Source organism: Paenibacillus sp. ICGEB2008, from assembly GCF_000307675.1.
GTDB classification, from domain to species: Bacteria; Bacillota; Bacilli; order Paenibacillales; family Paenibacillaceae; genus Paenibacillus; species Paenibacillus polymyxa.
This window is the reverse complement of sequence record NZ_AMQU01000007.1, coordinates 461372-519042: the sequence shown is the minus strand read 5'-3', so window position 1 is coordinate 519042 and position 57671 is coordinate 461372. Positions and strand designations below refer to the sequence as shown.

34 protein-coding genes (2 of these 34 running past the window's edge) are annotated in these 57671 nt (G+C 48.1%); 1 reads left to right on the top strand and 33 read right to left on the bottom strand.

The window, feature by feature from the left end:
- From C400_RS0106970 to thpR, 19 genes are all read right to left on the bottom strand, one after another.
- Window positions 1-183, bottom strand: the start of a protein-coding gene (locus C400_RS0106970) for a glycosyltransferase family 4 protein (protein WP_016821251.1). 966 nt of this gene lie to the left of the window's left edge; 183 of the gene's 1149 nt are visible here — the first part of the coding sequence; its start codon is at window positions 181-183; its stop codon lies beyond the left edge, outside the window.
- The gene (locus C400_RS0106965; RefSeq protein WP_017426458.1) at window positions 180-1367 is read right to left on the bottom strand and encodes a glycosyltransferase family 4 protein; all 1188 of its coding nucleotides are present in this window, start codon (window positions 1365-1367) and stop codon (window positions 180-182) included. Before C400_RS0106965 ends, C400_RS0106970 begins: the two co-directional genes overlap by 4 nt.
- Window positions 1354-2193, bottom strand: coding sequence for a glycosyltransferase family 2 protein (locus C400_RS0106960; protein WP_016821253.1), 840 nt, complete (start codon window positions 2191-2193; stop codon window positions 1354-1356). The genes C400_RS0106965 and C400_RS0106960 overlap by 14 nt, the downstream gene beginning before the upstream one ends.
- Before the next feature lie 22 nt (window positions 2194-2215).
- Window positions 2216-3595, bottom strand: a complete 1380-nt coding sequence (locus tag C400_RS0106955) for a lipopolysaccharide biosynthesis protein (protein ID WP_017426457.1) — start codon at window positions 3593-3595, stop codon at window positions 2216-2218.
- Between the two features lie 5 nt (window positions 3596-3600).
- Window positions 3601-5043, bottom strand: a complete 1443-nt coding sequence (locus C400_RS0106950) for an O-antigen ligase family protein (protein ID WP_026065389.1) — start codon at window positions 5041-5043, stop codon at window positions 3601-3603.
- 5 nt (window positions 5044-5048) lie between these two features.
- Window positions 5049-5819 carry a WecB/TagA/CpsF family glycosyltransferase gene (locus C400_RS0106945; protein WP_014599532.1) on the bottom strand — a complete coding sequence of 257 codons (771 nt, stop codon included), beginning with the start codon at window positions 5817-5819 and terminating at the stop codon, window positions 5049-5051.
- A gap of 4 nt (window positions 5820-5823) precedes the next feature.
- Window positions 5824-6690 carry an O-antigen ligase family protein gene (locus C400_RS28675; RefSeq protein ID WP_017426455.1) on the bottom strand — a complete coding sequence of 289 codons (867 nt, stop codon included), beginning with the start codon at window positions 6688-6690 and terminating at the stop codon, window positions 5824-5826.
- Window positions 6662-7162 carry a hypothetical protein gene (locus C400_RS28670; RefSeq protein WP_017426454.1) on the bottom strand — a complete coding sequence of 167 codons (501 nt, stop codon included), beginning with the start codon at window positions 7160-7162 and terminating at the stop codon, window positions 6662-6664. Before C400_RS28670 ends, C400_RS28675 begins: the two co-directional genes overlap by 29 nt.
- Before the next feature lie 10 nt (window positions 7163-7172).
- Window positions 7173-8108, bottom strand: a complete 936-nt coding sequence (locus tag C400_RS0106935) for a glycosyltransferase (RefSeq protein ID WP_017426453.1) — start codon at window positions 8106-8108, stop codon at window positions 7173-7175.
- Complete coding sequence (locus C400_RS0106930; RefSeq protein ID WP_013369815.1) at window positions 8108-8806, bottom strand: sugar transferase; 699 nt, start codon at window positions 8804-8806, stop codon at window positions 8108-8110. The genes C400_RS0106935 and C400_RS0106930 overlap by 1 nt, the downstream gene beginning before the upstream one ends.
- A gap of 16 nt (window positions 8807-8822) precedes the next feature.
- Window positions 8823-9713, bottom strand: coding sequence for a UTP--glucose-1-phosphate uridylyltransferase GalU (gene galU / locus C400_RS0106925; RefSeq protein WP_025364257.1), 891 nt, complete (start codon window positions 9711-9713; stop codon window positions 8823-8825).
- Between the two features lie 42 nt (window positions 9714-9755).
- Window positions 9756-10394 carry a CpsD/CapB family tyrosine-protein kinase gene (locus tag C400_RS0106920; RefSeq protein WP_016821260.1) on the bottom strand — a complete coding sequence of 213 codons (639 nt, stop codon included), beginning with the start codon at window positions 10392-10394 and terminating at the stop codon, window positions 9756-9758.
- A complete protein-coding gene (locus tag C400_RS0106915; RefSeq protein ID WP_013369812.1) occupies window positions 10378-11121 on the bottom strand; it encodes a YveK family protein in 744 nt (247 codons plus the stop codon). Before C400_RS0106915 ends, C400_RS0106920 begins: the two co-directional genes overlap by 17 nt.
- A 277-nt stretch (window positions 11122-11398) precedes the next feature.
- Window positions 11399-12043: a response regulator gene (locus C400_RS0106910; protein WP_013369811.1), complete on the bottom strand. Its 645-nt coding sequence runs from the start codon at window positions 12041-12043 to the stop codon at window positions 11399-11401.
- A 116-nt stretch (window positions 12044-12159) separates the two neighbouring features.
- Window positions 12160-13797: a sensor histidine kinase gene (locus C400_RS0106905; protein WP_017426452.1), complete on the bottom strand. Its 1638-nt coding sequence runs from the start codon at window positions 13795-13797 to the stop codon at window positions 12160-12162.
- Between the two features lie 322 nt (window positions 13798-14119).
- On the bottom strand, window positions 14120-18718 hold the full coding sequence (gene gltB, locus C400_RS0106900) for a glutamate synthase large subunit (protein ID WP_017426451.1): 4599 nt from the start codon (window positions 18716-18718) through the stop codon (window positions 14120-14122).
- Window positions 18719-19178: 460 nt separating this feature from the next.
- Complete coding sequence (locus tag C400_RS0106895; protein ID WP_017426450.1) at window positions 19179-19862, bottom strand: metal-dependent hydrolase; 684 nt, start codon at window positions 19860-19862, stop codon at window positions 19179-19181.
- A gap of 170 nt (window positions 19863-20032) precedes the next feature.
- Window positions 20033-20845, bottom strand: coding sequence for a cell wall hydrolase (locus tag C400_RS0106890; protein ID WP_016821264.1), 813 nt, complete (start codon window positions 20843-20845; stop codon window positions 20033-20035).
- Between the two features lie 111 nt (window positions 20846-20956).
- Complete coding sequence (gene thpR / locus C400_RS0106885) at window positions 20957-21523, bottom strand: RNA 2',3'-cyclic phosphodiesterase (RefSeq protein ID WP_017426449.1); 567 nt, start codon at window positions 21521-21523, stop codon at window positions 20957-20959.
- Between the two features lie 227 nt (window positions 21524-21750).
- Here thpR and C400_RS0106880 point away from each other — a divergent pair, with 227 nt between their 5' ends.
- The gene (locus tag C400_RS0106880; RefSeq protein WP_017426448.1) at window positions 21751-22707 is read left to right on the top strand and encodes a D-2-hydroxyacid dehydrogenase; all 957 of its coding nucleotides are present in this window, start codon (window positions 21751-21753) and stop codon (window positions 22705-22707) included.
- A 4-nt stretch (window positions 22708-22711) separates the two neighbouring features.
- On the opposite strand, the gene C400_RS0106875 is transcribed toward C400_RS0106880, so the two are convergent.
- The 14 genes from C400_RS0106875 to C400_RS0106815 form a co-directional block, all read right to left on the bottom strand.
- A complete protein-coding gene (locus C400_RS0106875) occupies window positions 22712-23698 on the bottom strand; it encodes a restriction endonuclease subunit M (RefSeq protein ID WP_017426447.1) in 987 nt (328 codons plus the stop codon).
- Window positions 23699-23719: 21 nt separating this feature from the next.
- Window positions 23720-24664 carry an MsnO8 family LLM class oxidoreductase gene (locus C400_RS0106870; RefSeq protein ID WP_017426446.1) on the bottom strand — a complete coding sequence of 315 codons (945 nt, stop codon included), beginning with the start codon at window positions 24662-24664 and terminating at the stop codon, window positions 23720-23722.
- Window positions 24665-24735: 71 nt separating this feature from the next.
- Window positions 24736-26151 carry a deoxyguanosinetriphosphate triphosphohydrolase family protein gene (locus C400_RS0106865; RefSeq protein ID WP_016821269.1) on the bottom strand — a complete coding sequence of 472 codons (1416 nt, stop codon included), beginning with the start codon at window positions 26149-26151 and terminating at the stop codon, window positions 24736-24738.
- A 280-nt stretch (window positions 26152-26431) separates the two neighbouring features.
- Window positions 26432-27343, bottom strand: coding sequence for a nickel transporter permease (nikC, locus tag C400_RS0106860; protein ID WP_017426445.1), 912 nt, complete (start codon window positions 27341-27343; stop codon window positions 26432-26434).
- Between the two features lie 35 nt (window positions 27344-27378).
- Complete coding sequence (locus C400_RS0106855) at window positions 27379-28383, bottom strand: ABC transporter permease (RefSeq protein ID WP_017426444.1); 1005 nt, start codon at window positions 28381-28383, stop codon at window positions 27379-27381.
- A gap of 29 nt (window positions 28384-28412) precedes the next feature.
- On the bottom strand, window positions 28413-30068 hold the full coding sequence (locus tag C400_RS0106850) for an ABC transporter substrate-binding protein (protein WP_017426443.1): 1656 nt from the start codon (window positions 30066-30068) through the stop codon (window positions 28413-28415).
- A 502-nt stretch (window positions 30069-30570) separates the two neighbouring features.
- A complete protein-coding gene (locus C400_RS0106845; protein WP_017426442.1) occupies window positions 30571-33102 on the bottom strand; it encodes a non-ribosomal peptide synthetase in 2532 nt (843 codons plus the stop codon).
- Complete coding sequence (locus C400_RS0106840; protein WP_020480161.1) at window positions 33035-34441, bottom strand: condensation domain-containing protein; 1407 nt, start codon at window positions 34439-34441, stop codon at window positions 33035-33037. The genes C400_RS0106845 and C400_RS0106840 overlap by 68 nt, the downstream gene beginning before the upstream one ends.
- Window positions 34442-34445: 4 nt before the next feature.
- Window positions 34446-45758 carry a non-ribosomal peptide synthetase gene (locus C400_RS0106835; RefSeq protein WP_017426441.1) on the bottom strand — a complete coding sequence of 3771 codons (11313 nt, stop codon included), beginning with the start codon at window positions 45756-45758 and terminating at the stop codon, window positions 34446-34448.
- Between the two features lie 36 nt (window positions 45759-45794).
- Window positions 45795-47042, bottom strand: coding sequence for an ACP S-malonyltransferase (fabD, locus tag C400_RS0106830; protein ID WP_017426440.1), 1248 nt, complete (start codon window positions 47040-47042; stop codon window positions 45795-45797).
- Between the two features lie 13 nt (window positions 47043-47055).
- A complete protein-coding gene (locus tag C400_RS0106825) occupies window positions 47056-54183 on the bottom strand; it encodes a non-ribosomal peptide synthetase (protein WP_017426439.1) in 7128 nt (2375 codons plus the stop codon).
- A 37-nt stretch (window positions 54184-54220) separates the two neighbouring features.
- Window positions 54221-55141 carry a carbamoyltransferase C-terminal domain-containing protein gene (locus C400_RS28405; RefSeq protein WP_269800340.1) on the bottom strand — a complete coding sequence of 307 codons (921 nt, stop codon included), beginning with the start codon at window positions 55139-55141 and terminating at the stop codon, window positions 54221-54223.
- Between the two features lie 26 nt (window positions 55142-55167).
- Window positions 55168-55854, bottom strand: coding sequence for a carbamoyltransferase N-terminal domain-containing protein (locus C400_RS27505; RefSeq protein WP_269800339.1), 687 nt, complete (start codon window positions 55852-55854; stop codon window positions 55168-55170).
- Window positions 55855-55896: 42 nt separating this feature from the next.
- Window positions 55897-57671, bottom strand: the end of a protein-coding gene (locus tag C400_RS0106815; protein WP_017426438.1) for a type I polyketide synthase. Its footprint extends 2260 nt past the window's final position; 1775 of the gene's 4035 nt are visible here — the last part of the coding sequence; its start codon lies off the right edge, out of view — the gene reads right to left on this strand; the stop codon is at window positions 55897-55899.

Here is a 57671-nt window from a genome sequence, read left to right as displayed (position 1 = left end):
ATCATCTAGTGGAACGATGCGCACATCAATATCACGCTGCCGAAGCCGATCCGCCAAATCGCCCTCCTCCGCCAAAATAACGAGCGGGTCGATATGTTCCCCAATATTCGTCAGGATGTTATACAAAGCGACTTCGCCGCCGCTCCATCTTGCCGTATGGTCAATATAAGCTACTCTCATCATTTCGCCGCCGCCTTTCTGTCAAGGACCTGTCGGAACACCTCTTCTACCTGCTCCGCTACATGTCCCCATGTGTATCTGCTCAGGACATGGTCCCGGCATTCCCGTGCATTCGGTAGAAGTTCACGATGATCCAGCACACGCAGCAGCCCAGCAGCAATGGCTTCACTGTCCGTCCCCTGGAACAAAAGCTCAGGACGGAATCCTCTTAAGATTTCCTTGTTGCCGCCTACAGGAGTGGCCAGCACCGGTAGTCCCGAGGCCATCGCCTCGACTGTAATCAGACCGAAACCCTCTAGTGCCTGTGTTGGCACAACGAACAGGTTCGAGGCTTGATGGTACAGGGGCAGCTCCTCATCCGACACATAACCAAGCAATCTTACGTGATTATGAAGATTGTATTCCGCCACCTTGGAAGCCAATTCCTCCATCAAGGGGCCCTTCCCACCAATCAGCAACAGATGATCAGGGTGTCGCTCGGTTACTCGCCGCCATGCTTCAAGCAGCTGTAGCAGTCCCATGCGATTAACAAGACGACGAACGGTTAGCACAATCGTCGCATTTTGCGGCAAATTCAGCCGCTTCCGTACGGCCTCCTGATCCTCTGCCGGATGGAACCTTTCTACATTCGCCGCACCAGGAATAATATGAATTTTACTAAGTGGAACTTTATAGTGCTCGTGTAAAATATCCCGAAAAGTCTCGCTTAGCACTATAAATTTATCCGCCAAACCATAAGCTTTCATTTCAATGGATTTGGCCAACGTCGTTTTAAGAAAATGCTTAATTCCCTGTCCTTCAATCTTCATTTCCTCCGTCCACGGTCCGTGGAAGGTGGTAACGACCGGGATTCCTCTTTTTTTCGCCTCCAGTGCCGGTCCGACACTATAGGGAGCAAAGTGGGAATACAGCACATCTATCGGTTGCTTGTCGAACAGTTCTGCTGCATATTTTTGCATCAGCTCTCGACGCTTCCAGATGGATTGCTGCTTGCTAGCAATTGAATGAATACGAATACGTTCAGGCGCCTGAGGCTGCTCATCACTACAGATTAAAGCATCCAGCGTATTGCGCTCTAGCGTAAGCTGCTCACAGATGGATTTGAAATATGTGTTGAGACCTCCTGGCTGCAAGGACGGCCAGCTCAGCCCGGTTGCCGCAATACGAAATCCGTTATTGTACGACATAGCTGGTTTCTCCTTTCTGCTCGGTTTGTCCGCCATCCACAACTTCAATCTTTTTTCGCCGCTTGGTTAACTCATAATGCTTGAAGCAGACGAGAAACTCATACATCACCCAGAAAACGGCTACGGCAAAACCCGCCAACCCCTTGCGGTATAAGCCTTGAACAAAATACTTCTGTACAAAGCGGGCAGGCGGTCTCCACAACAGTCTAGTAATCCGAAAGGATCTTCCTTTGTTAAATGCCGTCTCTGCTTCCAGATCCGTATATTTGTTAAAACGGGTCATATGATCGCTGATGCTGCGGAAGCCATAGTGCCATAACACGCCCTCCAGATTGATGATCTGGGAAGAGGCTACATCCGGCATTTCATGAACAAGACTATTCGTAATGCCATAAATTCGCCGATTGTACAAACGAACCAAATACTCGCCTTTGTTCATCCATTTGCCGAGAAAATCGCCAATGCGAAATACAGAATAGGCTTTGGCCGGATCGTGGAGCGTTTCCTTTACTTTCAACAAGTCACCAAGCAACTCTGCATCCACTACTTCGTCTGTATCAATCAGGAAAATCCAATCAAATTCCGCTTTATCAACACCAAACATGCGCTGTTTGGCATAACCAGGCCATGGGTTGGAAAACACCCGACAGCCCAATGATTCAGCTACCTGAATCGTATTGTCTTTGCTCCCTCCGTCAATGACGACGATATCGTCCGCAAAGGGCTGACAGGATTTAATGGCGGCTGTAATTCGAGTGCCATCATCCTGAGCGATAATAACTACGGATATCCGGTTGTCCGCGGGAACGCTAGACATGTGGTTCATTAGCGGGTGCCTCCTTCTTTATCTAACCGTTAACTGGCTTTTTCCGGATGTAGTGTGACATCGTTGATCGGAGCCATTGAAAATCTTGTTTGGAAATAAGCAGTCTTGGAATTTTCATTTTTAGAACGAACTTAACATTACATAAAATGAAAACGAACCGTAAAATCCCCGAAGACAGCATTGCTATCCCTGCACCCGTCAATCCATATCTCGGCACGAGTATGGACAGCAATGGAATGACGAGCGCCAATCCGACACCCTGTAGAATGGTAACCAGTTTGGGCTTACCCAACGCCATAAATTGTTGTGCCAGCACCATGGTACCTCCACTGATAGCAACCTCAAGCACCAGAAACCGGAATACCGTAAGCGCTTGTTTAAACTCTTGACCATATAACAATGTGAATACGAACGGAGCAACCAGCATTAACATCACCGCAGCCAAAAAGGTTGCCGTTGAAGTCACTCGAAATGCCCGAAATGTTATGGCCACCGCCTCTTCCTTATCCAGCCCGGAGGCTTTGGGAAACAGCACGACAATGATCGAGGTTGAAAATACATTTACCATCCGAGCCAGGCTGACCGCTACCGCATATAAACCGAGATCAGCAGGTCTGAGCAGACCCGCAATCAAAATCTGGTCAATGTAAGTGGAAACCTGCCCCATGAGATCATTCCCGTATGAACCCATACCGTAGGTAAAGAGATTTTTAAATTGCGTCCAGCTGTTCTTCACCTTTGGTTTGTACAGCCGAATCATTCGTATCGTGACACCAATATAGATTGGCAAGCCTGGCAGTAAGTAGGCCAATGCTGAGGTGTACGGATTCATCGTCCCCGTCAGGATCAGAATCGCCAGTCCAAGCAGCGTACTTAGTGGTACCAGATACCGAAATAAATTGTACTGTTTATATTCCGAGCGAACCTGAAGCAATGCATTATTGATCTGTGAAATCGCTATGAGTGGACACATCATCATGGAGCACTGCGCGAAAAGTATGACCGATGAAGAAAAAGAGCGCAGCCAATAAGGAATCAGAAATACTCCGATGAGTGTCGCCATTCCCCCGAACACCGTAGCCAGCAGCAAGGCCAGACCATACAGCTTCCCCGTTTCCTCAGGTTTCCTTTTGGCATTGTAAATCAATGCAGATGGAACACCGAAGCTCATGCAGAAGGCAAGAAATTGGGACCAGTTCACCATCGCTGTCTGTTCTCCGCGTCCAGTAGGACCCAAGAATCGTGCCGTCAGCACACCAGTCAGCATATTCACGACGAGAATCAGCATACTGAATATCATCGTTTTTACTGCTGCAGAGCTGTTATCCTTGCTTTTGGCAAACCGAATCACCGTGGACCACAGTGTCCGGACAGGTGCGGATAATGCTTGTAAGTTTTGCACAGCCTTTACCTTCTTTCCGCGATGACATCTTTTGCCCATAGTCCTATTCCGATCATCATCCAGATCAAATAGCCGCGCATACCGGGGAAACCATTATCCGATATGAGACTGGCTACAGCTCCGGCCCATGTAGCCAACGCCAGTCTGATATAAGGCTGACTGGAATTCCGTTCGGCAATACGGACGAGAAGGCGCTTGATGATAACGAACAGACCACCGAAGAAAAAGAATGCTCCGCAAATACCGAAGGTGAGGAAAATGGCAATATATCCATTATCCATAATCCCAAGTTCACCGAGATCGCCGCCGTTATCAAGCTTGGTTCCGATACCTACACTCCCGATCCCCTGCCCGACCGGATTGCTAGTAATCGCCGGAAGCATGGTATGCAGTAGATCCAAACGTTCATTGTACGAATGATCCTGTTGAATATCTGTCAACGTCTGCATGCGAGCCACCAAACCTTCTGCCCCCGGAAGTTTTGGAACGATGATATAGAGAAGAAGACCAACGATAGCAAGTTGAAACAGGGTCTTCCACTTTCCTTTGGAGGATGAGCTGAGAATGTAAGCCAGCAACATGACGAATGCAATCAGCCATGCTGAACGTACGAGCGTGACCAAGAGACAAACGACTGTTAGCAGGACTCCAATCCATCCCAAAGTGCCTCGCCACCGTTTCTCCATCAGCATTGGTACAAGTGCCATTGCCAGGAAAATAGCGCATGGGCCAGGCGAGTTCATAGAAGAAAACACTCTGATTTGAAGCGGTTCTGGCACGCCAATGGAATTCATTTCCACATGATTCATCCAAAATGCATCCCAAGGAGGCACCGTCAAGTACTGAATAATGCCGTATATCGCTACTAGAACAGCAATGTTGGCGTATGAATACAGCAGTCGGTCCAGCTCCTTGGCTTTCATAGGCTTAATCGCAAGATAAGGCAATAGAAGCAATGGAACCACATAATTGGCCAAATCATAAGCAAAAACAATACCATTTTTGAATAACCCGACCACACTTCCATAGGCCAACTCTATGCCGAAAAATACAGCAATCCGGGTTAATGGCTTTTCCGCTAGATGAATCCCCCGCAGCACAGGAATGATCAGCATGCTGCTTACCAGCAGCGGCGCTACGCTCAACAAGGAAACCGAGTGATACGTTCCCTCCAACCAATCTGCAATGCGGCGGATTTCCGGGCCTACTGCCCACACCACCAATGTGTAAGAAATCAATAGCCGTGATTGCAAGATCGCCAGCAGGAAGGCTGGAAAAACGATCGCCAGCAATATGGCTCCCTGCTGGCTCGTGGTGGGATTCATCTTGGCGCTGACAAATCCGATGGCGAGTGGTAGCATACAAGCCAGCACCCCCATGCCGATCATGCCGATTCCACGCCGACTTCCTAGCCAGAAGGAAATCTGCTGATCTGCCAACCGACTCATGTTTCTCACCCCTGGCCTCCCTTCATCCGCTTCCGCTTGAACATCTCTTTAAACAGCAGAACGAGGAACTGGGAATCCTCAATTAAATATCTTTTCCACAATCGTTTAGGCTCTTGAGACAACCTCCAAAACCATTCAAATCCTGTCTTCTGCATCAGCTCCGGTGCTCTCTTTACATTTCCCGACAGGAAATCAAAGGTCGCTCCCACCCCAATCGAAACTGGAGCGCGGTAAGTCTCATAATATCTGTAAATCCATTTTTCCTGCTTCGGTGCTCCTACACCTACAAAAACGATGTCTGGGCGAGCCTCTTGAAGCAACTGGATAATGTATCTGTTCTCCTCTTCGTTTTTCTCAAAACCATAAGAAGGAGAATAGCAGCCTACTACATTCATGTTTGGATAGGATTCCTGGAGATTAAGCATAGCCTTCTCAGGAATACCGTCAGCTGCACCCAGAAAAAACAAGCGATAGCCCCGATCCTCAAAAGCCTCTCCCAGCCGGGTGAACAAATCGGACCCTGACACTTTTTGTTTGAGGGGCTTTTTCAGCAACTTAGACGCCCAAATGATAGGCATTCCATCGGCCACTACAGCTCCGGCATCCGAATATACCTTGCGGAATTCATCATCCTTACGAAGCTTGATCACATGATCGACATTACAGGTCAAAATGTAGGAATGACGCTGATGCTCAATAGAAGTATCTATAAATTCGAGTAGATCATTAAAATCGTAATTATCAAAGTTGACATCGAACATGTTCACTCTGCTCATCGTATCACTTCTCTTTGCGAAAATCGGTTTGAGTAGATGTCTGGTATAATGCGTTCAAATACCAGCAAAACGGAATAATCATCTGAACCGTCGACAACGTATTATCTGAAAACGAGTAGATCAAAAAACCTGCAATTAAAGTTGCAAAATAAGGTTTGATAGACTTGGCAAGTGACCGGTAAATGAGAGCGAACACGATCAGTAATGAAAGTATTAATAGCCCGCAACCGATATATCCGGTATCAAAATAAAATCGTATATACTCGTTATGCGGTACAACAAAACCATTGAATAACGTCCCGTCGTTCGCAACCGTTACCGCGCCAAGGCCTCTGCCTGACCAAGGGTAATCATGTACTCTGTTCAAAAAATATTCCCATGCCTCCGAGCGTCCCGATAGGTCAATGCCTGTGTCGGTCTCCCGTTCGAAGGAGCGTTTTTTTAAATTGTTCCATTGTAGGGCCACCGCCCCCAGAGCAACCAAAAACGATCCGGCCAGCGGTAGCAAATAATTGACTTTTCCCTTGAGGTACTGACGGGCAATATCAAACAGATACACAGCAAACATTAATAACAATGCCAGAATCGGCCCACGTGTACCGGTGGCGATCAGGATTAGAAAGTTCAGGGCCAACACCGTGTAATAAAAAGCAGCTTGCCTAGGTTTGCGCTTGACCTCAATCAGAGAGACGGCAATTCCGAGAAAGGAGAGCATTGCCAAATGCGGCGGTATGTTCGCTCCTTGTACTCTGACTGCGCCCGTAAATTCCACATCCGTAAATGAGTGCAATCCTAAAACCTGCAAGCCTAATCCAATGACCACACTAATAATCGGCAACAGGCTAATCAGTCGAATATGCTTTTCCGCCACATCCTTTTTCCACTGGATCAGTAAAAAAAAAGAAGGGCAGTGATAGTCCCACGAACGCCTTGACGGCAATCGAGGTCGTTAACAAAGGCAGCCATGCTGAAAATCCAAATGTAATCCCCAGCATGATCACCAATGCCCAAACTGGATAACTGAACTTGAGACGAATGCCATACACAAGCATGCAGGGCACTAGCAGAGCCAAAATGCCCAATTTGTACAATGACAATATCTCAATGCCGAACACGCCACCCTGATACAGAGAATCGACCGAGACCGCTGTGCTTAGCAAAACCGCATAGCTAATGCGCTCTGGATGATGGATAGAGACAGCCAACAAAAGCAGTAAGCATACCGCCGCAATACTGACCACAGGTTGATAGGTAGCTGCAATTCCTACAGCAAGAGCGCCTAGTAGAAAAATAAAAACATGCTGTATCGTGTTTATTCTGGAAGTCCAAGGATAGTTACTCATGTTCAATCTTTCACCCCGCAGCTGACTCGCTTTTCCGGTTGCGCAGTGTATCCAGCGTTCCGCGGATATTTTCAAGCCTGCACCGGTTCAACAGCTTCCTGCCCTCAGTACGTGCCAGCAGGGAATCCACCGTGATGTATAACACTTTGGCTGCCACTTTTGCCATCAGCACCGCGTTGCCGCGCAGACCTGCAGCCTGAGCAGCATTAGACATGCCCTGACAATAGTAGCGATTCAAAATCCATTCTCTCGTTAAGCGTGAAGCCGGAACAAAATGTTCTACCGCCATGTGCGGATGATACATAATCGTTCCACCATTTTTACGGATTTGCTCAAATACCCACGATTCTTCACCAGATAGGAGGATATCTCCCTTTCTGCCCAAGTGAAGCGGGAACATGACGGCAGCGAAAGCCGTTTTGCGCATAGCCATATTCGCTCCAAATGGATTCAGGCCCGCCGGATATTCCCGAACGGATTTCCCCAGATCAATAATCGTGTAGGGCAGTTCAAGCGGCCCTGTCAACCAGTTTGGCCGTTCCGTCTCAAACTTAGGATCAATCTTCCCACCCATAGCCGTCAGCTCGGGATTGTTCCCAAAGGCCGACATAATCGTTTGCAGCCATGTAACACACGGAATTGCATCATCATCCAGAAAAGCAATGACGTCTGCTTTTGATAACGTAATGCCAGCATTACGAGCGGCAGACAGTCCTTGTTCGCGCTCATAATGATACCGAAGATGAATATGCTGACCATGCGCAACGGTGAATCTTTTGATCGTCGCTGCTGTATGATCGGTGGATCGGTTATCGACCACAATGATCTCAGCCAGTGCAAGGTCTTCCAGCTTCAGTAGAGACATTAACGTTTTCTCCAGCAGGTCCGCCCGGTTATAGGTGCAAATAACGACGGACACTGCGGGACATCGCTTAAATGCATCCATCAGTAAGCATCCTTGGAGAACAGCATTTTAACGCCTGTTTTCATGATGATTTTCAGATCGAGCCACGTATTGCGAACATGAATATACTTCAAATCCATTTGCACCATTTCTTCGAAGCCTACACTGTTACGTGCACTCACCTGCCAGTAACCCGTACATCCCGGTGTTACAATCAGGCGCTGCTTGTCATAATCGGAGTATTGCTCAACCTCGCTGGGCAACGGCGGACGCGGACCGACTAAAGTCATGTCTCCAACCAACACATTCCACAGCTGCGGAATCTCATCAATACTCGTCTTGCGCAGAAAACTGCCAATTTTCGTGATCCGAGGATCGTTTTTAATTTTGAACATGGCGCCGCTCACTTCATTCAGCTCCATCAGGTCCTTTTTCAGTTCCTCGGCATTGGACACCATTGAACGGAATTTATACATATCGAATAACTTCTCATTCTTGCCCACCCGAGTTTGCTTGAAAAACACACTTCCCTTTGGGTCTTCGAGCTTAATCAGAATGGCCACTACTGCAAACAATGGAAGCAATACGATTAAGCCCACGAAAGACAGCAGCATATCAAGGAGGCGTTTTGTGACCAGGTAGGACGTTTTATCCTGAATTTGTGTATTTCCGTATGGCATGTAAAACGCTTTACCTGACATGACAGCCTCGCCATCCTCCGGTAAATTTTCCATGCTCATGCTGACGTACCTCCTCTCAACCCGCTGTGGTTGCTTTCTCGGTTTTTTTCAGCCATTCATTCATGGCCTCCATAACCGGATACTTCAAATCATCGCTGGCAAGTGCAAATTCAAGAGTGGTTAAAATATATCCAAGACGTTCACCTACGTCATAACGCGTGCCTTCAAAGTCATAGGCGTACACACGTTCACTCTGATTCAGCTTTTGGATCGCATCCGTCAACTGAATTTCGCCGCCAGCTCCTTTTTCCTGAAGATCAAGATATTTGAAAATTTTCGGCGAGAACACATAGCGACCCATAATAGCCAAATCGGATGGGGCTGTGCCTGGAGCCGGTTTTTCAATAAAATTATTCACTCGGTACAATCGTCCGTCCTGTTGGTCCGGTTCAATGATGCCATACCGGTTCGTGAATTCCTGTGGTACCCGCTGCACACCGATCACAGAGTTTTGCGTTTCCTCATATTGATCCATCAGCTGGCGCAGGCAAGGTTTTTGACCTGTTACGATATCGTCGCCCAGCAGCACACCAAATGGCTCGTCCCCGATAAAGCGTCTTGCGCACCATACCGCATGTCCAAGACCTTTGGGTTCTTTCTGGCGAATGTAATGAATTTCCACGCCTGAAGAACGCTGTACTTCCTCCAGAAGCTTCAGCTTACCGTCCTCGAGCAGTTTGGATTCCAGCTCAAATGCGTTGTCAAAGTGGTCCTCAATGGCACGTTTACCTTTACCCGTAACGATAATGATGTCCTCGATACCAGAAGCAATCGCTTCTTCCACGATATATTGAATCGTAGGCTTATTGATAATCGGGAGCATTTCCTTAGGCATTGCTTTGGTGGCAGGGAGGAAGCGCGTTCCCAATCCTGCTGCTGGAATAATGGCCTTTTTCACTTTTTTCATCATCGCACTCATTCTCCTTGCTTCATCGAATTTTGGTGTTGCTTACTTCACCTGATTCATCACAATTCCAACCAGCGTCGCGCTAGCCTGCTCCATGAGTTGCTTTGTTTTGCGTAGATCTTCCCGTTTGGTCCGGCCATGTTTGGCAACGAGAATCACACCATCCGTCAAGCCTGCAATCAGGCGAGCATCCGTATAATTCAGCGCTGGCGCCGAATCGAGTAATATGATGTCATATTCACGTTTGAGTTCTTCCAACAGCTCTGCCATACGTTCGCTACCGAGCAGATCTGCTGCGTTATACAGACTGTCCCCACCAGGAACAACCGATAGTTCCAGTCCACCATGCCTAACGATAGATTTGGAAGAAGCCCCACCGCGCAAATAAGCCGATAGACCTCCGGTATTCTCCATTCCGAATATCTCGTGCAGCGCTGGTTTATGCAGATTGCAATCCACCAGAGCCACCTTCTTGCCTTCTTGAGCAAAGGAAACTCCGATGTTGGCGATCATTGTTGTTTTCCCCGCTCCGCTTTCCGGCGAGGTTAACAAAAGAACCGTCCCACGGTCCTTTTGCCCGACCACCTGCTGCCGGATGTATGTACGGAGGGATCGAAATGATTCCGAGATATACGATGATGGATTACTTTCTGTAATCAACATGTCATTCAATCGCAGCATATTTACGCTCCCCTACCCGTTCTTTGGAATTTCCGGCCACTCCATCGATGTCCTTCTTGCGAATGACGGGAATCGATGCAATTACCGGAATGCCGATGTCTGCATCCGCTTCTTTTTCCGTGCGCAGCGTGCCGTTAATGCTTTCCAGGAACACAATCGTGCCCAGCGCAATCATCAGCGATACGAGAAAACTAATCGCAATATTCATGAGCGGATTCCCATTAATCGGGTCAGGATTGGCTTGCGGGTCCGCTTCATTTAAAATTTTCACATTATTTAATTCCATCAATCCCGGAACCGTCTGCACGAATTTCTGGGTTACTGCGTTTACAACCGCTGCGGCCTGGGGATAATTCCCTGCCTCAAACGTCAAGCCGATTACCTGACTTTTATCCGAGGATTTAATTTGCAGCTTCTCTGCCAACTTTTGCGACGTCAAATTGAACTCAGGATGAGTCGCTACCACAGCGTCCATAATTTTAGGTGAAGTGAGAATTTGCTTGTAGCTTTCCACCAAATTAAGACTTGTGTTGACGTCATTCAGATTGTTACTCCCCTGCTTGGCGGAAATATGATTAACCAGCAGTTGGCTTGAAGCGGAGTAGACTGGCTTTACGACATTGTCGCTCACAATGTAAGTCGTTACACATGAGAGAATGACAAAAATCGCAATCAGCCACAATCTTTTTTTGATCAGGACTAGATAATCCAAAATGGTTTTCTCCACAAAAATCCTCCCTCCCATACAATTTCTCTTCTTATTTTAAGTATGATCTAATTGTAACAATCCGTTGTATTAACGACATGGAACCGAACGGCACTTTCTCCCTCACTACAGAGGAAGGGGGATGTATACTTTTGGACACGGCATGGTATACTTTTGTACCATACTTTGTCGATTATGGTAAATACACAAGAAAAAATCCTCAAAACCACCAAAGTTGGTGATTTTGAGGATTTCTCTATACCACTCGCATATTGAAACTACTGCGTAGCTTATGGGGTTAGCGCATCATCATATTGGTTGGCTCGTACTTCGCTAGACCAATCGCATTGGCATATAATGCTGCCTGCGTACGATCTGCCAGTCGCAGCTTGGCCAAGATCTGACTGACATGCTTTTTGACGGTGAACTCACTGATAAATAACCGGGATGCTATTTCACGATTGCAAGCCCCTTGTCCCAGCTCGACCAGCACTTCCTTTTCCTTGGGTGTCAGGTCGTCCGTGAGATTGCCAGCATCTTCACGCAGCTTATTTTCGAGAATAGCCGGATCATAATATTTGCGTCCTTTGTTGACAAGATGAATCGCGTAAATTAGTTCCTCAGGCAAAGCCTCCTTAAGCACGTAACCGTCCACAGAGGCTTCCTCCGCTTTCAGAAAATCTTCACGTGTTGCAGAAGAGGTCAGCAAAATAAATTTGCTTCTGAACCCGCGTCCGCGCGCTATCTTGATAATATCCAGACCTGATTCATCAGCTAATTTCAAATCCAGCAGCACCAAATCCGGATCCGTTTCCTCGATCACCGCAAGTGCTTCCTGTTGATTCTGGGCCTCTCCCGCGAACTGAACATTGGGCTGCATGGATATAACCGCAGCGAGTCCTTTCCGTACTAAAGGATGATCATCGACAATGACAATTTTCATGATTCGGCCTCCTGTCTACAGTTCAGGATTTGCATAATCCCTATGTATCCGATTGTTACCGCAGATTTTGTATTGCAGAATGTTCACACATTGTATTCAAGGATTTTGTAAAATCCTCATTCATAAGCATTTACCGGAATGGACAATCGGATCTGTGTTCCCTCTCCGATTCGACTTGAAATATCAAATTCGCCTCCCATCGATTGAGCTAAATATTCCATATTCATCATGCCCAGGCCCCCGCCTGCACTGACCGCCTCACCTCCTGCTACCATTCTCGCCGTCTCAAACCCTACTCCGTCGTCATGAATAGACAGTCTAATCACTTGGGGCGTCAATTTTAACTTCACATCAATTCGCTTGGCCAATCCATGACGGATTGCGTTCCCCGCCGCTTCGGAAATGATGCGGAACAAAGCCTTTTGGTACAAATACGGAAGTGAATAATGATCACCATGGATGTCAAAATCAATTTGTACATGGTTCAGCTTGGAGAGTGTATGCAGATGACTTTTCACCGTCCCCAACCAAGTTGATCCTCCGCTTTTTTTCGAGCTTAGACTATGAATTGCCCCCTTCAGCTCTCTAACCGCTTGGTTGGCCGATTGCTGAATTAATTCAATTTGTTCCTCCACCTGCTCCTTAGGCTGATGGCACCAAGTCTGCCGGAGAGAATGCGTTGCATACACAATACCAAAAAGACTTTGTGAAACATTGTCATGCATTTCATTTGCAATCCGGTTCTGCTCATTCGTCACAATCAACTGATTCTCAATACGCTCCAGCTCATAGCGTTCCAAAAACACAGCACTCAGCTCAGCTAAGAATATCAGTTGTTGCACAAGCCAGCGTCTTCCTGTCAAACTTTGATCCGGTCCCAGCTTAAGGCCAATCGTCGCTACAAAGCGGGTCGTCATCGGTACGGTGATCATGAGAAAGTCGCCCCATTCCGGTAGATGTCTGAAAAATGGTTCGCGCTCTTCCCTGAACTCCTCCCGGTAATTCTCCAGTTCCTCGAATAGCTGTTCCTCTTCCTCTACCGTCCAGCCTGTTTGGCTGCTTGCCGGCGCATCTTCCTCCTGACTATCCAGCCAGAAAAATGCACGGCTCTGCTTGGTTAACTTGACAGTGTAATCCGAGATGACCTGACCTAGATTTAATGCCTCATTATGGCTGGTCGTCTCCATGATGTGGTAAATCGACTTGATATGATCCATCGTCTCATTGGCTTGTTCTTTAGCCACCTTCAGTTCGTCCTTCATGACGCGAATAACCTGCATTGCCATAGTGGTTACGATCAATACCAGAAACAGATTAATGTTCTGCAATATAAGATCCCACAAAAAATATTGACCTGGTGTAAAAAAGATATAACAAAATGTAAGCACCAAACCGATATAAGAAAGTAGGAGCGTCCAGCTGTACCTCATAGATAGATGAGCACAAGCTACCAGCATGGGAGTAATCACATACCATTTGAACGGGCTATTGATCCCTCCGGTCGGGAATAACAGCAAAATGATCCCTGCGGTTTCTAGTGCAATACTGCATTTCAATACCATATCATGAAGTCTGTATTTACGGTAAATCCAAGTAAATGCTGTAACGGATAAAAATAGAAAAACAATCAGTAATAGCTTTTGCCATACCATTAATCTAGATGTTTCGAACAGAAAAACAAGTGATGTTAAAGATAATGATACATAACGGTATAAAAAAATCATTTTGTCTTCTGCTGACTTCTTCAACTTCATCCTGTCACCCTATTCTGTGTTTTGAAGGGACGATGGGCATATTAGGTTTGTTTGCGTACTCTAAAAAAATCATAACCAATCCAAAAATAAATAACAAGACATAAACTCTTACGTAAACGGTTACATTCCAAAAAATTTGGTACTTTTTATAACATATTTACCGTTTCAGGAAAACATTTTGGGGGTAATGTCAGAATTTATGACGTTTGTCAAGGTAATAAATCACATTTTTATCAGTCTAAAAAAAGGACTTGCTGGCACCGCCGTGACTATAACAGCGGTATTCAGCAAGTCCTTTTTAGTGAATTTGGCGGTCTGCTTTTTAGCCCCCGGTACGCGCCAACTCACGCATATTGGCTTCAAATGCTGCCAGTAGAGCTTCATCCCCGCTCAAACCGGTCGCCTCTTCTTTTTGGATCTGTTCAACCATACGCTTGTAATCCTTTGGAATCACCCGTACAAATTGCTGAATCGCAGTCTGCCATTCATCCAAAATACGTTGTCCTGCTTCACTGCCCGTGTAAGTGACATGGCGCTGAATCAAGCCGCGCAAATCCGCTGCTTCTGCAGGGTCCTCCACATCTTCCAGCAACACCATCTCCAGATTACAACGGCTCAGGAACGTTCCCTCAGGATCATAGACGTATGCAATACCTCCGGACATCCCGGCTCCAAAGTTCCGTCCGGTTCCACCCAATACAGCTACACGTCCGCCCGTCATGTATTCGCAGCCATGATCACCAACGCCCTCAACAACAATACGTGCGCCGGAATTCCGAACGGCAAAGCGCTCGCCTGCGATTCCGTTAATATAAGCTTCACCACTGGTCGCTCCATACAAGGCTGTATTTCCGATAATAATGTTCTCTTCAGCCTTAAAGGTCGCTTTGTGAGATTTCTTTACAATAACTTTACCGCCAGATAGCCCTTTACCGACATAGTCATTGCTATCGCCTTCGACGCTCAACGTGATACCTTTCGGAATAAAGGCTCCGAAGCTCTGACCTGCCGATCCAATGAAGTTAAAGCGAATCGTATCCTCAGGCAGACCTGCCGCTCCATACTTACGTGTAACCTCGCTGCCCAGAATCGTACCTACCGCCCGATTCACGTTAGTAATAGGCAAGGTACCCTCCACAGGCGTTCCGCTCTCCAGTGCTTCCGCAGCCATCGGTAAGAGCTTCTGCATATCAAGTGTTTCTTCCAGACCGTGGTTTTGGCGCTGTACGCGGTAACGTACACTTCCATCTTCCAACTCAGGAACATGCAGCAGCAAGCTCAGGTCTACGCCCTTCTTCTTCCAGTGCGAATCGGCGTTCACGGTATCCAGACAATCCGTACGGCCAATCATTTCCTGGATCGTGCGGAATCCCAGCTCCGCCATAATTTCACGGACATCTTCTGCGATGAAACGCATAAAATTCACCACATGGGCTGGATCACCCATATAATTTTTGCGCAACTCTGGATTCTGCGTAGCCACACCCACCGGACAGGTATCCATTTGGCATACCCGCATCATAATACAGCCCAACGCTACGAGCGGCGCTGTGGAGAAGCCGTATTCTTCCGCACCCAACAGGGCAGCTACGACCAAATCACGTCCAGACAGCATCTTACCGTCTGTCTCCAGTACCACGCGGTCGCGCAGGTTGTTCAGCATGAGCGTCTGATGCGTCTCAGCCAGCCCCAGCTCCCAAGGCATACCCGCATGGCGGATGGAGCCTTGCGGGGAAGCGCCTGTACCACCGTCATAACCGCTGACCAGAATAATGTCAGCACGGCCTTTGGCTACTCCTGTAGCAATCGTGCCCACACCTACCTCTGATACCAGCTTTACGTTAATATCAGCACGTGGATTGGCGTTTTTGAGATCATAGATGAGCTCTGCCAAATCCTCGATAGAATAAATATCGTGATGCGGTGGTGGCGAAATCAGGCCTACTCCTGGCGTTGAACCGCGTACCTCGGCGACCCAAGGATACACCTTGCGTCCTGGTAGTTGCCCACCTTCGCCCGGCTTCGCGCCTTGCGCCATTTTAATCTGAATTTCGTCGGCATTCACCAAGTAGTTCGACGTGACACCAAATCGGCCAGATGCCACCTGCTTGATCGAACTGCGACGTGAATCACCATTAGCATCCGGGATGAAACGCGCAGGGTTTTCCCCGCCCTCACCCGTGTTGCTCTTGCCACCGATCCGATTCATCGCAATCGCCAAATCTTCATGCGCTTCCTGGCTAATGGAGCCAAAAGACATAGCCCCTGTTTTAAAGCGACGCATAATCGATGCAGCAGATTCCACTTCATCCAGCGGCACAGGCTCACCAGCAGGCTTCAATTGAAGCATGGAGCGAATCGTCAAATGTTGTTCAGATTCACCCTGTACCAGCTTGGTATACTTCTTGTAAAGCTCGTAGTCTCCCGAGCGAACCGACTGCTGGAGTAAATGCACTGTTTGCGGGTTAAACAAGTGCTCTTCTCCATCGTTGCGCCATTGGTATTCGCCGCCCGAATCGAGCACCTTGTCATTGCCGTCCTTATCAGTGAAAGCACGGTTATGGTGGGCCAGCGCTTCCATCGTCACTTCCTCCAGACCAATACCGCCAATGCGGGAAGGCGTCCATGTGAAATAACGGTCAACGAAATCCTGCTTCAGACCTACGGCCTCGAAAATTTGCGCTCCACGGTACGACTGAATCGTGGAAATACCCATTTTGGACAATATTTTAACGACACCCTTGGTTGCCGCTTTAATATAATTTTTAACTGCTTTTTCGTGCGAGATGCCGCGCAGCAAGCCCTGTTGAATTATGACATCCAGCGTTTCAAACGCCAGATACGGATTAACCGCGCTCACACCGTAGCCCAAAAGTACCGCATAATGGTGAATATCTCTTGGCTCCCCGGATTCCAGCAAAATGCTCACACGTGTGCGTGTACCCTGCTTAATCAGATGGTGATGCAGGCTGGAAACAGCTAGCAACGCCGGAATGGCTGCATTTTCTGCGTCCACTCCACGGTCAGACAGAATCAGAATGTTATGACCTTTGTCAATGACACGGTCAGCCGCCTCAAACAGTCCTTCCAGCGCCTTGTATAAGCCCTCAGCACCTTCTTTTGCTTCAAAGAAGATCGGAATGGTCATGGATTTGAAGCCTGGACGGTGTACGTGACGAATTTTAGCAAACTCTTCATTCGACAGCACCGGCGAATCCAAACGAATCTGGCGACAGCTTTCCGGTTCTGGGTGCAGTAAATTGCGCTCTGGTCCAATCGTCGTTGCAGTTGACGTCACTATTTCTTCACGAATGGCGTCAATCGGCGGGTTGGTAACCTGAGCAAACATTTGTTTAAAGTAATTGTACAAACGTTGCGGACGGTCAGACAATACCGCCAATGGAGCATCATACCCCATTGAGCCAATCGGTTCCGCACCTGTAAGTGCCATCGGCTCCAGAAGTTTGCGTAGTTCTTCAAACGTATATCCAAAAGCGAGTTGCAACTGATTTACATTTTCATGTTTCGGCTCTGGCTGCTCCAGTGCTTCAGGCAGATCATCCAGATCAATCAAATGCTCATCCAGCCACTGCTGATAAGGTTCTTCGGATGCGATACGTTCCTTTAACTCTTCATCAGAAACGATGCGGCCTTCTTGAGTATCCACCAGGAGCATACGCCCTGGACGGAGACGATCCTTATAAAGCACATTTTCAGGAGCAATATCCAATACGCCCGCCTCAGATGACAGTGCAATCAGGTCGTCCTTGGTCACATAGTAACGTGCAGGACGCAGGCCGTTGCGATCAAGAATCGCCCCGATTTGGATACCGTCTGTAAACGCCATCGCAGCAGGTCCGTCCCACGGCTCCATCATGGTGCTATGATATTCATAAAATGCCCGCTTCTTCGGGTCCATGGTCTCATGCTTGTTCCAAGGCTCAGGTACCATCATCATGGCTACATGAGGAAGCGAACGTCCACTCAGATACAGAAATTCCAGGGTATTATCAAACATAGCTGTATCCGAGCCATCTGGGTTGATGACAGGTTTAACCTTCTTGATATCGTTGCCAAACGCTTCGCTTTCAAACTGTGCCTGACGCGCATGCATCCAGTTTACGTTGCCGCGCATGGTATTAATTTCACCGTTGTGAATCATAAAACGATAAGGATGCGCACGGTCCCAGCTCGGGAACGTATTCGTACTAAAACGGGAATGGACCAGCGCGATCGCCGATGTCACCCGCTCATCCTGCAAATCCAGATAAAATTTACCTACCTGCTCGGTTGTCAGCATTCCTTTGTATACAACCTTGCGACATGACAAACTTGGAATATAGAACGACTCACCATTCATATCCTCTTGGTTATAGCGAATAGCAAGCTCTGCACGTTTACGAATGACATACAGTTTCCGTTCAAAATCCAGTTCTTCCTTCAAATCGCTACTGCGGCCGATGAACACCTGACGTACGCCAGGTTTAGCTGCTTTTGCCGATTTACCCAGCATTTCGTCATACGTTGGTACATCGCGAAAGCCCAGACAGTTCTGGCCCTCGTCCACAATGATTTCTCTAAGCTTCTGCTCATGCAGCTCACGAACTTTTGGATCATTGGATACAAAAAGCATACCCACGCCATATTGTCCGGCCTTAGGCAATTTGAAGCCCAATCGCTCCGCTTCCTCTTGAAAAAACAGATGCGGAACCTGAATCATGATCCCTGCTCCGTCACCGGAGTTTGGTTCACTTCCCTGACCGCCCCGATGCTCCATGTTTACGAGCATGGTCAAAGCCTGACTTACAATATCGTGCGATGGTTTTCCCTTGATGTGGGCAACAAAGCCCATGCCGCAGGCGTCTTTTTCGAATTGGGGATCATATAGTCCCTGTTTGGGTGGTAAACCTGTCTGTCTCATGGAACGCAACCTTTCTGTTATAAAGTCATGCTGGCCTGAAATACAGGCGGCCGAATAGAAGACAGTGGCAACAAGAGGTAAATCAAAGAACAACTACGAGGAATGGGGGACAAAAACATAAGACGTATTCAAGGCGGTACGGTCCGCCGAATGCGCATGTTTTTCAATAATTATGCAATGGCTTGACTTGAAAAACACGTCGATTCCACTGATGAATCTAATTAGTTCTATCATTTTATCATTGACCTATTGTGTTAGCAATTCAAAGTTTTTATGGTTGTGATAATAAATCTTTTACATTACAGCTTCAACGTACCAATGCAAAAATATATCATTTTTATGTATAAATATTCATTAAAAAAGTCAGCCTTTTCTATTCCCAAGGAACAGAAAAGGCTGACAAAGGAGTTTAATATACATACGGACCATCATGTACATTCCCGCAAATCGATAAACCGTATTAAAATTCGAGACTTTCGCCTGGCTTCAATGCTTTCCCTTCAATACCTTCTTTATGAAGACGGTCACAGAAGCCGTCTCCGTCCTGCTCTATGCCGGGAAAAGTATTGTAATGCACCGGTATCACGCGGCTTGCCCGTAGCCATTTCGCTGCCAGCAAAGCATCCTCCGGTCCCATTGTATAACCATCTCCGATCGGCAATACTGCGGCATCAATGGAGTTGGTTTCTCCAATGAGACGCATATCGCCAAACAAGCCGGTATCCCCTGCATGGAAAAATGTTTTGCCTCCCATAGTCAATAAAATCCCCGCAGGCTCTCCCATGTAGATGGTTTGTCCGTTCACGGTCAAAGAGGAACTGTGGAACGCCAGCGTAAATTTCACATGAAAACCGTCAAATTGGTGACCACCACCCAGATTCATACCGTGAGCTTTGGTTCCCAAGGATGCACAATATTCAGCCAGTTCCGCCACCGCAATTACAGGGCAATCATTGCGCTTGGCAATTTCAACTGCATCACCAAAATGATCGGCGTGACCGTGTGTCAACAGTACTGCATCCACCTGAATATCTTCGGCCTGTACGGTTGCTTTAGGATTCCCCGTCAAAAAAGGATCGATAATAATCCGTTTCCCCTCTGCCTCCACCAACACAACTGAATGTCCATAATATGTGATTTTCATAACATTTACGCCTCCTTTGTCACTTTTATTATTTAGGTTACTTTCCTTTACCTAATTATACCTCTTTTGCATACCTGCTTCACCTGCGCACACAAAATACGCTCACAAAGCTGAACCCTGTTGTTTAGAAAGGGCTGTTATTTGTCGCTCATGGGATTTATACCAAATGCTCATTTATAAAAGGTATGATGACCGATAGTTTTCACCTTGGTACGCGAATGATGAACCGTAAGGTCCTGGGCCAACGTAAGCGAAAGGAAAAAACAGGTGTTATCAGGCACGGCTTTATGGCCATTCAAAGCGGCCGTAACTGCACGTATGCAGTCCTGGTTAGGCTGAACACGACGAAGACGCCCGTTCGCAACCGGACTAAATTGCGCTTTTTGATAAATCACTGCCTGAATCGTATCGGGAAATGAGGCTGACCGCAGCCGGTTTAAGACAACGTTGGCAACTGCCACTTTGCCTTCGTACGGTTCGCCTTCTGCTTCTGCCATCACTATTTTTTGCAGCAGGAGCAGTTCTTTAGCGGAGACAGGATAGCTCCAGGTAGACAACGCCTTGTCATCCTGAGTGAGCATTTTTGTCTTCGTAAAGTAGATGGTTGTAGGAGGGGTTAGGATTGCGGACTTGCTATGCTGGACCTCAGGCTTTTTCTTGCCTGTAACAGCGTTATTCCGAGCTTGTTCCACCTGCTTCATCTGGGAAGCGGGTAACGGAGTCGGCATGATTTCTTTCCAGCTTGGCTGCCCATGAGCAGCGACAAAGATGGGGCTTGTCCTGTTTGACCCGTTATGGGTCCCCATCCTGTCGCCATATGTAGGAACCGAAGTGTTCCCTGACCAGCTCAGAGATTGCATAGGTGCATTTTTATGATTATTCTGTGTTTGCTGAACCTCAGCGTAGAGGCCTATCCCCAATATACAAACAAGCAGCACACTCAAAAGAGGTGCAAACCAACGATGTTCTTTAACGATTTCCATAATGTTCCTCCCGTTAACTTTAAGCACATTCCTCAGATATGTAACCCAAAATGCGCTTTTTGAATAACGCTGAAACACTATATCACTAAATTCGCTGATAGATCAAGGGTTTCACCTCATTAATGGGAATGTTTGAATTATTTGGTACATCGGTTTTTGTCCCATTCGGGTTGCATATAATACAAATTCCCCCACTTCCCAAGGCTCGCCGCTTCGGTCATCTGACTGCCACACAGACGCTGAAACAGGCTCCCCTCCTGTATATGAACGTGCTACAGTGATATGAGGTCGATAAGGTCGTTCCTCGGGTTTAAAACCCAGCGGTTCGGTAGCTCGAAGTATGGACTGGTACAGCTGATCCAGTGACTCTCGCTGCCCGGTCACTCCCCTCCATAGTACACGCGGAAAATCTTCGCGTCCAAAAAAGCCTGCTTCACCCATGCCAAGCGTGAACGGGCGATGCTCAGCTCCAGCATGAACTAGAGCCTGCTCAAGTTTTGGAATAACCGAATTCGCCACATCACCCAGAAACTGAAGTGTCACGTGGTAATCTCTGAAGTCACTCCATTTGCGGAAAGACAAATTACTCAAATCCTGCTCTACCCAATGACGTAACTTCTTCTTGTGCTGGTCCGGGAGAGCTATCGCTGTAAAGAGTCTTTGCGATTCATTTTTCATCTACCTCTTCTCCTTTCTTAACGAATATCCCGTGGATATCCCAAAAAGTAGCTGTTTGGTTGGTCCCCAATCAGGGTAAAGCCACTTGTTGTTATATATGATGACACCGCGGGCTTGTTTCTACCCTTCTTATGCAAATTTCCCGACAATCTGTTATCCTTGAAGGGATGGTTCGCCAGAATATATTGGAAACTCCAAGGAATCAAACATCGAGGAGGCTATGAATCATGGGAAGCATTTTAAGTTTACATCAATTGACGGATGATCAAAAAAAACAGGTTCGTGCAGCGGCTCCAGGCTACGAATTGATTATTGGCAAAGCCCAGGAATTGGAGACTGAACAGATCCGTGAGGCCGAGGTTATTCTAGGCTGGTCCAAGCATATTGCCGAGGAAGCATTACATCCAGACAGCAAGCTAAAGTGGATACAAACCTGGTCGGCTGGGATTGATAAGCTCCCGCTTACCGAACTGGAAAAGCGCAACATTGCACTCACGAATACAAGTGGTGTACATGCGATTCCAATTACAGAGCAGATCTTTGGAATGCTGCTATCGCATACCCGTTATTTACAGCAAGCGGCTCTCTTGCAGCGTCAGAAAACATGGCAGCCACCGGAAGGTCAACTGACGGAATTACGTGGCAAAACGCTGTTGATTACAGGCGTTGGCGAAATTGGCCGTGAAACCGCTCGGATTGCAGAAGCCTTTGGCATGCGAGTGATCGGGGTTCGCCGTTCCGGCAAGGAAGCTCCCCATGTAGAACACATGTACACAAACGAACAACTACATGAAGCATTGGGCGTTGCGGATATTGTGGTTAATATTTTGCCATTCACTGAAGAGACCCATCACTTCTTAGACGAAAACGCATTTGCAGCGATGCGTAAAGGCGCCTTCTTCATAAATGTCGGTCGCGGCAAGACTGTTCATACAGATGCGCTGGTACGCTCGCTGGAACAAAAACATATTGCTTTTGCCGGACTGGATGTATTCGAGGAAGAACCGCTACCTGCGTCACATCCACTGTGGGGTCTAGAGAATGTCCTGATTACGCCGCATATTGCAGGGGATACAGACCGATATGCTGAACGAGCGGTAGATATTTTTCTCACTAATTTGAAAGCCTATGCTACTGGTCAGAAGCTGCCACTGAATTTGGTTAACTACAAAACTCAGTATTAACAAGCTACTTACAGATCCAGATTTCCCGACTCATACCTGTCTTATAGATACGGCATTGCTCCATAACGGTCCAGCCTGACTCGGATAGCAATGTTGCCATCGGCTCCGTGCTCACAATCACTGCCCGCGCGGCCAGGCGTCTCAGACTGCGCAGCATCTTTTTTTGTTCGTCAGCAGGGAGCACGGAGCACAGGTTATAAGGCATATCCAATATAGCTGCATCATAATTACCTGTGAGCATGTTCATATCCCCCAGTTTCACCAGATCTTCTTCATATCCAAAATGGCGTAAATTCACTCGTGCCCCACGCACCGTCAACGGGTTGATATCACAGCCGCGAATATCCTTGCCCATACTCAATGCCTCAATCATTACATTGCCCATACCACAACACGGGTCCAGCAGTTTCAAGGAGTCTGACTTTCCCTTAGATGCAGTTATATCCGTTGCTGCTAAATTCACAAGTGCTCTAGCTACCAGAACGGGTAGTCCAGTAGAATAGTTTTGCGGCTTCTGACGACGCTCCTGCCACGATCTGTCGCTATACTCGCACATGCCCATCAGCCACCGTTCTCCTAATCGTATGACTCCTAGGATTACATCCGGTGTCTTCATTTGCGCCTGCCCCTGAATACGTGCACCAATCCGGCGTTCTATCTCGCGCCGCTCGTCATAATCAGCCTCATTGTCCCCTTCTTTAAGGCACAGCACCTTAAAGGTCTTTCCTTCCTCAAGCTGTAACATGGAAGCTGCCTCGCATAGCTCCTCCAGCGTGTCCGCCTCGATGATGATATCCAGACGAAGATGGATAAACGGGCTGATCCCCGGCTCCAGCCGAAGATGGGACGACAGCATGGAACTATGCACAGGCTGTTGACCGAACAAGCACTTTAGTTCCAAAAGACACAATTCACGCTCGGTCTCATGACACGCATAGGTATATATGTAGCGAGGTTTCATTTTATCTGTATCGATTTTGTATTTATTCATGTCAGTTCTCTTTTCATCTTTTCATTTGGAATCAAGACTACAATTCACAGCCTCCGCTATTAGTCGGTAGGAATGAAGCCGCTGCTCATAATCGGGAATGGGCGTGACCAACAGAAACTCATCATTATTATATTTGATCTGCAAGCTACGCAACCGTTCGGCAATAACCGATGGTGTTCCCACCAGCCAACTGGCTCGGATCGCTGGATCGCCTAATGAAATCTGAGCAGCCCATTGCTGCGCCAACTCATCTGTCGACGCACATACTGCTCCTACAGCAACCATAGTACGGGGCTTGTCCATCCGTGTGGACGGTTGAAAGCTAGAGCGGTAAATGCTTAGCATTTCTTCCGTTTGCTGTTCACTCATAAATTGGCCGAATACATAGCCCGTTGAATACTGCGCAGCATATTCGGCACTTTTTCGGTTGGTACCCAGCATCCACAGCGCTGGCGGCTGTTCTGGCATTGGACGGGCAAACACGGGGATCTGTTCATATTCATATGTGCCTTCCAACAAAGCCAATAGAGCTTCCATCTTCTGTGGCAGCTCAGTCACATGTTGAAGAAAATTGCCGCTTAGTGCCATCGAAGCATGAGGCCCCCCGCCAGGGGCCCTCCCCAGACCCAATTCGACTCTGCCTGGATATAGAGCAGCCAGCAGATGAAACCATTCGGCGACCTTGACTGGACTATAATGCGGGAGCAATATAGCCCCCGCCCCCAGTTGGATGGTCGTCGTCACCGCCCCGATATGAGACAACAGCACTTCCGGACTGGAGGAAGCCAGCCCCTCCATATCGTGATGCTCGGAGGTCCAGTAGCGTGTATATCCCCATGCTTCCGCCTGTTTCGCCAGCTTTGCCGCCCATTGAACTGCTTGCTCCGGACGATTGCCGGGCAGCAGCGGTACCATATCAAGCACACCGAGATTCAACGAGTTAGTAGCTAAAGACTGAGGTTGCATATACGCCTTCTCCTCTCCCTTCTATCCGTTCTAAACAAGTTTCTTCTACTATATAGGGTTAAATAAAAACGTTAGTCCAGGTCATAAATGGAACCTACCTTCAGGCCATATAACTCATTATAAATTTTTTCAGCAAAAGCATCAGTCATGCCTGCAATATAGTCAATGACCATATGCTCCCATGTCCAGATTGGTTTGGCCTTGGCCTGGTCTCGCTCGTAGCGCTGGAGCCAATCGGTCGGAATAATGGACTTGGATGTTTCGGGGTCCAGAAAAGCCAACCATAACCGTCTAAGCATCCATTCACTGCGTTTTTGCAGACGCTGTACGCGCAGATCGCGGATCATGGTGACCCAAGCAAAGCTTTTTAATACACTCACCGTGCGCAGCATATCCAAATCCTCGCTTCCATCCCGTACGAAGGTTACCTTTTTCCAGTTTCCATCATCAATTACACCTAAGCTGCTGACAAACAGGCTGACCCAGTATGCTTTGACCTCCCGGCGGGTGCGAGAATAATCGTGTTCACATATCGGCATCTTCCCATTCCACACCTTCAAAAATTCGCTTAGTACCGCTGCGACCTTCTGCTCAATCTCAGCCAGTTGCCAGCCTTGCCAGAAGCTATCCTCCAACGTAGTGATTTTTTCCGTGATCAGACGAATTAAATATGGGTCATATAAGAAATGCTCGTGCACCTCAATTTTCCCTGCCTTAATCCCATCCTCCAAATCATGCGCGGAATAAGCAATATCGTCGCACAGATCCATGAGCTGGGCCTCCAGCGTTTTTTTACCGTCAGGGATGCCCCAATCCTCGCGGATCGAACGTATATATTCCCACTCATGCAGGTACAACCCTTTTTTGTTCAGAATCCCTGGATACGGGTATTTGTTGATTCCGAGCAATACAGCGTCCGACAAATTCAAACCATCCACATTCTCACGCTTCTCCAAAAACATAATCAGCCGAAAATTGTGCGCATTCCCTTCAAAATGCTCATAAATTCGTCGCTCGCGTGCATAGGCCTCAAGCCCACGCTTGGACTCTGGCGTAAAGCCACCAGCAGCGGATATCTTTTCTACCTTCGTCTCAATCAGTTGATCCAAAATCCCGTCCAGCACCTCTTCTCCCTTGTGTCCGAACGGTGGATGCCCAAAGTCATGCGCGATCGAAGCACACTCCACCACCTCAGGGTCAATGATCAGTCCTGCGTTATCCGCCTGTTCCAACTCTACCTCTGGATGACGGCGCAGCAAGCTTCGTGCCGCCTCACGCGCAATTTGCGCTACCTCCAACGAATGTGTCAGCCGTGTGCGATAATAATCTCCTGTGCCTGCGCCAAATACTTGTGATTTACCCTGCAACCGGCGGAAGGTCGGTGAATGGATCAATCGAGAATAATCTCGTTCATATGCTGCCCGTGAAGCGTCGCTCCGTGTCTGCTCCGCAAATTGTCGATGCTCTCTCTTATTTTGCCATGTCATAAAGCCCACTCCCTACGTACTCAATTGGAGTGATTATACATTTTTTTCACGCCTCAGGAAAGTTCACATGACTTACGGAGAAGATTGCAAACCATAGCGGGATGAATCGAAGTACACTAAACGTAAACAAAGTCATATAAAAAGGTGTTCCCCAGCTACCAGATTCAGGGAACACCTCTTTTCTTCAATTTAAATAGAAGTATATAAGTAAAACTAAAAAATGTGCATGGAAAACGGTGTAGACGGAATGATGCTGTTTATATACCTCGCTATTTTTACCCTAACGCTTCGCTCTTGGGTCCAAAACATCCCGCAGGCCATCACCCATCAGATTAAAGCCCAATACGGTCAGCATGATAGATATCCCCGGAAAAATAACTGTCCATGGCGCATTTTGGATATATTGCCGCGAATCGGACAACATTTTGCCCCACTCGGGCTCAGGAGGTTGTGCACCCAAGCCCAGAAATCCGAGCGCTGCTGCTTCAATAATGGCCGTTCCGATCCCCAATGTTCCTTGTACGATGATCGGCGTCAGGCTATTAGGCAAAATATAACGGAGTATGATTCGCCGATTATTAGCTCCAAGCGCTCTGGCAGACGTAATATACTCCTCCGTTTTGACACTCAGCACCTTGGAGCGAACCAATCGTCCATACGTTGGCACATTGACAATGGCAATGGCGTATAACGCATTTTCCAACGAAGGCCCCAGAATGGCCACAATAGCAATTGCCAGCAAAATCCCCGGAAATGCCAGTAAAATGTCGAATAGGCGTGAGATGATCATATCAGCCCATTTTCCATAAAATCCAGCAATTAATCCTAAGGCAGTTCCTACAATCATGGAACCAATAACGGACAAGAAACCGACCCATAACGAGATTCTGGCGCCATACAGCGTACGAGTCAGCAAATCTCGGCCAAGATCATCGGTACCGAACCAATGCTCTGCGGAAGGAGGCTGTAAACGGCTCACCAAATTTTGCTCTTTATAGTCAAAAGGAGCAATCCAGGGCGCGATCAAAGCAATGATGACAAAGAAGATAATAATGCTGAGACCGACGAACGCCATTTTATTGTGACGGAACGCTCTCCACGCGTCTCTCCAAGGGCCCGACACCACAGGCAATTGCGCCAATGTATTGCGTGTTGTCGGTATGTTATTGGGTTCGATTGAAAATTGTGACATCGGACATGCTCCCCCTTGACCAATTGACGACTTGATTACTGATAACGAATACGCCGGTCGAGAACAGCGTACAGCAAATCGACAATCAGATTAATGATGACGAACAGGAACGCAATGATTAGAATTCCGCTTTGGATAACCGGATAGTCACGCGAGCTGATCGCTTCAAAAATGTACCGTCCGATGCCGGGCCAGGCAAATATGGTCTCTGTCAGTACGGCGCCTCCCAGTAACGATCCGGTCTGAAGACCGATGACAGTAAGCACAGGGATCGCAGCATTTTTAAGCGCATGTTTGTACACGACTTGAAAAGATGCCAGCCCCTTCGCCCGAGCCGTGCGGATATAGTCCGCATCCATCACCTCCAGCATGCTGGAACGGGTAATACGCGCTATGACCGCCATTGGAATCGTTCCCAGTGCGATACTGGGCAGGATCAAATGCTTGATGACGGTCCATACCTGATCCATACGTCCACCTATGACCGCATCAATCACGGCTAAATGTGTCACAGCTTCTACCGGATCACGAGAATTCATACGTCCAATGGAAGGGAGCCAATGCAGCTTATTAGCAAAGATCCACTGCTCCATCAAGCCCAGCCAAAAAATCGGCATCGATACTCCGACCAGGGCAATGACCATGCTGACATAGTCAAACCAAGAGTTACGCTTCCAGGCACTTACGATGCCTGCATTCATACCCACGACAACGGCAAAAAACATGCTTGCTACCGTCAACTCTAGCGTAGCCGCCAGATAAGGGACCATTTCCCGGGCAATCGGCTGCCGGGTGCGAATGGAATCGCCCAAGTCCCCTCGTGCCAGCTCACTTAGATAGGTCCCATATTGCTGTAACCACGGCTTGTCCAGCCCTAATTGCTCACGCAGCGCCTGTTTGGACTGTTCCGTGGCCTTGTCCCCCAGTATTGTTTCCGCCGGATCACCGGGAATAGCATGAATAATCGAAAACACGATAAGCGTCATCCCCAGCAATACGGGAATCAATATGGCCAGCCTTTTTACAATATATGAGTTCATATGCTATTCACCGCCTACTTGCGTTTGGGCTATTCAAAATAAATATTACCGTACGCTTCAATACCTGCCGGACAAGGTACAAAACCCTTAAGATTGGCTTTGCCTGCCATCAACGGCGTGCTGTGAACCAAGGGAATCCAAGGTGCATCTTGTTTAATAATGACTTGTGCTTGTTTATACAATTCCGCACGCTTATCTTGATCAACCTCAACCTGCGCCTTTACCAGTATTTTGTGAAGTTCCTCATTCACATAAAAACTGCGGTTATTGCCTGGGATCGTGTCCTTGTCCAGCAATGTGTAAAGGAAATTATCCGGGTCGCCATTGTCCCCGTTCCATCCCAACATATACAGATCATCCTTCTCTCCAGCTTTAAGATCATCCAGATACGTAGCCCATTCTGGAGATTGAATGTTGACTTTGACTCCTATTTTTTCAAAATCAGCTTGAATAGCCTCTGCTACCTTTTTGCCGTCAGGCATGTATGGACGAGATACAGGCATTGCATAGAAGGTTAACGGCTCTGGAAGTCCGTTAGGAAAACCCGCTTCCGCTAGCAAAGATTTAGCCTTATTTAGATCATAAGTGTAGTCCTGAATGCTTTCGTCATATCCCCATAACGTGGGCGGCATCGGATTGACCGCAGGCTTGGCCTCGCCCGCAAACAATGCATCAATAATGGCCTGTTTGTTCACTGCGTGATTCAGTGCTTGCCGTACCTTGGGATTACTAAATGTCTTTTTCTTTAAATTAAATCCAATGTATGCCACATTAAAGGAGGGACGTTCGATTTTTACCAGCTCGCTGTTACCTTCTAACTGCTTCGCATCATCCGGATTCAAATCTTCCATCAGGTCAATTTCCCCGTTTTGCAAAGCATTAAATCGCGCAGTGTTGTCTGGAATGGAACGAACGATGACCTTAGCCAACTTTGGCTGTCCTTCTTTCCAATAAGTAGGATTCTTTTCCAAGGTGATCGTATCGTTACGTTTCCATTCCTTAAATACAAACGGCCCTGTGCCGACCGGATTATTTTTAAAATCAGCCTTTTTCTCCTTAATAGCCTTGGGACTTGCAATACTAAAGGATGGCATAGCGATATTTTGTAAAAAAGGAGCCTGCGGCTTGTTCAGTGTAAACTGGACGGTATTCGCATCCACCGCTTTAACCTCCTTAATCACTCTGCTTCCATCAGGCCCAAACATAGAATCATAATAGTCAAACGAGTCACCCTCAAATTTGTATGGACTTTTTGGATCAACCCAGCGGTCAAAGTTAAATACAACTGCTTCTGCGTTAAAGTCACTTCCGTCATGGAATTTTACGCCCTGACGCAGCTTGAACGTATAGACAAGTCCGTCCGGTGATACTTCCCAGCTCTCTGCGAGCCCCGGCTGAATCTCCGTGGTACTTTCCTTGTATTCCAGTAGTGTATCGAACACCTGTATTCCGATTTTTAACGACTCGCTTTCAGTCACAATGGCAGGATCTAATGCCACGGAATCTCCGCCACGCCCATAGATCAACGTGTCTTGCGCGCCTTCTCCCGCTCCACCTGGCGGTTGTCCTGCTTCTGGTTTTGCTCCTTCACCTGATCCCCCACAACCGGAAAGCACCAAAACCGTTCCTAGCGCAAGTACCAGCAGTACGGCCCAGATCTTGTGTTTTACGTACTTTTTGCTCATGCAGCGAACCCCTTTCGCACCTTATATATTGTTAATTCGTTGATACCGGATGAATACCAATTCCTTTGGATTGGCATGACAAGCTTGTCCTCAAGCTGTAGTCCCAAGTTCCGAGTTCATCAAATAGGTGTAATAGTAGGGAAGGTATGTAGGTTATGGACAGGCTTTTTTTGAAGGATACAGGCACAGAAAGCATTTATAATCTAGTGGTGTTAGAGATGCAGTAGGGTAGTGGAATAGATGTAATATCATAAAAAGGAAGAGGATTGTGTTAGGTCATGGAGAATGTGTGATAAATACTCACAGGTAGTGAATATTAGTTTCATACAAAGTTGATTATTGGATACTTTACTATAAAATCTGGAAGCAGACAAGGGGTTTTTTCATACATTACCATATGTTTTTATACACCATGTTAATTAATATTACAAATCAACTCACACGTTCATATCAAATAAAAGCTCCTGCCTGTGGTCCTCAACCTTCAGGCAGGAGCATGTTTTTACCTCAAAAATGTATTCAGTACCAAACCTACAGATACGGCTTGAGCGCCTTTTACGATGGAAAAATGATCGCCAGGCACTTTATGGGTATACATTTCCCCCCTACAATACATTTCCCATCCTTTATATCCTAATTCCCAGGTATGTTCTGAAATAAACAAACATACAGGGGCTGTTACAACTCGATCTGGCCGGTAAATATGCTGCATTTTTACCCAATGATTTACGCTTTTAAAGCGTTCTAGTAATTCATTCCGTCCCAACTCATGGAATTCAGGCAGCAAGGGCAGTACACTGGCTGGAAATGCTCGCTTCCACAGCGATAAATCCAAAGTCTCTTCCATTCTTTCCAGCTCTTGAATATGACGGTCCCAGTGATCTTCCTTGCCGTACTTCAAAGGTGGCAGTGTGTCTAGAATTGCCAAGAGCTCAACACGTTCTTCCTGCTCTTCCAATTGGCGGGTCATTTCAAAAGCAATCGTTCCCCCCATACTCCACCCGGCAACATAATAAGGACCTTTCTCTTGAATACTTTTGATTTGATCTACATACCGATGTGCGGCTTCTTTCATTCCAGCTGTTTTATTTCTAGCAAGAATCGAAGCATCCATTTTTATGCCCCAATAATTCCATGTAGCCGTAAGTTCGTTTACCAATTCCATGTAGCAACTGACATCCAAGCTCCCATCATGAATGAAAAAAAGGTGCTTATCCTGCGATGTACCTGGCTTTAAAAGGACTAGCGTATCTGCTCTGGCCGGAAACTCACTTTTCGCCCTTCCATTCAATGCATCTGCCAGTTGACGAATGGTAGGGTAAGTAAATAATTTGGTAAGCGGCAGGTCGATTCCCAGCTCACGCAAAACCAATGAAACCAGCTTGGTAGCCTTGAGCGAGCTCCCTCCCAGGGTGAAGAAATTGTCCATTACCCCGATGCGATCCATGGGTAGGTTCGAGGGCAGAACCATCGACCAGATGCGAACCAGCTCCTGTTCCAGTTCATTACAAGGAGGGACATATTCATTTTCCCGCAGTGCTTCAAGATCAGGCTCCGGCAGAGCATTCCGATCCACTTTGCCATTCACATTCAGTGGCAAACGAGGAAGCCGAATCAAACAGGCAGGAATCATGTAATCCGGCAAATACGTAGCGAGCTCCAGTCGAACTTCCGCCTGTGACATTTCTACATCGGAGACAAAGTAAGCACAGAGGTATTTGATCCCATCGTTGTGTTGGCGAACAAGAACGACTGCTTCCTGAATCCCCTCGATGTGCGCAAGCCGAGCCTCAATCTCGCCAGTTTCAATACGGAAGCCCCGAATTTTGACCTGGTGGTCCATGCGACCCAAAAATTCAAGCGTTCCATCAGCCAGCCAGCGGGCGCAATCTCCGGAACGGTACATTCGCTCTTCCGGCAACCAGGGATGAGTAACAAATTTGGATGCCGTTAATTCCTCACGAGCCAAATAGCCACGTGCTAGTCCTTCACCGCCAATACACAGCTCACCCGGCACACCAATGGGCTGTAGTTGATTGGACGCGTTCAAGATATAGACCTGCGTGTTGGCGACAGGCTTGCCAATCGGCACGTTATGGTCATAGTCTTCTTGAATCGTATGAAACGACGTAAAAATTGTATTCTCCGAAGGGCCGTACGCATTCACAATCGTTAAATCCGGCTGTGCGGCACGAAGGAGCTTCATATGCTGTGGAGACAAGGCATCTCCTCCAGTCATGATCAGACGAAGTCCGGTGAAGATGGATGGTTTATCATCAATCAGCTGATTTAGAAGCGGGGCTGTAAACCATGCCATGGTGATTTGATACTGTGCCATCCTCATTCCGAGTATGTCGGCAGATAAAAGCTCTTCTTTTTCAATGAGATACAAGGTTGCTCCACTCAGCAGCGTTCCCCACAATTCATAAACCGACACATCAAAGGCCAGGGAACACGTCTGCAATATTCGATCCTCTGGCGTAATCTTCAGCGGTCCCGGCTCCAGTACCAGGCGGGCAAAGGATTGATGTTCAATCATTACGCCTTTCGGTTGTCCTGTTGACCCTGAAGTATAAATAATGTACATCACATTGCACGCCTGATTGTTGTCCTCCAGATTACAGGACTCTCCCGTATATAGACTCGGGTCTGTGAGCAGCAGCGTTTCCGCCTGAGGAAAACGTCTGGTGCTGGCAGTTGGTAGAAGGCATATTTTCGCCTGGCTATCCTGTAAAAGGTATTGAATCCGTTCATCCGGGTAGAGCGGATCAATCGGCAAATAAGCAGCCCCCGCCTTCAAAATAGCCAATATACCGACAATCATTTCCAGCGCAGGCGTAGCTAAAATTCCAACTACATCCTCAGCCTGAACCCCCTTTTGCCGTAAAACCCGAGCTAATTGATTAGCACGTTCATTTAATTCCTCATACGTCAGTTGCTTTTCTTTCCAGTTCACAGCTGGATGGTCAGGCGTCCGTATCACTTGCTGTTCGAACAGACGATGGATGGGTACTCCATGCAATTTTTTTTTCATATGCATTTTTGCTGCTGGTCTGATTAAAAGTATGAAGGAGAACAGTGCGTTCCTCTTCTGTAACCATATCAATATCTTCAATCCGAATATCGGGTTGTTCGCCAATGATCTCGACAATTCTGGCAAAATGTCGCAGCATGCGGCTGGCGCTTTCCTCCTTAAACAACGCTTTGCGATATTCCAATTCCAGCCCTATACCCTCCTGCATTTCGTATGCATACAAGGTGATATCAAATTTTGAGATTTTATGCTCAAAGCTATAAGGAGAAAACGTGACCTCTGTTGCAGGCACGACAGGCTGCGGTACATTTTCCAATACAAAGCATGCATCAAATAAGGGATTGCGGCCGCTGATTCGTTCAGGATTGACCTGCTCCACCAGCATATCAAAGGGATAATCCTGATGATCAAAAGCAGCGAAGGTTCGGTCTGCCACTTCTTCCAGAAAAACAGAGAACCGCATGCTTCCCAGCGGCTTCTGGCGCAAGGCGAGCGTGTTCACGAACATGCCCACAATCCCTTCAAACTCTGAATGAGTTCTTCCAGCGACAGGTGTTCCGATGACCAGATCCTCCTGCCCGGCATATTTGGATAGAAGGATGCTGTATGCGGCGAGTAGAACCATATACAACGTAACATTGTGCTGCAAGCATAATGCCCGCAAGGAGTGAGCTGTATCAGCTTTAATAGAAAACGGTACAACCCCGCCGCTGTAATCGGATCTTAGCCCTTTTCCATCCGTAGGCAACGACAGCAGCGGGACATCTTCTGTAAATTGGTTCAACCAAAATTCACCCTGCTTCTGAATATGAATGTCGCTTAATTGATCGTTTTGCCAGATCGTATAATCAACATACTGAAACTCCAATGGAGCAAGCTCCTGCCCGTGATACAGAGCCATCAGCTCTTCAAATATAATGTTGATGGTTACCGCGTCTGCAATGATATGGTGGATATCAAACAGGAACAGGAGCTCCTCATCAGCCAAGGGTACTAGCTCAGCCCGCCATAGAGGGACTTCATGCAGGCTGAATGGACGGATAAACTCGTTAACAAGCTTATCCGTACTCTGACCCGAATGTTCTCTATAAGGGATGGATACGTCAATGGATTCATGGACGAGTTGCAAAACCTCACCGTCCTTTTGTAGGAACGATGTTCGCAAGCCCTCATGACGTTCTGTCAGCCTACACCATGCCCTGTACAATCGCTCCTGCTTCAGCGGGCCTTTAATCATTCGAATGCTGGGCATGTTATAGATGATGTTAGGTCCGAGAAGATCATCTATCAGATATAGCCGCTTTTGCGCCGAAGATGTTTCATATCCTTCATAATGCATGATGCTAAATCTCCCTCCGTCGGCGTTCTTTTTTCTCTACTTTTACCGATGACAGTGCATGCTGCTGTACAGGGACGACTTCCTTTATTAGCTTTCCAGCGCCCCGAAGTATGTTGCTAATCTCCGTTTCCTCTGTTTTAAAAAATTCAATATTTAATGGAACAGATTCATGAATCTGCTGGATAATTTCACCGTTGATCACATCAAATGTCGTCCTAAAAGCTTCATGACGCTGAATAAGCGCTTGGAAGGCTTCTTGAAGTTTGGCGATGTCCAGCTCTCCTTCCAGCATAATAGCGCCTGGTAGGTTGTAACTCAGATCCTCTGGATTCAGCTCGTGCATCATAAAAAGACGCATTTGAGCAGATGAGGCCGGATAATAGGCACTCGGAGCGGCGGCAGGAATCAAGGAACAGACCGTCTCTTCAACCTCGTGATGGTATTCAATTCTTCTGGAGCTTATGAGATCCGAAAGTTGTCGAATGGTCGGAGCTGCAAAAAGATCTTTTAAAGTCATCTCAATGGCCAACGTTTGACGCACACGCAAAATAAACTGGTGAGCCAGCAACGAGTCTCCACCGAACTCAAAGAAATGATCATCTATACCTACTGCACCTGTTTTGAAAATGTCCGCCCACAACAGGACCAGCTTCCGTTCCATTTCGTTACGTGGCGGTGTAAGCTCTTTGCCGGAAGGCAGCTCTATCCCCAAGGCATCTAACGCCTTACGGTCCAGCTTTCCGCTTGAACCAAGGGGCATGTTCTCGACCCTCATAAAACGTAAAGGGATCATATATTCCGGCAATCGTTCCAGCAAAAATGCCCTTAAATCTCGAACGGTACAGTCGCTTTGCACAACCAGATAAGCGCACAAATACTTGTTGCTCTGCTCATCTATCCAATCCAGCACGGCTGCCTGTTGAATCGCCGGATTTTGCAAAAGAGCTGTTTCAATCTCGCCCGTCTCAATTCGGTAGCCCCCGATTTTCACCATTTGATCCGACCGTCCCAAGTAAACAATCTCGCCGCTAGGCAGCATACGGGCAAGATCGCCTGTACGATAGATTCGCTCACCAGGTACAAAAGGATTGGGGATAAAACGCTCTGCCGTAAGTTCATCCAGATGTACATACCCGCGTGCCAGATGGCAACCACCCAGACAAAGCTCTCCTACCTGTCCCAAACCTACCAATGCCAGCTTCTGGTTTAGGATATAGGCCCGAGTATTGCCCACGGGTCGTCCGATGGAAATCGGACCTTCCGGGGATACAGATGTACACGTATAGGCTGTTGCAAACACACTGGCTTCCGTAGGTCCATACAGATTTAGTAATTTTGCCTCCGGGAACTTTAGATTAAAGTTTCGCACTTGCTCCTGGCCTAACGGTTCGCCCCCTGACATGACCCAACGCAAAGTGGCTGCCTGAAGCGTATCCTCGACTGAAAGCTCTGACAAAAACATCTGCAGCACAGTAGGAATGAAGAAAGCCACCGTAACCTGATGCAGGTGAATGGTATCCAGCATTTGACGGGTATCCGTTTCTGCACCAGCCTCCAGTAATACCAATCGTCCTCCGCCCATAAACCAGCTGAACAGTTCGACGATGGAACCATCAAAGGTATAGGATGCTTTTTGCAGCACTGTGTCCTGCTCACTTAATTCAAGCTGTTGTGCCAGCCATACCACTCGTGAACTAAAGGCGTGGTGTTCCACCATTACCCCTTTGGGCTGCCCGGTTGAGCCGGAGGTAAAGATGACATAGGCCAGATGATCAGGCTGAATGGCAAGCTCTGGATTACCGCGTTCTTGCTGATCCTGACACAATAAATCAACATCGATGACCTGCTGAATTTCTTCATCCATCCAGTTGGCATGGCAGCGCTGATGGGTCAGAATCCACTCGGCACCAGCGTCTTCCAGGATATAGCGAATCCGTTCCTTCGGATCGGCTGGATGGATGGGAAGATATGCCGCCCCTGCTTTTAACACGCCTAACAAAGCAACAATCATTTCCGGCGAGCGCTCCATAACTATAGCTACTACTTGCTCTGGCTGGGTGCCGGAGTCTAGTAAAGTATGTGCGACCAGATTCGCCCGCCGATTCATTTCCTGGTAGCTGATCTGCTGTTGACCGGAAATGAGAGCGACCTGTTCAGGGTTACGACTTGCTTGATCCTCAAAGTATTGATGCAATAGCTTTATAGATCCCATATCCATCTCTGTCTGGTTGAAATCGTGGACGAGCGTCTTCCATTCTGCCTCACTCACCGAATCCGAAAGTGCAACCGCAAGCTCATTCGTCCAGCCCTCTTCCTTATGGATACCTGCGGGCTCAAGCTCTTTCTCTTGGTAATGCTCATTCGGGTTAACAGCCACCTCTTCTATTCGAAGTTCTCCAATCTTTTGCTGTGGATTGATAAGGATCGAACGTAAAATTTGAAGATATTCCCGGCTCAAGCGTTCAACCGTCTCCTCAGTAAAGAGATCTACATCGTATTGAAGGATACATTCGATATGCTGGTCGGTCATGGCTGCGGTAAATGTTAAATCAAATTGTGCTCCTGTATATTCCACCTCATCACATGGGGTCAATTTCAGGCCAGGTAATTCCACGATGGTACGGGAAGACTCGTTCAATATTGCAAACATGGTATCGAACAGCGGATTACGGCTTGTTCGACCAGCCAAATTCAGCTTCTCAACCAGTTGCTCAAATGGATAGTCCTGATGCTCAAAAGCCTGAAGAGAATGTTCCTTGACCTGTATTAAAAATTCCTGCACCGTCATGTCCTTATTCGGCGTGTTGCGAAGGGCTAACGTATTGACGAACATACCCACCAGGGGACTCAGACTCGCATGGGTTCTGCCGGATACCGGAATACCGACGATAATATCTTCCTGCCCGCTGGCTTTGGCCAGCAATAGGTTGTAGACCGCCAATAAAACCATAAATACTGTGGCATTTTGTTGCAGGGCAAAGCGTTTTAATCTCCACGTCCATTCCTGATCCAGCTCAAAATGAACGGCTCGTCCCTCACCTCTTCTCTCATCGGGGCGTGAATAATCCGTAGGCAATTGCAGTTCTGTAATTTCCCCTTGAAAAAGCTCCAGCCAAAACTGCTCCTGCTGCCGGAATTCCGCACTGTTCATAAATTCACGTTGCCACACAGCGTAGTCTTTATACTGGATCATCAATTCCGGCAAGTTCATACCACCGTATAAACGAGCAAATTCCTCGACGATAATTTCTTGGGAAAGACCGTCCGTAATAATATGATGCATATCAATGAACAGCAAATGATGGTTTGCGGGCTGATGAATAACCTGAATGCGGAACAACGGCTTTTGTCGGAGATTAAAGGGCTTAATTAATCCGTTTTGTTCCACTACTATTCCATGTTCACGACCCGATTGAATTTCCTCGATCCATTTCGCTAACCCTTGAACCGTGCCTGCCCGGAAGAAATCACGCAGCGACAGACTTACATTCCATTCTTGATTAATAAGATAGACCAGCTTGGTTGCCAGTAAGGATTGTCCACCCAGCAGGAAAAAATCATCCTGTGTACCAATCTGCTCCCGGTGCAGGATTTCCGACCAAAGCTCAACCAGACGCTCTTCTAAAAGTGTAGCTGGCTGTACATAGGTCGTACCGACCTTGATGCTTTCATTTACCTGGGGTAAAGCATGACGATCGATTTTTCCATGGTGTGTTAACGGGATTTCATCGACTCGAACAAAGTAAGACGGAATCATATAATCAGGCAAGGTTGCCGACAGATGGGCCTTCAGTTCTGCCACCGATAACTCCTGATCCGTCACGATGTAGGCGCATAGCTCTTGCATACCTGGTAGAACTTCCTGCACCAGCACAACCCCATCCTGTATATGCGGGTGCTGGAGCAACGATTTTTCAATCTCGCCCGCTTCGATACGGTAGCCCCGTACTTTAACCTGCTGATCTTTTCTTCCTAAAAATTGAATTTGCCCATCTTCGAGGTATCTGCCCAGATCACCCGTTTTGTACATACGCTCGCCTGGTATCCATGGGTTTGCTACAAACTGCTGTTCCGTCAGTTCGGGGCGGTTCATGTAGCCGCGTGTAACCCCTCGACCTGAAATACAGATTTCACCGGGTACCCCGATAGGCATAACATCCGTACCCCTGCGATTCATGATGTATACCGCAGCATTGGCAACAGGTCGTCCGATAGGCAGCGGATGAACATCTGGAGTATCCGGCACACGATAATAGGTCGCACAGACGGTCGCTTCTGTCGGTCCGTACGTATTGTAGACCTTTGCGGAGCGCAACAACTGGGTAACATATTCACTTTTCAGCACATCCCCACCGCTAATATAAACACGAATATGCGGGAAAGGGGGCAGTTGATTCAGCTCATTCAAAATAAATGGCGAGGCACTGACCACGGTCACTTGCTGCTGGCGAATGAACTGATTGAGCAATTGGATGTCCTTCAGTTCATCCTGAGAAACCATAGCCAGCGTTCCCCCTGCTGCCAATGTAGGGTATATTTCCTCCACGGATGCATCAAAGGTAATGGCTGCCTGCTGGAGCACCACATCTTCAGCCGTTAAATGGAACTCATGCTGAAAAGCCGTGATATAATTCGTTACATTTCTGTGCTCTACCATCACACCTTTGGGCTTACCGGATGATCCCGACGTGTACAAAATATACGCCAGATGGTGAGAGGCCAGAAGCTCCTTGCCCGCCAAAGCTATATTATCCGCATCTCCGCTGTACAAGGCCGGATCACTTACATCAACGACAGCCCCTGTAAAACGAAGTGAGGTTATGCTGACACTTTCCACAGAAGTTAGGAGCACAGTTGCGCCACTGTCCTCCATCATGTAGGCCACCCGCTCCGTCGGATGTTCCGGGTCCATAGGGACATAGGCTGCTCCTGCTTTAAGTACAGCAAGCATGCTGGTCAGCATATCCAGCGAACGGGGGACCAAAATACCAACAGCTTGGTCTGGTGCCAACTGATAGGCAAGCAAGTGCCGCGCTAGCTGATTCGCTCTAGTATTCAATTGTCTGTATGTCAGTGAATGCTGCCCATAAACGGCAGCAATCCGATCAGGGTGCTGTTCAGCCTGTTCTTCAAACCACTGGTGAACCAGCTTTTCCTGCGGATAATCCACCTGGGTTTGATTCCACTCGTACAGGGATCGCTGCTTTTCTTCCGCATGATTCATGGAAATGAGGCCAATCGGGCGTGTAGCATCCGCAACGACTTCTTGTAAAAGATTTTCGTAATAAGTGGCAAGTCGACGTATGGTCTCTTCCTTGAACAATTGGGTCGCATATTCAAAGTGAAAACGCAGCCTGCCTTCATTTTCAAGCCATATGACCGTTAGATCAACTTGTACAGCCTCCATTTTAGCTTCCAACGGAGTAAAGCAAAGCCCGTCGATGCTCATCGGTTCCCCCTTAAAGTTCTGGGAAATAAACTGAACATCAAATAGCGGATTTCGGCTCCGGTCTCGCGGCACGTCAAGCTGATTCAGCAGCATTTCAAAGGGATAATCCTCATGCTTATATGCTTCAAGCGCATGTTTCTTAACCTCCTGCAAATAGGTCGAGAACGGCTTATCTTCGGATGGTACAGTCCGCAGGGCCAGTGTATTGATGAACAGCCCAATCATGTGCTGAGTCTCTTCGGATTGACGGCCTGCGCTTGGCGTGCCAATGATGATATCTTCCTGATTCGCATATTTTGCCAATAATGTACTATAAACAGCGTACAGAAGCATAAAAAGCGTAACCCCGTGCTGTACCGCTGTTTCTTTTGCCAAAGCTGTTAGTTCCTCGCTTAGCTCAAATGTATAAACATCCCCGGCATTGCTCATTTGCGCGGCCCGCGGCTCATCTGTAGGCAAATCAAGTACAGGCAGCGTTCCCTTAAATACGTCCAGCCAGTATTCCTCCTGCTTTTTCATCTCGGCACTGTCCAGACGCTGATTTTGCCAAAGTATAAAATCGGTATATTGCATAGGCAGTTGCGATAGATCATATCCCGAATAGCCCTGTATCATTTCACTTAATAAAATACCAATTGAGGCTCCATCGGCTGCAATATGGTCAACATCACACAAAAAGAGGTGAACATTCTCCTCCAGCTGGACCAGCTTTGCCTTTAAAAGCGGCGCGCAATTCAGATCAAAGGGACGGATAAATTCGTCCACATACGCCTCCAACTCGCGCCCATCCCCTTCACTATATTCCAGCGAAAAATCTACCTCTGGATACACGATCTGTACCAGTTCGTTATCCCGCAGTTCATAAGCGGTGCGCAGAGAACTGTGACGCCGAATCACCGCATATATGGCTTCCTCCAACCGATGATGATCCAGATCACCCGTGATGGTCATCGCACTGCATAGGTTGTTCAAAGTACTGTGCCCTGCCATCTGACGCATCATATAAAATCGACGCTGTGTCGATGAAGCAGGATACACCTCGCGTTGTTGCGGCGGACGAATAATCAGATTTGAGCCGGCTGATCGGGGTGAAGGCAGCTCCGTTTCTGCCAGAAGGGGCTGCTTCGCTTCTCCATCCGTATACAGGGCTAATTCGTGGACCGTCATATAATTGAAAATATCGCTGATATCCACTTTTGTAGACAAGCTCTGATTCATCTGCCCCACCATTTTACTGGCAATCAGGGAGTCTCCTCCCAGCTCATAAAAGCTGTCATAGATGTTCAGTTCATCAAGCCCCAGCACATCCGCCCATATGCTCGCGATCACCTTTTCCGATGAGCTGTATTCTCCTGTCCCTCGACCATGCAGCTGTACAGGACGACGCACAGCATCGGATGACATGACCGCATGATTATGTAGAAGCCGACGATGACGTTCCAAAATAGCGCGCATTTCATGAGATAAGCCGAAAGGAATGGCAGTAGAATCGAGTGCGGCCACCTGAGCATAGTGCAAGCCACCCACAATGACACGCGAAACGGGATGAAGCAATAATTGTTCAAGAGCGGCCAGTCCTTCTTGTGTGGACAGAGCATGGAATAAGCTCTCCTGGAAATCAACCTTGTGCTCAAAAGCCATCCCGGTTTCCTGCCAAGGAGCCCAGTTTATGGAAAGTGTGCGATGGCCGGATTGATTCCGCCACTCGGCAAAGGCATCCAGATAAGCATTGGCCGCCGTATAGTCGCTTTGTCCTGGTCCACCCGTCAGCGAAGTGACGGATGAAAAAAGAATAAAAAAGTCCAGTGTATCCGAAGCTGTAATTCGGTCAAGCACATGTGTGCCTGTTATCTTGGGAGCCAATACCTCGTTGAAGCGGTCCTGACTCTTGAGCGCCATATAACCGTCTCCTGCCACACCCGCAGCATGGATGATGCCGTGAATAGCCCCATACTTGTGGCGAAATTCATTCATGGCTTGCTTCATAGCCGCCTCGTCAGCTACATCGACAGCATAATATTCTACCTGAGCTCCCTGCCGCTCCAATTCCAGCAAGGCGGTAATCGTATTCAGCATTCTTGTATTCATATTTGGCTTTGAACTCTGCCTAAAGTTTGGACTGATGTTCGAATCTGCGTATGCAATGGTTTCCCATTGCTCTTTGGGTGGCAATGGTGTGCGACCCAGTAATCCCAGCGTGACCTTCCCTTTCGTAGCAAGCCATTGGCCGACTGCCAACCCCAGCCCGCCAGTACCACCAGTAATAACATAGACTCCCTGCGGTCTGATCGTAATCGGGTCAGCCTTACTTTCCGTCAAATCCACGGGCTCAATTTGCTCTACATAACGTTCTCCGTTACGCCAAGCGGTCAGAAATGTATCATCATTTCCGTGCCATAAGGAGTGAGTGATGTCGGAAATCCGGGTGTTCGTATCTATATCAAGACAACGGCAAGTCAAATCGGGATATTCCTGACCGATGACCCGGGCCAGTCCAAACAAGCCCGCATGTTCCGGCTTTAATTCATTTTCCAATCCGTTCACTTGATAAGCCTGCTCAGCGATCACTGTCAGTTCCTGAACAGCAGGCTTGGTCTGTGTGATTGCCTTGGCCAGATGAAATAGCTGAACCATAGACTGCCCGCTCCAGAGATATATCAGTTTCTTAGCGTTCCGGCATCGCACCTCTGTCAACAGGTGTATATGATCTTCCTCGGTACCATTAGAAAAGTAAGCATGGTCTGACAGTTTAGCGAAGCTGACTCCCCGCTTTACTTCGACCACATCATACCCTTCTTGGGCCAACTGTCCACGCAGCGTTACACCGATCGGACGGTTATCTGTGAATAATAAAATCGTTTCCAGCGGTGCGGAGAATACCGAATTATTTGTGGTTCGGGTTGCTGTGTCTGCTTCATGCCCGGCATATGCCTGTTCTTTCTTTTTCCACACAAGCTGATGATATTTATGATGTTCTGTGTACCGATTTCGTTTGAAATCCGCCTCGTGCACTCGTTTGACAGCATAGTCTTCAATTTCCACCAGTACCTGACCTTCAGCATCCAGAATGAGCACATCTACCGTTAAAATTTCTCCACTTTCTCTAACCTTGCTTTTTTTACGCAGATAGCTGTAAAAATGCTGTGGGAGTGAGTCGTAAATACGCAGCTTTTGATATGAAAATGGCAAGAACAGACCATTTCCCAAGCTCTGGCTTGCTACCCCGACTGCCACATCCAACAAAGCCGGATGGAGCACGTATTGGTTCAAGTCCATATGATAGGCTGCGGGCAGCTCCAGTCTAGCCAGCACTTGGTCTGTTCCAATTGCAATCGTCCGCAATGTCTCCCATCGCGGTCCGAATGAAAAGGCGGCGGCTGCTTCAGCATGATTTTCGCCCACTACTACTTCCTGGTCGTTACATTCAGTTCGAATATCGCCCAGACTCATAACAGGGTGGCTAGCCTGTACAAACATCGCCTGCCCCTGTGCATGCCTTACCCATTGCTGTTCCCACGGCTGAGCTGAGAGTCCCGTTCGGCTTATCACCTTAAACGAAAACGTCTCACCTTCCCGTTGCAAAATGGTGTGTACTTCTCTTTCTTCCTCTACTTCCAAAATGAGCGGAGAAATAAACTGAACGTCATACAGTTCCAGCACCTTGCCTGGACGCTTGTATTTTTCCAGCCCTGCTCTAACCATTTCCAGATAAGTGGTTCCCGGTACAATACAGCTTTCCATTATCTTGTGCTCGCTTAGTACCCAATGACTCCCCACAGAGAAGCGTGTCAGATAAATATCCTGTCCCTCGGTTTCTGCCAAACAACGATCCAAAAGCGGGTGCATTTTTTCCAACTCTGTGAATTTACGAACTTGGGAAGCTTGCGAGGCTATAGCTTTTTCCTCTACTTCCACCCAGCATCGCTTAGGTTCAAAAGGATAGGTGGGAATGCTTCGTCTGTGGCAAGCTTTGCCTTCATATAACCTCTCCCATTCCACATCTGCCCCCTCAACATACATACGGCACAGAGAATTCAGGGTGTGAAATTCGATTGGAGACTGGGTCAGTTTCTCTTGGGCTGCAGCTGTCAGACTTCTGGCTTCCTCCAGCGTAAGCTCACCCGCTTCTTTTTCCTTTTGGGCAGATACCACCTTATGACGCCCAAAATATACGCCCGGTATAAGCTCTCCTTGTTGTGCTTGTCCGCTGAAGCCGAAGGCAGAGGTCTGAATCTGATCCAGTTTTGCCCCCAGATCATTCCAGTCCCGGCATAAAATCGCCAAACGATAGCTATGGTGCCCCCGTCCCGTATTGGCGGTGTAACAAAGATCGCGTAACGGATAGGCTTGGGGTTCTGTGACATATTGCTGATATTGCTTCACATAGGCTGCAAGCACGGTTTCATTTTTGGCAGACAACGTAAAAAGCTGAATCGTCTCTGCGGTTCCCTGTCCCAACTGACCACCGTCCTGCATGTCAGCCCAAGCCGGGGCTTCCTCCAGAACGACATGGCAGTTCGTACCGCTTAGACCGAAGGAGCTTACTCCGCAGCGTCGCGGAAAATTCTCCTTAGGCCAAGGTTGCAGATTATCGTTCACATATACAGGTGAATCAATAAAGCTGATGTCCGGGTTCGGACAGGTGAAATGCAGGCTCGCCGGGATTTCTGCATGCTTCAAAGCAAGTACTGCTTTCAAAAAGCCCGTGATTCCCGCACTGTTATCCAAGTGACCCACATTAGTTTTGACTGAGCCTATGGCACAAAATTGCTTCCGGTCGGTATACTGCCGAAAAGCTCTCCGTATACCATCAATCTCTACTGGGTCACCCAGTTTGGTGCCTGTCCCGTGAGCTTCGATATATGTAATGGTATCCGGGTCAATCCCAGCATCCTTCCAGGCCCGTACAATGACATCCTCTCCGGCCAGCGAATTGGGCGCCGTAATCCCGGCGGAAGTCCCGTCATTGTTCACAGCACTTCCTTTAATGACAGCATAAATATGATCGTGATCCTGAATGGCCCGCTTCAAGGGCTTGAGCAGAACAGCAGCTACACCTTCTCCCCCGCCTGTGCCATCCGAAATGCTATCGAATGTTCTCGTCCGGTCATCCGAGGAGCCTACCCCCAGCCCCCCGCCCTTCCCCTCTTTTACGGGCACGAGTGTAACTTTTACTCCCCCAGCAATCGCCGTATCGCAATCCCCGTGCCGCAAATCCCGACAGGCCAGGTGAATAGCTACCAGAGAAGAAGAACATGCTGTATCCACCAACAGACTGGGTCCTTTTAAGTCCAATAGATAGGCAATTCGACTGGCAATCATAGAATGGATATTGCCTGGAATCGCTGAGGAAGCTAAGGAAGGCGCCATTTCTGCTACAAAACGCTTGTACTCCTCGCCAAAATCACTACTGTAGCCCACATAGACTCCCGTCCGGCTACCAGAGAGCTTGTTGCCCCCATATCCCGCATCTTCGATCGCAGTCCAAGCAGACTCCAAAAATAACCGCTGGTTCGGGTCCATTAACCGTGCTTCTGCTGGAGAAAGTTGAAAAAAGGGATAATCAAACTTGTCGATCTCATCCAAAAACCCACCTTCATTTAGTGCCGTTTGTTCATTCAACAGTCCGACTTGGAAGAGACTCTCCAGCTCCTTTTTGCGACTGGCAGGAAAAGGACGTATAGCGTCCTGCCCCGCCCGCAGAAGCTCCCAAAACTGAGCTGCATTTTCACTTTCGGCAATTTTGCAGCTCATTCCGATGACTGCAATATCCGAATCTCGCAGCTCATTGACCGCGATCGGACCTGCATCCAGAAAATCTTGTTCACTAAATTGAAGAGCCGCCAGATTGAATCCTGTTTTGGTCATCATCGTACCCCCTTCCGTTCCTCATGTTCGCTGCAATTAGCTGACCTGAAACGCGGGAAATAATTCGCGTGTATGCGTATTGCTGAAAATTTGCTCAAACCGCTCAGCCCGTTGTTCCGCAGGCGTTAATTTAGTTTCAAAAATGGACTTTAGCTTGTCCAGAGCTTGCTGCATTTGTTCAATCGTCGGCTCGGTCCCGGTCGCGATCAATTGTTCGCGCATGTTTTGCAATTCTTTATATGGAACAACTACACCCTGCTCATATTCATCATTGTTCCAGTTCCGATTTTGGGTTGAAACAGCAATCGCAATGCAGGAGGTCACAAGCCCCAACCCATCCGGCTTGTACTCCATATCAGCATTCCGTAGCAACTCCAGACCGGAGGGATGCTCAAAGGCAAAGGATTGAGCTGTGGAAGTGATACCTGTCATTAAATTTCTCAGCACAGTTTTGGGACCGATTTCTATAAAATGATTCACGCCCTGATTCAACATGTATTGAACGCTTTTATACCATTGCACAGGCTGGGCCATCTGCGACGTTAGGTTAGATATGATATAACGACGATCCGTATAGGGTGTCGCTGTAACATTAGAGAGCACAGGCCATTGAAAACGGCCATAATCATATCTCTCCAGCTCATCCCGAAACTTGCCCGCAGCGCTCCGCATTAAATTCGTATGGAACGGAAAGCCCACCTTGAGACGAATCGTTTTGATTCCTCTTCGGTTTAATTCCTCTTCGGCCTTTTCCAGCGCCGGAGTATGGCCCGAAATAACAAGCTGCTCGGAGGAATTATAATTTGCAATGCCGACCGACACACCACCTGAAGAGGCTTGTTGGCACACCTCCTCCACCTCACGCTCATGACTCCCGACTACCGCCAGCATCGCTCCTGCCCCAGGGGCGACGGCTTCCTGCATCAGAATACCTCGCTGACGTACTATTTTCACCGCATCCGAAAAAGCAAGCGCCCCTGTACTCACCAATGCCGAAAATTCTCCCAGACTGTGACCCGCTACCAGGGATGGCGCAAGCTTCAATTCCTGCATCAGTACACGATAAGCAGCAATGCTCACGGTCAAAATGGCGGGCTGCGCATTAGCGGTCTGAGTCAACTCATCCATGGAACCTGTGAAACATAGGGACTTCAGATCAAACCCCAGTGCTTCTTCGGCCTCTTCAAAGGTCTCTCTCGCTACTGAATATTCATCGTATAAGCTTTGACCCATGCCTACATATTGGGAGCCTTGTCCCGGGAATAAAAAACCTAATTTTTTCATCGTTCCATCCTCCTTATAGTAGGTCAGCAATCTTGTGCAGGACGTGGACATAGGCCTTCATCAATTGTTCCGCCCAAGTCTTGTTTAGTTTTCCAGCTTGATATTCGCACAGGAACCGTACCTGCTCTGCACGCACATCCATATAAATCACCCAGTCCAATTGTTGGGTCACTTCATGTCCCGATGGCGTGTGATTCAAAAACACACAAGGGTGAAAAGCAGATGGATCGGCGTTTCCTGCCCCATTCGGCAACATGACGGGGATCGGGTAAAGATCTGTCTCTTTCGCTTTTTGGCGATGACTCGCAACCTCTTTGCACAGGACGCTAAAATCATCATTTTCCATCAATCGTACACGCAGTGGATACAAGCTCTCCCCGGTAGGCTGTACAGCCGTGTAAACAGAAGGTTCACGTTGCATTGATGGTTTATTGGGATATAGGTGTCCTTCCCCGATAAGCACTATAAGCTCAGGCTGACCTGTCATTTGTGACAATACATACGTATAAACGGCCAGTAGCAAGTCTGATAGGGCAAAATCCTGACGCCAAACGGCTTTCTGCAACACGGTCAGCAGGTCAGTAGGTAAGGTAAAAGTGAACGTAGCCTGACCATCTGCCCCTCCAGCTGCTCGCATCGCTTCATTCCACGGAATAGAAGGTAACGGTTCGACCAAATAACGACGCCAGTAGTACTCCTGACGCTCATAGCGTTCTTGTTCTGCATCTGTCCATGCTTGTTCTTTTTGCTGCTGTTCCAGAAAATCGGAAAGTCTCGCAATCGTCGGATAGGCGAAGCAGTCCGCCACATTGATTTTCCCTGGATAGATTTGCTGGAGACGAACATTCATTTGAATGAGCAAAACCGAATTGCCCCCCAGCTCAAAGAAATTATCGTGGATGCCAAGTTCGCTTCTGTGCAATACTTCTTCCCAAATCCGGCTGACCTGCAATTCCACCTCTGTAGCAGGTGACGCATATTCCACTTCGAGAAGAGGGCGGTTATGATCCGGCTTAGGCAGCATTCGACGGTTTATTTTTCCATTCGGCGTTAAAGGCATCTCCGACAACATAATAAAATGCGACGGAATCATATATTCCGGCAGTCGGGCAAGCAAATGATTACGCAGCTCACTCACCGATAAAGTCTGTTCGCCTATCCAATAGGCACAAAGAGGGCTGCTCCCCTGTTCATCCGATTTGTCCTGAATGACTGCAGCTTCCCGAACGCTGGGATGAGCCAGCAGCGCTTGTTCAATTTCCCCTAGCTCTACCCGGTAGCCGCGGACTTTGACCTGATCATCCATCCGGCCCAATACTTCAAGCTCGCCCTGATGCATCCATCGCGCCAGATCTCCAGTCTTAAACATTCGCTCACCGAATCGGAACGGATTAGCTTTGAACTTCTCCGCTGTCAGTTCAGGGCGCTTGTCATAACCGGCTGACAGCCCTTTGCCTCCAATCCAGAGATCACCCGCTACAAGATCAGGTACAGGCTGAAGCTGACCATCCAGGATATATACTTGTGTGTTCGTTATCGGCGTACCCACGGTCACTCGCTCCTGCTGGGTAAGCTCCTGCACAGTTGACCAGACTGTAGTTTCAGTTGGGCCGTACATGTTAAATATGCGTGCAGTCGTCATATCCTGTGCCTGACGTAGCAGCGACTGTGGTAAAGCCTCGCCTCCCACCATCATGATCTGCAATGTGTGCAGACCCTCTTGGGCTGCCGGGTGCATAAGCAAAAGCTGGAGCCGCGAAGGTGTCATTTGCAGCAAATGCGGGCCTGTTCGGCGAATAGCTTCCAGGAGCAGTTCAGCATTAGCCTGCTCTTCTCCCGTAGATAACACCACCCGTAGCCCCTTCGCCAAAGGCAGCAACGTTTCCAATACAAAAATATCAAACGCGGCTGTCGTTACCGAAAAGAAGGTCTGTCCTTCAGCAAACGGAATACGCTCGGTAATCCCATAGATCAGGTTAACGATAGCTTCCTGACGGATCATCACGCCTTTCGGGTTTCCAGTCGAGCCTGAGGTGAAAATCATATACGCCAAGTCATTGGGTCCCGGTTGTGTAATCTCCAGCCTTTTTCCATCCTGTCGATATATATTCTCATCATTCAATGAGATGACTTCGCCTCTAAAATCAAGTCCTTTCAGTAACGTGTCCCGACTTATAAGCCATTTCGCTCCGCTCTCTTCCAGCATGTAGGCAATGCGGGCCGCAGGATAATCGGGGTCGATCGGCAAATAGGCGGCTCCTGCCTTTAAGATCCCGAGCATCCCTATCAGCAAATCTACTGATCGTTCTAGCAGCAAGGCAACCACCGTATTCACGCCCGCTCCTTTGCTACGCAAGGTTCTCGCCATCTGATTGGACAGCATATCGAGCTCACCATAGGTTATACGGCGGTCCCCACATTCTACCGCTATGGCATCCGGTATCCGTGCAGCCTGCTCTTCAAACAGATGATGCATCAGCTTGTCAGCCGGAAGCGCAAACTCAGTCGCATTGCGAGCGACAAGAATATGCGATTGCTCCGCAGAAGTCAGCAGGCTGGCAGCATATAGAGGACGGTCTGGCTGTGAAGCCAGTTGAGCCGCCAATTCAATGAAATGCTGCGCCATCTGGCGAACAGTCTGCTCGCTGAACAGTTCCGAGCTGTATTCAAAGGTACAATGCAGACCAGCCTGTCCATCATCGCCTTCATTCTGGGCGATCGGCTCCACGACGGTCAGCATCAAATCAAATGAAGCAAAAGAGCTTTCCAGTGGATAAGGCTTTACTTGTAGCCCTGGTACCTCCCTGCTGACATCCATAAAGTTTTGCAGCCGAAACATGGTGTCAAACAGCGGATTGCGGCTTAAATCCCGTTGAAGATGCAAGCGATTGACAAGCATATCAAAGGGGTAGTCCTGATGTTCAAACGCGTTCAATGCATTGTCTCTAACCTCGTTCAAAAACTGCCGGAAGGTCTTTTCCTGTACGGGAGCATTTCGTAACGCAAGTGTATTCACAAACATACCGAGCATCCGTTCCAGCTGAACATGTGATCTTCCGGCTACTGGCGTACCGACCACGATGTCCTCCTGCCCACTGTAGCGGGACAAAAATACATTGTATGCTGCAAGCAAAACCATAAATAACGTGGCGCCACTCTCCATGGCCAGCTCTCGCAAGCTTGTTGCACTTGCTGAAGGAAGGCTAAATTCTAACGAGCCTCCAGCAAAGCTCCGCTGTTTTGGTCTTGGATAATCTCCTGGCAGATTCAGAAGCGGGACTTCCTGTCCAGTGTGCTGCTCATCGAACAATCCCACCCAGTATGCTTCCTGTTCTTTCAGATGTTCCCCGCTGAGCTGTGTATGCTGCCATGCAGTAAAATCTTTATACTGAATGCGCGGTATCTCCAGATGGCTTCCTTCCATTAGGGAGATAAACTCATCAATAAGCACTGTCGCAGATATACCATCAAAAATAATATGATGTACATCCAGCAGCAGCACGTGGCTCTGCCCCGCTAGTCGAACGAGCATTACTCGTAAAAGCGGGGGCTGTTGCAAATCAAACGGACGTAAAAACGATTGCTGAATTCGCGGCATATCAGCTGCCGCCCCTTCGGTATATTCCATTTTCCAAGCCACGTCTGTGTGAATCCGTTGTACTACCTCACCCTCCAGCAAGGTAAACCCCGTCCGAAACACCTCATGGCGGAGTAATAATGTATGAAAAATACGCTCAAGCTGCTCTCGTTGGATCACACCCTCCAATTGCCAGCCAGTGAACACGTGATTACTCAAGCTTTCTCCTTCCAGCTGATGCAGTACATATAATCGTCTTTGAGCGGCAGAAACGGGGTAATATTCCTGCTCAGGCAACGGTTCGATAGAAGCCGCATGAACAGAGGTCTTCTGACGAAGTAAATCTGCCAGCTCACGAATCGTTTGATGGTCAAAAAGTTCTTTGAACGTCACATTCACTTGCAAGCGCTCCTGAATCCGGTAAATCATTTTTGCCATCTTGAGCGAATGTCCACCCAACGCAAAAAAGGGGTCCTGTACACCCACTTGCGCTATATCCAAAATTTCTCCCCAAATGGCGGACAATTCTTGCTCCATATCGTCTCTTGGGGGTACATATTCTGTTCCAGCGAGACTTCTTCCCTCAGGCTCCGGCATATGCTTACGGTCGATTTTACCGTGAGGGGTCAAAGGCATAGCTTCGAGCGGGACCAACAAACCGGGAACCATATAGTCTGGAAGCCGTTCCTTTAGATATTCGCGCACCTCTTCTGCCGTTATTTCGGACGACTGCAATGTGTAGTATCCAATCAATCCGGTTCCGGTTTCCTCAATATGCGCAATCACTGCTGCCTCACGAATACATGGAAGACTGACCAGCGCCTGCTCAACCTCTTTCATTTCGACGCGAAATCCACGTACCTGAACCTGGTCGTCCTTACGCCCAAAATACTGGAATTGTCCGTCCGGCGTCTGACAGCCCAAGTCTCCTGTCCGATAGAGCCGTTCTCCAGTCAACGGATGCGTAGTAAAGGCCTTGGCTGTCAAATCCGGCTTGCCCCAATATCCGCTCGCGAGTCCTGTCCCGCCGATACAAATTTCGCCTTGAACATGGTACCCAGCAAGCTGTCCGTCCTGATCCAGCACATACACACGAGTATTCGCAATCGGAAATCCCAGCGGAATACGTAATGTACCTTCATCTGGCTTGCGCTGAATGATATGCTGGGTCGCATAGATAGCCGATTCCGTCATGCCGTACAGATTGGCGATTTTAGCTGTGCAAAAAAGGGAATACCATTCCTGCACGACGTTCACCGGAAGTGCTTCGCCCCCGTTAAAAATCCACTTTAAATTGGGCAATGGATGAGCTTCTCCCGCACTGCGTACAGCACTTAAGAAAACACTCATAAGCGCGGGAACAAATTGAGTGACTGTTACCTTTTCCCGCTTCATAAATGGATATAGCTGTGCAGGGTCCTTGACGATATCAGTGGGTACAATGGTTAATTTGGCTCCCACCATCAGCGGCCAGAACCATTCCCACACCGAGTCTGTGAAGCTGGTAGACGTCTTCTGTGCGATGACATCGTCTGCCCCCAGAGCAAAGGTATCCTGCAGCCAAAATAATGTATTCAGCACAGCTTTATGGGTCATCATCACCCCTTTGGGCTGTCCCGTCGAGCCGGATGTGTACATGATATAAGCGAGATCATCCTCGCCTGGAATGTTTTCCAAACCTAGATCATGAACGGGGATGTCTTGCACCTTAACAGGAATAAATGAAGCTTCATGTCCTCGCACCTCACGCAGCCTAACGATCCACTCCGATTCTCCCCATACCGTTTCATCCAGACAAATGACGGTTTCAATGCTGGCAGGCAAATGGTTTAACATCCGCCCGAAATAGCGTGTATCCGTAACAAGCACGCGGCACGAGCTGTCGTTGAGCATATACTCTATTCGTGATTGCGGATAATCGGGATCAATGGGCACATAGGCCCCGCCTGCCTTCATAATCCCCAAAATAGCGGTGAGCAATGGTACATCCCGATCTCCCATTATGGCAACCAGCGAGTTGGGACGAACTCCATAACGGCTAAACAATTGGCCCAATTGGTTGGAACGAAGGTGCACTTCCTCATAGGTCACCGCTTTGCTACCGTCCACGACACCAACTGCATGAGGGGCACGAGCAACCTGCTCCTGGATACAGGATGTAATTGTGACTCCAGCCGGATACGTCTTCTGTGTATCATTAATGCGGTTCATTTCGGTCCGTTCCTCTACCCCGATATAGTCCATTTTCCAAACGGGCTGCTCCGGCTCCTGAATGGCACCTGCAATAATATTACGAAAGTATGCTCCAATCCTGCGCATCGTTGAAGGTGTAAATAGATCCGTTCCATAGCTGAGTGAGATGACCATTTCGTCGTTCACCGACTCGACAATCACAGTCCAGTCAAATTCATTCGCTTCCGCACCATTCCCTAGCTTGATTCGCTCCATCGGGATTCCCCCGAAGTTCTCTTCACTTTTAGACCCAGCTGCAAAATTAATCAGAACGTCAAACAGCGGAGCACGATTCAAGCGACGCGGACGGTTCAATACCTGCAATAGCTGATCAAAAGGATAGTCCTGATGGGCATATGCTCCTGCGCATTCATCTTTGACTTGCTGTAACAATTGGGAAAAAGAAATGTCACGTGAAAGTCGATTCCGAAGCACAAGCGTGTTTACAAAAAAACCGATCAGATTGCGCACCTGCTTTTGATTCCGCCCCGCCACAGGAGTACCGATAATAATGTCCTCCTGCTGAGTTAGTCGAGCCAATAACACATTCAGACTGGCCACGATCGACATAAACATGGTGGTTCCGTACCTACGATTCAACTGCTCCAAGCCCGCGCATAATTCCGCATCCAGAGTGACCTTTTCTACTGCTGCCGGAGCATTCCGGACGGTTGGACGCGGGAAATCCAGTGGTAATTGAAGACTTGGTAATTCGCCATTCAATCGGGATTTCCAGTATTGCTCCTGTGAGTTTAATTTTCCGGTAAGCACCTGCTGATTTTGCCAGTGTGCATAATCAATATACTGAATTGGCAAATCTGGCAAACGGAGGCTTGTTCCTTGCTCCAACGCCTGATAAATATGGAATAGTTCCTGGAAAAACAGATCCATAGACCAACCGTCTTCAATCATGTGATGCATACAAATATGAAAAATATAGTCATCTTCCGCCAGTTTATAGATCCGTGCCCGCCATAACGGACTTTGCTCCAGATCAAAAGGCTGATCCATCATGGTCTGTATTTCTTTTTGCACCTCTGCCCACACTGTTTCTTCCCCTCTGTCCGACACATCCGAGACAGGCACGCTTAAGGTCATTTGCTCCAGCACCACTTGCTTCGGCACACCCTCGACCACTGTAATCACTGTACGAAGGATAAAATGCCTTTCAACGATGATATGGAGGGCCTGCTGTAAATACGCGGTATTCACGGCTTGTCTGATCCGAACGGCTACCGATTGGTTAAAGGCGCTGCTCTGAGCGTCCAGTTGGGACTGAACCCAGAACCGCTTCTGCCCATGAGACAGATCATAGGTCTGCTTCTCTCCCATGTCTAAACCTCCATCTTGTACATTATTCGAGGATAGGCTACTGCTTTTCGTATAACGTTTCATTGCACCAGACATATCGGGTTCCGTTCCACTCGGATGCAGAACGCACATCCGGGAAAAAACCGCTGCCAAGCAGATTGGCACTGGTATTGCACAGGACTGGAATACCGCTTAATTTCTCGTACGTATGCAGCAAATCATAAATTAGCGGATTGTCCTCCCGACTTACTGTTTGCAAGCGTGCTGTGCCATCCAGATGACGGATTGCCGGAATGCGTTCCACCCATTCGTCACGCAGCATATGGTCAAACAGCATATACGGATCGCGGGTTCCTGGCGAAAAAATAGCAGGCGCATGCTCCTCTATACAGATTGGTGAGACTGGACGATAGTCCTCCCGTTGCTTAATGGCATTTAGGCGGTCTTTCATATCCGGTCGAACGGCAGCTGCCAGTATACTGCGATTCCCCAGCGCACGTGGTCCCAGTTCCGCCCGATCATTCAGCACGACAACCGGCTCATCTGTCGTATGCAGCAGCTCTGCGAGCTGTGACACCGTACAAGCACGTGATTCCCAGCCTTCCGCTGGATCATTTTGGATGACCATCGGCCCGCTGTATACAGACCAATTCAAATGGGGATGACCTGTCTGATGAATCATCTCACAACAAGCAGCACCAATGGCCGAGCCTGTGTCATTCGTAAATGGAGAAACAAACACATCATCAAATAACCCGCTTTCTCGAATCGCACTGTTCCATTTAATATTCAGAGAACAGCCTCCTATAAAGCAAAAGTTCTTTGTTTTGCGCCCATGCTTGGTCACACTCGCCTCCAGCGAGGTTACAAGAAGCTGCTCCAAATACTGATGGAAAGACGCCAAAGCGTCTGCATGCGGAATATGATGCTCATCTACATATCGCTTGATTTCCTGGGAAAAGGTCCAGTTAAACTCCATGGAGGGTGAAAAATGCCGCGCATACGTCAACTCAAACTGCTCGAGCAGCTCTGAACGTACCCGCCCCTTGCTATATAGGCCATAACCTTGCCCGCTACCGAAAGATCATCCACACGTGGTCCTTGTCCTCCGCGAAGGAAAGGCTCAAAGTGCAGCGAAAACAGTGAATAAATGTTGCCGATGTACATGAAGAGAGGGCCCAGGTTTTCTAATCTTTCGTTCGCTGGATCAAAGTAATAAAAACGCGGGTACATACCTCCATCGTATACAAGCGCGTAAGACGGCTCCTTGTTCACCGCATAAGGGCTCGCACAATAGGTGCTGGCGATATGTGTGGTTGCATGCATATAGCTGGTATAATCGAAGGATTTCTCTCCAATAACAAGTCCACTGCCCGAATAGGCTTGGAGTGCGTCCGCTGAAAGCGATACTTCGCGGTAAGGCGCAACCGAAAGGGACAACTCCTGCCCATGAGAACGCGTATCCACCCTGCTTTCCTTCAATCCGGCCCAGCCGTCAATAACAAACCGATCCACATCTGCCGAGGTATAGCCATGCAGGTTAAGTGCTTCTTCAACAAAATCTAAATCAGGAATTTCGCTGTAGCGTTTGTTGTTATTGAATTTTTCAACTTCATAGCTGAAAATAAGCTTGTTATCCTCAATCAAGGCTACACTACCATCATGCGTTAATTTCAGTCCGCAGAATAACATGTTCCTTTCACTCCTCACCTGTTAGCCCAACACAAACCCGTTTTATTGTTCAGCCTCAGCAAAATGACGTGGTAATACCGGAATGATATCTTCCTCTTCAGAACCGCTGCGATTGGATTCATCGATCCAAGTTCCCAGCCCGGCCACTGTCGGCTCCTGAAAAAAGACCTGAATCGGCACATCTATGGCCAGCTGGTCTTTGATTTTAGCAATGACACTCATCAGCATCAGGGAATCTCCATTTTCAAAAAAGTCCTGGTGTATGCTAATTTCCTCATGTCCTAGCACCTCGCCCCAAATCTGACCTAGCTGCCGTTCCGTTTCCGAATAGACCTCTCCGTCACGACCGATCAAGGTCACTTGGATGTGAGACTGCATGTACACTCCAGTGTTCGCAAGCTGTGACTTGGGCTGTAGCGTATGAAATAGCTCTTCCTCAAAAGAAACAAATTTAGCACCCAGCTTCACATTTCGCTGAATCATATCGTTCAGAGCTTCATTAGAAGTAATGAACTGCTTCAGCTCCTGATAGGACTCCAGCAGATGGCTGTAGGCTTCTGACTCTTGCTCGTTATGTCCCTGTGCTTGCTCTGTAATTTCCTTTGTTAAGTCTGGGGAAAAGTGAACCTTGAGCAGCGTCAGCACTTGAGCCAGCTTCTGGCTGCGAATGTTGGCGATGACCGCTTGGGTCAGTTTATATTGCAAAAGCCGATCAAGCAGCTTTCCATAGTCCTCGGACGAAATCGGCTGAGATAACATACGTTGATCCATCAGTTCGTTCGGTGTATCCCCCATCTCCAGATCCGACCAGTTGATCGCCATCACTTCCATGCCGCGACGGCTCTGATAGTGGGCATACTGATCCAGAAATGCATTCGCAGCAGCATAGCTGCCCAAACCTACGCCTCCCAGTTGCGAAGCCACTGACGAGAACAGAATGTAAAAGTCCAGCGTCTGCTCCTTGGTCACCTCGTTCAACACCCATGTTCCGGTCACCTTGGCTTCCATGGTTCGCTGAAATGCGGCGGTATCCATCTGTTCCAGACGAACCTCCTCCAAATGCATCGCGGCATTAATAACCCCCTGAATTGGACCGTAACGTGCATGTATATCCTCAACGACCTTCTTCATGGAAGCCAGGTGCGTGATATCTGCTGCATAGTAGCTAACTTCGGAGCCAAGGCTTTCAATCTCCAACAGTCGGCGGATTTTCTTCGCAATCGCAGAAGTGTCCGGTCCTACAGCTCGTTCCTGCCAAGTTCCCCGGTCTGGAAGCTCTGTCCGATTGACCAGCACTAGCTTTACATTGGCCTGGCGGGCAAAATAGCGGCAAGTCTCCAGTCCTACCGAACCGGCTCCCCCGGCTATCAAATAGACACCGCCCTCGCGTAGCGTAATTTTGCGGCGTGGAAGGGCTGCAAGCCGCATCCGTTCCAGCTGTTGTGTATACCGCTGACCGCCACGCCATGCTGAACCTTGATCTGCTTCATCCCGATTCAATTCCAACATGATTTCCCGAGCGATGTCGGAATTCTCCCGTCCGATTGTTTCTACATCCATACAGCTACAACGGTGCTGGCTATATTCCTGTGAAACGACCTTCATCAATCCCCACAGAGGCGCTTTTTCCGGGAACACATATGTATCCTCCGCTACGACCAGCTGTGCGTAGTTCGAGACGACCTTGATTTCCAACGAGCGATGAATCGAACTTGCTTGCACTGCCTTCATTAAATAAAAAAGACTTAAAACTCCTTGCTCCTGACTTTCATTCAAATCGTCGAGTTTCCGCATGCGACTACGAATTTCGGTACATG

Bases quoted from the DNA above. Each gene is read 5' to 3' on its own strand.
- C400_RS0106965 (WP_017426458.1), bottom strand. From the start codon at position 1,367: ATGTCGTACAATAACGGATTTCGTATTGCGGCAACCGGGCTGAGCTGG.
- C400_RS0106960 (WP_016821253.1), bottom strand. From the start codon at position 2,193: ATGAACCACATGTCTAGCGTTCCCGCGGACAACCGGATATCCGTAGTT.
- C400_RS0106950 (WP_026065389.1), bottom strand. From the start codon at position 5,043: ATGAGTCGGTTGGCAGATCAGCAGATTTCCTTCTGGCTAGGAAGTCGG.
- C400_RS0106945 (WP_014599532.1), bottom strand. From the start codon at position 5,819: ATGAGCAGAGTGAACATGTTCGATGTCAACTTTGATAATTACGATTTT.
- C400_RS28670 (WP_017426454.1), bottom strand. From the start codon at position 7,162: ATGAGTAACTATCCTTGGACTTCCAGAATAAACACGATACAGCATGTT.
- C400_RS0106935 (WP_017426453.1), bottom strand. From the start codon at position 8,108: ATGGATGCATTTAAGCGATGTCCCGCAGTGTCCGTCGTTATTTGCACC.
- C400_RS0106930 (WP_013369815.1), bottom strand. From the start codon at position 8,806: ATGAGCATGGAAAATTTACCGGAGGATGGCGAGGCTGTCATGTCAGGT.
- galU (WP_025364257.1), bottom strand. From the start codon at position 9,713: ATGAAAAAAGTGAAAAAGGCCATTATTCCAGCAGCAGGATTGGGAACG.
- C400_RS0106920 (WP_016821260.1), bottom strand. From the start codon at position 10,394: ATGCTGCGATTGAATGACATGTTGATTACAGAAAGTAATCCATCATCG.
- C400_RS0106910 (WP_013369811.1), bottom strand. From the start codon at position 12,043: ATGAAAATTGTCATTGTCGATGATCATCCTTTAGTACGGAAAGGACTC.
- C400_RS0106905 (WP_017426452.1), bottom strand. From the start codon at position 13,797: ATGAAGTTGAAGAAGTCAGCAGAAGACAAAATGATTTTTTTATACCGT.
- gltB (WP_017426451.1), bottom strand. From the start codon at position 18,718: ATGAGACAGACAGGTTTACCACCCAAACAGGGACTATATGATCCCCAA.
- C400_RS0106895 (WP_017426450.1), bottom strand. From the start codon at position 19,862: ATGAAAATCACATATTATGGACATTCAGTTGTGTTGGTGGAGGCAGAG.
- C400_RS0106890 (WP_016821264.1), bottom strand. From the start codon at position 20,845: ATGGAAATCGTTAAAGAACATCGTTGGTTTGCACCTCTTTTGAGTGTG.
- thpR (WP_017426449.1), bottom strand. From the start codon at position 21,523: ATGAAAAATGAATCGCAAAGACTCTTTACAGCGATAGCTCTCCCGGAC.
- C400_RS0106880 (WP_017426448.1), top strand. From the start codon at position 21,751: ATGGGAAGCATTTTAAGTTTACATCAATTGACGGATGATCAAAAAAAA.
- C400_RS0106875 (WP_017426447.1), bottom strand. From the start codon at position 23,698: ATGAATAAATACAAAATCGATACAGATAAAATGAAACCTCGCTACATA.
- C400_RS0106870 (WP_017426446.1), bottom strand. From the start codon at position 24,664: ATGCAACCTCAGTCTTTAGCTACTAACTCGTTGAATCTCGGTGTGCTT.
- C400_RS0106865 (WP_016821269.1), bottom strand. From the start codon at position 26,151: ATGACATGGCAAAATAAGAGAGAGCATCGACAATTTGCGGAGCAGACA.
- nikC (WP_017426445.1), bottom strand. From the start codon at position 27,343: ATGTCACAATTTTCAATCGAACCCAATAACATACCGACAACACGCAAT.
- C400_RS0106855 (WP_017426444.1), bottom strand. From the start codon at position 28,383: ATGAACTCATATATTGTAAAAAGGCTGGCCATATTGATTCCCGTATTG.
- C400_RS0106850 (WP_017426443.1), bottom strand. From the start codon at position 30,068: ATGAGCAAAAAGTACGTAAAACACAAGATCTGGGCCGTACTGCTGGTA.
- C400_RS0106845 (WP_017426442.1), bottom strand. From the start codon at position 33,102: ATGAAAAAAAAATTGCATGGAGTACCCATCCATCGTCTGTTCGAACAG.
- C400_RS0106840 (WP_020480161.1), bottom strand. From the start codon at position 34,441: ATGCATTATGAAGGATATGAAACATCTTCGGCGCAAAAGCGGCTATAT.
- C400_RS0106835 (WP_017426441.1), bottom strand. From the start codon at position 45,758: ATGACCAAAACAGGATTCAATCTGGCGGCTCTTCAATTTAGTGAACAA.
- fabD (WP_017426440.1), bottom strand. From the start codon at position 47,042: ATGAAAAAATTAGGTTTTTTATTCCCGGGACAAGGCTCCCAATATGTA.
- C400_RS0106825 (WP_017426439.1), bottom strand. From the start codon at position 54,183: ATGGGAGAGAAGCAGACCTATGATCTGTCTCATGGGCAGAAGCGGTTC.
- C400_RS28405 (WP_269800340.1), bottom strand. From the start codon at position 55,141: ATGGAGTTTAACTGGACCTTTTCCCAGGAAATCAAGCGATATGTAGAT.
- C400_RS27505 (WP_269800339.1), bottom strand. From the start codon at position 55,854: ATGTTATTCTGCGGACTGAAATTAACGCATGATGGTAGTGTAGCCTTG.